We start from the raw sequence: 56,508 nt of genomic DNA, 5'->3' as shown, positions 1-56,508 counted from the left end.
TGTGCGAGGTGGTGCGCAACGCCGCCGTGCAGACCGGCATCTTCCCGCTCGGCGGCATCCGCGTGCGCGCGATCCGCTGCGAGCACTATGCCATTGCCGACGGCCGCGCCGGACTCAGCTTTCTCGATATCCTGCTGCGGATCGGCGAAGGCCGCACCCTCGAGGCCCGACAGCAGGCCGGCGAACAGATTTTCCAGACCGTCTCGCACCATCTCGACAATGTTTTCGCCGGCGGCCGATTTGCGCTGTCCTTCGACATGCAGATCAATGACAGCGCGACGAGCTGGAAACGCAATACCATTCACGACTTGCTGAAAGCCGAGGCCAACAATGGCTAAGTCCCCTGCCGATCCCGCCGCCGTCTTCGCTGCCAATCAGGAGCGCGCCGCGCCGCTGCTGAAGACACTCAGGGCCGACGGCATCGGCAATATCATCGATGGCCGGATCGTGCCGTCATCGTCGGGTGAGGTGTTCGAGACGACGTCGCCGATCGATGGCAGCGTATTGGCACAAGTCGCACGCGGCACAGCAGTGGATATCGACAGTGCCGCCAAGGCCGCCCAGCGCGCCTTCAGGGACTGGCGCGACATGGCGCCGACCGCGCGCAAGAAGCTGCTGCACCGGGTGGCGGACGCCATCGAGGACAATGCCGACGACATCGCCGTGCTGGAATGTATCGACACCGGCCAGGCGCATCGCTTCATGGCCAAGGCCGCGATCCGCGGCGCGGAGAATTTCCGCTTCTATGCCGACAGATGCCTGGAGGCCCGCGACGGCCTGAACATGCCGGCGGATGAGCACTGGAATGTCTCGACCCGCGTGCCGATCGGCCCGGTCGGCGTCATCACGCCGTGGAACACGCCGTTCATGCTGTCCACCTGGAAGATCGCACCGGCGCTGGCTGCCGGCTGCACGGTGGTGCACAAGCCGGCCGAATGGTCGCCGATCACCGCGGATCTCCTCGCAAAGCTCGCGAAACAGGCCGGGCTTCCCGACGGCGTGCTCAACACCGTGCATGGCTTCGGCGAGGAATCCGGCAAGGCGCTGACCGAACATCCCGCCATCAAGGCCATCGCCTTCGTCGGCGAGAGCGCCACCGGCTCCGCGATCATGGCGCAGGGCGCGCCGACCCTGAAGCGCGTACATTTCGAACTCGGCGGCAAAAACCCCGTGATCGTGTTCGACGATGCGGATCTCGACCGCGCGCTCGATGCCGTGGTGTTCATGATCTACTCGCTGAATGGCGAGCGCTGTACCTCCTCGAGCCGGTTGCTGGTGCAGGCAAACATCGCCGACAAGTTCATCGAGAGGCTCACGGCCCGCGTGCGTGCGCTGAAGGTCGGGCATCCGCTCGATCCCGTAACCGAGGTCGGCCCGCTGATCCATCAGCGGCACCACGCAAAAGTCTGCAGCTATTTCGACATCGCCCGGCAGGACGGCGCCACCATCGCCGTCGGCGGCAAACCGCATGACGGCCCCGGCGGTGGACATTACGTGCAGCCGACTTTGGTGATCGATGCAAAGCCCGGCATGCGCGTGGCGCAGGAGGAAGTGTTCGGCCCGTTCCTCACGGTGATCCCGTTCAGGGACGAGGCGGATGCCATCGCCATCGCCAATGACGTGCAATACGGCCTCACCGGCTATGTCTGGACCGCGGATACCGGCCGCGCGCTGCGCGTCGCCGACGCGCTGGAGGCCGGCATGATCTGGCTCAATTCGGAGAATGTCCGCCATCTGCCCACACCGTTCGGCGGCATGAAAGCCTCCGGCATCGGCCGTGACGGCGGCGACTATTCGTTCGACTTCTATATGGAAACCAAACACGTCTCGCTGGCGAAGGGGACGCACAAGATTCAGAGACTTGGAATTTAAGACTTGGAATTTAACTCGTCGTTCCGGCGTCTCGAACGCCGCAAGGCGGGCGCGAGCCCGGAACCTCCGAATGTTCATCACCTCTGAAACGCCCGCTATTCAGAGGTGATGAACACATCGAGATTCCGGGTCTGCCTTACGGCCAGCTTCGCTGACCTGCAGGCATGCCGGAATGACAAGTGAGTTGCGAACAAGAAATTCAGGAAACGCTCAGGACCCCTCCCATGCCCGTGCCGACCCACATATTCGATCCGCCCTTCAACATCCTGCGCTCCAGCCACGTCGTGCTGGATGTCACCGATCTCAAGGCCAGCCGCGCCTTCTATGAGAACGCGGTCGGCCTGCATGTCGAGGATGCCGACAGCGAGACCGTCTATCTGCGCGCCGTGGAAGAACACCAGCATCACTCGCTGGTGCTGCGCAAGGCGCAGACCGCCGCCTGCCACCGGCTCGGCTTCCGCGTCGCCAGCGAGAACGATCTCGACAAGGCCGCCGCCTGGTTCGCCGCCAACGGCCTCACCTATTCCTTCGTCGAGCGTCCGTTTCAGGGCCGCACCATGCATGTCGCCGATCCGTTCGGCTTCCAGATCGAACTCTATGCAACCATGGAGAAGCGCCCGCACCTGCTGCGGAGATTCGATCTCTACAAGGGCTGCCATCCGCAGCGGCTCGATCATTTCAACGTCTTCGCCGCCGAAGTGCAGGACACCGTCGACTTCTACGCGCGGCTCGGCTTCCGTCTCACCGAATATGGCGAGGAAGACGGCGATAACGGCCGCATCGCCGCCGCCTGGATGCATCGCAAGGGCAATGTCCACGACTTCGCCATCACCAATGGAAGGGGACCGCGACTGCACCACTTCGCCTATTGGGTGCCCACCGCGATGAACATCCTGCATCTCTGTGACGTGATGGCATCATCGGGCTATCTGAAGAACCTGGAGCGCGGCCCCGGCCGCCACGGCATCTCCAACGCGTTCTTTCTCTATGTGCGTGACCCCGATGGCCATCGCCTCGAACTCTACACGTCGGACTATCAGACCATGGACACCGATCACGAACCGCTGCGCTGGTCGCTGAAGGACCCGCGCCGCCAGACCCTGTGGGGCGCGCCGGCGCCGCGCTCGTGGTTCGAACAGGGTTCGCCATTCAAGGGGCAGGCCGTGCGTGAACCTGCGTTTGTGGCGGATGTGACGATTGCGGATTGAGATGACAACAGAGTGTGAGGAACACGCGCGATGACCCATTCCCGCCTCGCCACTTTCACCGTCAACGGCTCGCTGAAATACGGCGCCGTCACCGACGACGGGATCGTTGATCTGTCCGCGCGCTACGGCGGGGATTATCCGACGCTGCGCGAGGCCATCGCCCATGGCGCCTTGCATCGGCTCGCCGATGCCGCGGCCAACCAGCCTGCGGATTTCGCACTGGACGCCATCACCTGGCAGCCGCCGATCCCCGCCCCGGAAAAGATCATCTGCATCGGCGTCAACTATCCGGACCGCAATGCCGAATACAAGGACGGACAGGACGCGCCGAAATATCCCTCGATGTTCATGCGCACGCCGCGCTCCTTCGTCGGACATGAGACGCCGCTGGTGCGGCCGCGTGTATCGAGGCAGCTCGACTACGAAGGCGAAGTCGTGCTCGTCATCGGCAAGGCCGGACGCCACATCGCCGAGGGCGATGCGCTGGACCACATCGCCGCGCTGACGCTCTGTAACGAAGGCACCATCCGCGACTGGGTGCGGCATGCCAAGTTCAATGTCACGCAGGGCAAGAATTTCGATTCCACCGGCAGTCTCGGGCCGTGGATCGTGCCCTATACCGATGAGAGCCAGATCGCCGACATCCGCCTCACCACGCATGTGAATGGCGAGCTGCGGCAGGACGATCGCACCTCGCGGCTGATGTTCGGCTTCCGCTATCTCCTGAGCTATATCTCGACTTTCACGACTCTCGTGCCCGGAGACGTGATCGTCACCGGCACGCCGACCGGCGCCGGTGCGCGCTTCGATCCGCCGCGCTATCTCGTGCCCGGCGATGTGATCGAGATCAAGGCGGACGGCATCGGCACGCTGCGCAATGGCGTCGTCGACGAACACTAACGGATTGGAATACGCATGACTGTTCTCACCGGTGGCGAAGCCATCGTCAGCGGGCTCAAGGCGCATGGCGTCGACACCATCTTCGGCCTGCCCGGCGCGCAGGTCTATGGCCTGTTCGACGCCTTTCACCAGGCGAAGCTCAATGTCATCGGCGCGCGCCACGAACAGGCCTGCGGCTATATGGCGTTCGGCTATGCCCGCGCCTCGGGCAAACCCGGCGTGTTCAGCGTGGTGCCCGGCCCGGGCATTCTCAATGCCAGCGCGGCGATGCTGACTGCCTTTGGCTGCAACGAGCCGGTGATGTGCCTCACCGGGCAGGTGCCGAGCGACTACCTTGGCAAGGGCCGCGGCCATCTGCATGAGATGCCCGACCAGCTCGCGACCCTCCGCAGTTTCGTCAAATGGGCCGAGCGCATCGACTATCCTTCGGATGCGCCGACCAAAGTGGCGCGCGGATTTCAGGAGATGATGTCCGGCCGCCGCGGCCCTGTTGCGCTGGAAATGCCGTGGGACGTCTTCACGCAGCGCGCGGAAACCGCCGCAGCGACGACGCTTGAACCATTCGCCGCGCCCTCGCCCGATCCTGAGCGCATCAAGGCCGCAGCTGCGCTGATCAAGGCCGCGAAGGCACCGATGATTTTCGTTGGCGCCGGCGCGATGGAGGCGGGCGACGCCATCCTCGAACTCGCGGAAATGATCGACGCGCCCGTTGTCGCATTCCGCTCCGGCCGCGGCATCGTCAGCAATGCGCATGAGCTCGGCCTCACCATGGCCGCCGCCTATAATCTGTGGCCGCAGACCGATCTCATGATCGGCATCGGCTCGCGCATGGAATTGCCGACCACGTTCCGCTGGCCGTTCCGTCCGGAAGGGTTGAAGTCCGTCCGTATCGATATCGATCCCGTCGAGATGCGGCGGTTGACCGTCGATGCGCCTGTCGTCGCCGACGCGCAGGCCGGCACACGCGCGCTGATCGCTGAAGTCAGCAAGGTCGGATACACGAAGACATCAGGCCGCCGCGAGACGATCCGCGCCGCCTCGGCGAAAGCGCAGAAGGACATCCAGGCGATCCAGCCGCAGATGGCCTATCTCGACGTGTTGCGCGCCGTGCTGCCGGACAACGCCATCGTCACCGACGAGCTGTCGCAGGTCGGATTCACCTCATGGTTCGGCTTTCCGGTCTATGAGCCGCGCACCTTCATCACCTCGGGCTATCAGGGCACGCTCGGCTCGGGCTTCCCGACAGCGCTCGGCGCCAAGGTCGCGCATCCGGACCGGCCGGTAGTCGCGATCACCGGCGATGGCGGCTTCATGTTCGCGGTGCAGGAACTGGCGACGGCCGTGCAGTTCAGGATCGGCGTGGTGACGCTGGTGTTCAACAACAATGCCTATGGCAATGTCCGCCGCGACCAGTTGCAGGTGTTCGACGGCCGCGTGGTCGCGGCCGATCTGGTCAATCCGGATTTCGTCAAGCTCGCGGAATCCTTCGGCGTCGGTGCTGTCAGGGTCACGTCACCGGCGGAATTCAAGCCGGCGCTGGAAAAGGCGCTGGCGGACGGCGGGCCGTATCTGATCGCCATCGACGTGGTCAGGGATTCCGAAGTCAGTCCGTGGGCGTTCATTCATCCGAAGAAGCCGGCTTAACCTCTCCCCGCAAATGCGAGGAGAGGTGAGCGCCGCCCCGGAATGACGACTGTTGCGCTTTACTGCTTCACCGGCGGATCCAGCATCGTGCAGCCGCCCTCCGAAATCGGGCGCATGATGTCTTCGGCCTTCACCTTGCCCTTGATGGTGAGCAGGTCCCACTCGCCTTTGACCTCCGACGGCTTCTTCACTTCGGCCAGCAGCATGTCGTTCATCAACCGGCCGTCCTCGCGCAGGCGGGCGCCGGGCGCGAAGAAATCGTCCACCGGCATCGCCTTCATCTGACGCATCACGGTGAGGCCATCGTTGTTGTTGGCGGCTTCGGCGGCGCGCAGATAATGCTTCACGGCGCTGTAGACGCCGGCCTGCGCATGGGTCGGCATCTTGCCATGCTTGGCCATGAAGCGTTTGCCGAAGGCGCGGCTGGCATCATCATTGTCCCAGTAATAGCCCTCGAGATACTGCACGCCCTGCGTGGCTTCCGAGCCGAGCGCCTTCACCGAGGTAAGATAGAAGATCAGCACGGCGAGCTTCTGCTTGCCCTCGCCGATCTGGAATTCGCGCGCCTGCTTGATATTGGTGACGGTGTCGCCGGACGCATTGGCCAGCGCGATCACCTTGGCGCCGGAGGATTGCGCCTGCAGCAGGAAGGACGAGAAATCCATCGTGCCGACCGGATGTTTCACCGCGCCGAGGACCTTGCCGCCGGCAGCTTCCACCACTTTCGAGACCTCCGCCTGCATGGCGATGCCGAACGCATAATCCGCCGTGATGAAATACCAGGTGTCGCCGCCCTGCTTGACGACGGCCTTGGCGATGCCCTGCGCCAGCGAATAGGTGTCGTACAGCCACATCGCGGCGGTCGGCGCGCATTGCTTGCCGAAGACGTCGGCGGTGGCGGAGCCGACATGCACCAACACCTTGCCGCGCTCGCGTGCCATGTTCTGCACCGCCAGCGAGATCGCGGAATTGCCGATGTCGAAGATCGCATCGACGCCCTGCTGATCGTAGAGATCGCGCGCCAGCGACACACCGATATCGGTCTTGTTCTGATGATCGGGGCCGAGCAGCTTCACCGGCTGGCCGCGTACCTTGCCGCCCACATCGTCGATCGCGAGCTGCGCCGCGACCACGCTGCCGGTGCCGCCGGCATCGGAAAACACCGAACTCTTGTCGTTCAGCACGGCGATGCTGAGAGGCTTGGTGATGGGTTCGGCAAGCGCCGAACCGTTCAGGCACGCAACAGCAATGGCAGCCAATATGCCCATTCGGGTCATTGTCGTTTCCTCGTTCTGGTTTTTATTGAGGAAATCGTAATGGCGGCCGAATGCCTTGGCCAGCAGTTTTTAATCGCGCAATTAAATCGTGCGCTCTAACGCCGTCATTCCTGGTTAGCGTCCGGCTCACGCCTCCCGCGCCCCTCAGCCACTCCAATTGGAGTGGCGGCGAATGACGAGTTCTTATCTCGTCTTGCGGAAAGTGAGATTGATGCGCTGGCCGCCCATGACAGGATGTTCGCCGTCGGGGAGCGGCGCAACGCCGTGATAGGCGAGCCGCGCCGGGCCGCCCCACACCACGACATCGCCGTGGGTCAGGCGGTGACGCTTCACGGGATCGCTGCGCGACAGCCCGCCGAACAGGAAAGTTGCCGGCAGGCCGAGCGAGACAGAGACGATGGGCGCGCGCAGATCCAGCTCGTCCTTGTCCTGATGCAGCGAGAGTTTGGCGTCGGGCTTGTAGCGATTGATCAGGCAGGCGTCGGGCGTGAAAGCATCGAAGCCACCTTGCGCAGCGGCGCGCGCCGCGAGGTCCCGAAACGACGCCGGCATGTCCGGCCATGGCTTGCCGCTGTCGGGATCGATGGGGTCATAGCGATAGCCTGATGGGTCCGAGACCCAGCCGGCCCGGCCGCAATTGGTCATGGCGACTGACATGGTATGGCCGCCGGGCGTGATCAGATGGCGGAACGGCGCCGCTTTCACGATGATGCGCAGGGCCGCGATCACCTCCGGCTGTTCTGCAACGAAGAAATTGCGCAGCAGCACAGCCCCCTCGGCGAGCTCTTCGCGCGCAGGCTGGGCGTCGGTGATGTCCGCGAACAGGTCGGTCATTTCAGTGCGTCAGTCGTCCCGTCACTTCGCATCGTGAAAGATCACGCCGAGCGTATGGCGCCGGCCCGATTTCACGCGGCTCACGCCGTGGCGCAGATTGACGCGATAGCTGCCGCGCGTGCCGGCAACCGGCCGGTGATGCACGGCGAACACCACCGCATCGCCCTGCCGCAAGCCTACCACTTCGGCGCGCGACTGCATCCGCGGCCTCTGCTCCGTCAACACGAATTCTCCGCCGGTGAAATCCTCACCGGGTTCCGACAGCAGGATCGCGACCTGCAGCGGAAACACATGCTCGCCATAGAGGTCCTGATGCAGGCAGTTATAGTCGCCGGCCTCGTATTGCAGCAGCAGCGGCGTCGGCCGGGTCTGGCCGGCCTCATGACAACGCTTGAGGAAGGCGGCGTGATCGGAGGGGAAGCGGACGTCGATCCCCATCGTCTCGTTCCAGCGATTGGCAATCGCGCTCAATGGTCCGTAGAGCGCGGGGCGCAGGCCGGCGATCGGATCTGGCAGCGGGTAATTGAAATATTTGTATTCGCCGCGGCCAAAGCCGTGGCGGCCCATGACGATGCGACTGCGGAAGCGGGCGTCGTCGGGATAGAGCGATGCCAGGTGACGACATTCGTCTGATGTGAGCAGTTTGTCGAAGACGGCGCAGCCCTGGGCGTCGAGTTCCGCGGCGATGCGCTGCCAGTCGATCGCGTCCACGCGCGAATCGCTTGATGGCGTGTGGCGTTTGGCGAGAGTTGCAGATGGCATGATACAGCCGCTCCGTTACGCGTGCCGATCATCGGCAACAGTTGAGGCTGCATTGTGGAGGATGGTGGCAATGGAGCCACCCGATTTCCGGCCCCTAACCTCTCCCCGCTTTTGCGGGGAGAGGTCGCCGCATCTTCGCGGCGGGTGAGGGGCGAGGCAAGAGAGATGAGGAAAATTCCGAACCATCGGATCGAAGAATGAGAGACCCGAGAGCGAGCGACCGATGCTGCAGCGGTGACCGCCCCTCACCCGCTCCGGCTGCGCTGCGCTGCGCCGGATCGACCTCTCCCCGCAATGCGGGGAGAGGTTAAGAAGCAGCGCCTCAGCCAACCACCGGCAATGTCTTCACATCATACCCATGGCTGATCTTGCGCTTCAGCACGGGGTCCTCGATCTCGTAGTCGAAACGCTCGGCCGGGCGGATGCCGCCCTTGGCGGCGAAGGTGCCGCCGAACATGGCGGTGCCGTCGGGCAGCTTGTCCGCGTCAAAGCCCTTCTTGATGAGTTCGGCGACCGGCAGCATGCCGCTCAGCAGGCCCTCCTGATAGAGCACCTTCTCGCCCTTGATGGTGGCCCAGGAACGCAGAATGATCTGGTCCCAATGCGGAAGCACTTCGGACAGCTCCCACAGCACCGGCGCGATCGGCTTGTCGCACATCTGCTTCGACACGGTGATGTTGTAGGTCTCGACCTTGCGGTCGGTGTGGTCGGAGCCGACGCCGACATAGGTCTTGCCGCCAGAGGCGATCAGGCAGAACTCGACCTCACCCGACGAATTCTCGTCGGTGCATTCGATCATGCCGTCGGTGGTGAAGCGGCGCGCCGAGCAGCGGTAGTAGATCGGCGTCGAGGCCGGCGGCGCGATGCCGAGCGCTTCGAGTTCCTTGATGTGATGATCGCGCGCGACGGGATCGCGGCCGGTCCAGCCGGCGATGACGCCCTGGGTGATCTTGAGCGTCAGCGGCGTCCTGCTGCCTTTTGCGTCCAGCGTGAACGCGATCTCGGTGGTCATGCGTGTATCCTCAGGTTTTAGAGATTAACCGCGAACGGTGGCTTCAATGCCCGCGGCGAGTTCGAAGATGCGGCGGTCGGAGCCGCCGGCGGCGGCCAGCATCAGACCGACCGGGGCTTCATCCTTGGCGTGGATCGGCAGCGAGATGGCGCAGCCGTCGATCATGTTGATCAGCGTGCAGTTGCGCAGCGCCATCAGGTTCTGCTTCGAGAACACCTTGTCATCGGCCATGTCGGCGATCGATGGCGGCGTGATCGCGCAGGTCGGCAGCACCAGCGCATCGTAAGGCGCGATGCGCTTTTCGGTGCGCGCGATCAGCGAACGGCGCATCGGCAGGAGATCGAGATAGTCGGCGGCATTCTGGGTCTCGCCGCGCTGGATGCGCAGCGCGACTCTGGGATCGTAGACGTCGCCCTTGCTGGCGAGCAGATAGCGATGCCAGGCATAGCTTTCCGCAGCCGTGAAGCCGCCTTTGGTGCTCATCGGCGCGATGTCGTTGAATTCAGGCACTTCGATGCGCTCGATGATCGCGCCGTTCTCGGCGAGCTTCTTCAGCGCGCGCTCGAAAGCGGTTGCGACGACGGGGTCGAGATCGTCCATTGCCAGTGTCATCGGCACCGCAAGACGCATGCCCTTGATCGGGCGCGGCGTGAGCTCAAATTCGGGCTCACCGGCCAGCACCGCATCCATCGCCGCGCAGCAGGCAACCGAGCGCGCCAGAGGACCGATGCTGTCCAGCGTGAAGGACAGCGGCACCGCGCCATCGAGCGGCACGCGGCGCTGCGTCGGCTTGTAGCCGACGATGCCGTTGAAGGCCGCCGGAATGCGGCAGGAACCGCCGGTGTCGGTGCCCAGCGCCGCATGGGCCATGCCGTCGAGCACGGAAACCGCGGCGCCCGATGACGAGCCGCCGGGCACATGGCCGACCTCGCGCTTCCACGCGCCTTTGGGGGTGCCGTAATGCGGATTGGTGCCGATGCCCGAATAGGCGAATTCGACCATGTTGGTGCGGCCGATCACCACGAAGCCGGCGCGGCGCAGACGCGCGACCGTCGGAGCGTCGGCATCGGCCGGCGCGGAATCGTCCAGCGCGCGCGAACCGGCGCGGGTGACCTGGCCCTTGATGTCGAACAGGTCCTTGATGGAGACCGGAATGCCGGCGAAGCGCGACGGCGCGGCATTGGCCTTGCGTAAGCTATCCATGGCATCGGCGGCAGCCAGCGCCGCATCCTTGTCGACATGAATGAAGGTGCGCTCGCCCTCCCCCTTCGGATCGGCGATCTTGGCCAGACAGGCTTCGACCAGTTTGCGGGAGGTGGTGCGGCCCGCGGCGAGATCAGCGGCCAGGCTGGCGAGGGTCGGTGCGATCTGATGGAAGTCGTTGGTCATGGTCGCGGCATCCTGTGTGTCTTGCCGGACCCGCAAGTGGTCACGGCGCCCGGTCGGTATCGCCGAAAGTATCCTCAATTTCCAGATCGAGCAGCGCGGAGCTGAGCGATTTGCCATGCGCATCGAGCGCCAGCGATCGCGTCACCCCGCCGCCGAGCGCCTGATCCATGACGAAATTCAAGGCCGCCAGATTGGGCAGTTCATAGCGGACCACCTCGCCCGCAACGATGCCCGCAAACAGGGCCTTCACGCGCGCGGCGGTCACCTGCGATACTATCAACGGATATAGCTTTGCGTCAAAGGCAATTACCGAAATGTTGGAAATGTTGCCTTTGTCACCTGTGCGGGAATGGGCGATCTCGCGCAGCTTCACGTCATGCTCCCTGAACCATCCGTACCAACCTACCCTGCCCGGTTGCAGCGGGACAAGCCTCGCACGTATTTCAACCTGAATGCCAATTCGAATTCCGTGCCGCCCCGCAGTGGGCAGATACGGCCATGCAGCACGCGCGCTGGACCGCCCCCGGTGGAATGTGGAATGTCCATCCGAGCACAACGAACGGGGCCAGATCCCCGTCCAAGGGAGAGAACACGACACATGGCTGAACCAGCCCGCGCGCGCCCGAAACCGACACCTGAAACCCGGCATTATTGGGATGGTGCCCAAGCCGGCGAATTGCGCCTGCAGCGCTGCGACGATTGCAGCAATGTGTATTTTCCGCCGCGGCCGTTCTGCCCCGGCTGCGCCTCGCGCAAGGTCTCGGTGTTCAAGGCCTCGGGCAAGGGTTTCCTCTACAGCTACGTCATCAATCACCGGCCTGCCGCGCCGGGCTTCACGCCGCCTTATGCGATTGCCGTGGTCGAGCTTGAGGAAGGTCCGCGGCTGATGAGCAACATCATCGATTGTCCGCAGACACCGGAAGCGCTCGTGCTCGACATGAAGCTGGAGGTCGCCTTCGAGAAGCTGGACGACACCATCACCCTCCCCGTATTCCGTCCGGCGAAGGGCTGAGATCATGCGCAGAAACGCAGTTGCCGTCGTCGGCGCAGCCGAGACCACCGAACTCGGCGTCATTCCCAACATGTCGCAGCTCCAGCTTCACGCGGATGCGGCGCTCAATGCCATCAAGGATGCCGGGCTGAAGCTGTCCGACATAGACGGCATCGCCACCGCCGTGGAGACACCGCAGCAGATCGCGCATTATCTCGGCATCACGCCGACCTGGGTCGACGGTACATCGGTGGGCGGTTGCTCCTTCATGCTGCATGTTCGCCACGCGGCCGCGGCGATCGAGGCCGGTCTCTGCAAGACCGTGCTGATCACCCATGCCGAATCCGGCAAGTCGATGATCGGCAAATTGCCGCGCTCGATTCCGGCGGATTCGTTGCAAGGCCAGTTCGAGGCGCCCTATGGCGTCTACGGTCCGCCCAGCATGTTCCCGATCCCGGTGCTGCGCTACATGAAGACCCACGGCATCACCCACGAGCAGATCGCTTCAGTGGCCGTGTTCCAGCGCGAATGGGCCGCGAAGAATCCGCGTGCGATGATGAAGGCGCCGATCACCGTCGAGGACGTGCTGAACTCGAAGATGATCGCCTATCCGTTCCGCATCCTGCAATGCTGCCTCGTCACCGACGGCGGCGGCGCGCTGATCCTGACCTCGGCGGATCGCGCCAAGGATTTCCCGAACAAGCCGGTCTATATTCTGGGCACCGGCGAGAGCGTGGAAACGCCGATGGTCAGCCAGATGAAGACGTTCGATTCCTCGCGCGCCTTCACCGTGGCCGGCCCCACCGCGTTCCGCGAGGCAGGGATCACCCACAAGGACGTCGATCACCTGATGATCTACGATGCCTTCGCGCATCTGCCGCTCTATGGTCTGGGCGATCTCGGCTTCATGCCGCATGAGGAGACCGGCAAGTTCATCGCCGACGGCAATACCCGCCCCGGCGGCAAGCTGCCGATGAACACCAATGGCGGCGGCCTCAGCTATATGCATTCCGGCATGTACGGCATGTATGCGCTGCAGGAGAGCGTGCGCCAGATGCGCGGCATCGCGCCGGCGCAGGTCGAGGGCGCGAAGATATCAGTGTGCCACGGCGTCGGCGGCATGTTCGCCGCGTCGGGCACAGTGATTTTCACGAATGAAGCTTAGTGCCTTCGCCCCGCTTGCGGGGCGAAGGTGGCCGGCATAGCGCAGCGAAGCCGGGACGGATGAGGGGGAGCCTCCGCAGGCTCGGAGTTTGTGGAGAGCCCCCTCACCCGCCGCGAAGACGCGGCGACCTCTTTCCCGCAGGCGGGGAGAGGTTAGTCCGCAACATTGAAATCCAACCAAGAAGGAACACCACATGGCACAAACCAAATCACTCGACGGCAAGGTCATCGTCGTCACCGGCGCGGGGCGCGGCATCGGCCGTGGCATTGCGCTGCTCTGCGCCGCTGAAGGCGCCAAGGTCGTCGTCAACGATCCCGGCGTCGCCACCGACGGATCGGGCGGCGATGGTGCCGCTCCGGCGGAGGAAGTCGTCGAGGAAATCAAGAAGGCCGGCGGCACCGCCGTTGCCAACTTCGAATCCGTTGCGGAAGCCATCCCGGCCAGCAAGATCATCAAGCAGGCCGTGGACACCTACGGCAAGATCGACGGCGTGGTGAACAATGCCGGCATTCTGCGCGATGCGATCTTCCACAAGATGTCCATCGACGCCTTCGAGATGGTGATCAAGGTCCATCTGATGGGCTCGTTCTACACCTCGCATGCCGCCGCGCGTTACTTCCGCGAGCAGAATTCCGGCTCGTTCGTGCACTTCACCTCGACCTCTGGCCTCATTGGCAACTTCGGCCAGGCCAATTACGCTGCTGCCAAGCTCGGCATCGTCGGCCTGTCGAAGTCGATCGCGCTCGACATGGGCCGCTTCGGCGTCAATTCGAACTGCGTCTCGCCCTTCGCCTGGAGCCGCATGATCGGCAGCATCCCGACCGAGACCGAAGCCGAGAAGGCCCGCGTCGAACGGATCCAGCGCATGGGCCCGGAAAAGATCGCACCGCTCGTCGCCTATCTGCTCTCGGACGCCGGCAAGGACGTCAGCGGGCAGATCTTCGCCGCACGCATGAACGAGATCTTCCTGATGGGCCAGTCGCGCCCGCTGCGCTCGGTCCATCGCGACGAAGGCTGGACCCCGCAGACCCTCGCCGAACACGGCATGCCGGCGCTGAAGCCGTCATTCTACAAGCTCGACCGCTCGGCTGATATTTTCAGCTGGGATCCGGTCTAAACATCCAAATGCGGCTCGCGGGATTCCTTCCCGCGAGCCGCATTTCTACAACCAGACATTTAAAGCGAAACAATATTACTCAAATAGCTATGCATATCGGTCTTATCTGACCCTATATCGCGCCAATTTCGTCATAAAGAATTCAAACACCGGCCAAGACCGGCTATGTCACCAGCAATCAACGGGTTTGACGTCGCGCATTTGCGGACGAAACCGCATTTGCTGGACATACATCATGACAGATCACGCGGGCGCCTTGCCCTCCGCTGCCACGCCGCCACTGACCAAGCCGCTGAACTCCCCTGCCCGCGTGCTGCTGGCGAGCCTGATCGGCACCACCATCGAATTCTTCGACTTCTACGTCTATGCCACCGCCGCAGTGCTGGTGTTTCCCAAATTGTTCTTCCCCGCCGGCAATGACACGGCGGCGCTGCTCGCGTCTTTCGCGGTGTTCTCGATCGCGTTCTTTGCGCGTCCGTTCGGCGCCGTCGTGTTCGGCCATTTCGGCGATCGCGTCGGCCGCAAGACCACGCTGGTCGCGGCACTGCTCACCATGGGCATCTCCACCGTCGTGATCGGCCTGCTGCCGACCCATGCGCAGATCGGCCTCGCCGCGCCGCTGCTGCTGGTGCTGTGCCGTTTCGGCCAGGGCTTCGGTCTCGGCGGTGAATGGGGCGGCGCGGTGCTGCTCGCCACCGAGAACGCACCGGAAGGCAAGCGCAACTGGTACGCCATGTTCCCGCAGCTCGGCGCACCGCTCGGGCTGTTGCTCTCGTCCGGCACGTTCTGGATCCTGCTGCATGTCGTCTCGCCGGAATCCTTCCTGAGCTGGGCATGGCGCGTGCCGTTCCTCGCCTCCATCGTGCTGATCGCCATCGGCTTGTGGGTCCGCCTCTCCATCACCGAGACGCCTGAATTCCAGAAGGCAATCGAGAAGGCCGAGCGCGTGGCCGTGCCCGCCATGGAGCTGCTGCGCAAGCACAAGCGCAGTCTCCTGCTCGGTACGTTGGTCGGTCTGATGACCTTCGTGTTCTTCTATGTCTGCACGGCCTATCTGCTGTCCTACAATGTCGGCGTGGCGAAGATGTCGTTGCTCGATGCGCTCAAGGTGCAGATCGCCGGTGCCGTCGCCTTCGGCACCACCAACATCCTGGCCGGCCTGCTCGCCGACAAGATCGGTCGCCGCACGCTCCTGATCGCCAATTGCCTGATGGTGATCGTGTTCTCGTTCTTCCTGGCGCCGCTGCTGTCAGGCGGCGTCGCGGGCATCTATGCCTTCGCGCTGATCGGTCTGGCGATCTTCGGCATCAATTACGGCCTGATCGGCGCCGCACTCGCCGCACCGTTCCCGACCACCGTGCGCTATACCGGCTCGTCGATGACGTTCAACCTGGCAAGCATCTTCGGTGCCTCGCTGGCGCCCTATATCGCCACCTGGCTGCAGGCGAATTACGGTCTCGCTTATATCGGCTATTACGTGCTCGCCGCCGCAGTGATCACGCTCATCGCGATCTTCGCATCGGACAAACACGAGGTCTGAGCGCGCTCGCATGACGAGCTCAAGGGGCAGCGCTGGCGCTGCCCCTTTTTGTTTCAGTTCGACGCCTGCTGGCGCTTGAGCTCGTTACGCGCAGCGTCGCGCTCGAATTCGCCATCGCCCCGGCACACCTCGGCTGCCTGTTTCAGATAGGGCAACGCCTCCTGCGGCTTGCGCTTCACCATCAGATACTGGCCGAGATAGAACGACACGCCGCAAGGGCCGAAGTCGTCCTCGAGCCGCATGTTCTTCATTTTGGCGAGCATCTCGTCACGCGTCATCTGGCCGAGATAGACCGCCACCATCGGCCACGGCCAGCCCGTGCGGTCAAGCGTCTCGGTATTGCGCTTCAACTCGCCCAAGTCGTAGTCGCCGCTGCGCGCCCGCGCGATATAGCGCAGTAGCTTGGCGAGACCATATTCCGGGCTCTTCTCCACGACATCGCCGAAATCCTCTGCTGCTTCGGCGAAGTGACCGGTAATGAAATACGCGTGCGAGCGTCGGTTGCGAATGGCGGGATCATTCGGCGTCAGCTTCAGCGCAGCGTCATAGTTCGGGATAGAGGCGGCGTAATCTCCCTTGCGGACAAACGCAACGCCGCGGTTGATATAGGCATCGACCATATCGGGAGCGAATTCGAGCGCCTTGCTATAGTCGGCGATCGCGCCGTCGTTGTCGCCGCGCTCCAGCTTGATCTCGGCACGGCCGTAATAGGCCATGTCCTGATTGGTTGTTGACAGGCGCAGCGCGGCTTCGAAATCGGCGAGCGCATGGCCGGAATCGTTGCGCGACAGATAGGCATTGCCGCGAAACCCAAGCGCCAGTGTATTTTTCGGATCGAGGCGGATAGCCGTGGAAAAATCGGCGATCGCGCCCTTCATATCCCCGCTGTTCCGGCGCACCAGACCACGGTTGTTATAAAGCGCAGCCAGTTCCGGCTTCAGCCGGATCGCCTCGTCGTGGTTTTTCAGTGCGCGATCGAAATCACCCTTGGCAGCATAGATGGCACCGCGTGCCGCATAGGCAAACGGATAGTTCGGATTGAGCGCGATGGACTTGTCGTAATCGGCGAGAGCGAGTTCGTGATTGTCCTGCTTTTCATGGGCCGTCGCACGCAGGTAATAGCCGTGTGCGCTGTCCGGGCTCATCGCGATGAAAGCCGAGAAATCGGCCAGCGCACGCTCCAGATTGCCGCGAGACATCTGCGCGGCCCCGCGATAGCTCATGGCTTCCGCGCGCTCCGCAGGCGCCGTCGCGGCGTCATCGATGATCTCCGTGCATCCCGCGATCATGCGCTCATTGATCGGCGGACGACATTTGGCGCTCATCTCGGCCGATGCCGGCAGCAATGTTCCACACAGCACAACTGTGATCGTGGCGGCAACAGCGAGCATGCGAGAGGGAAAGTATGACATCGGGACCACACACCAATTGAGGGATTTGGTGTTGGTCGCGCGGAACTATCAAAACGTTCACCGCGCGGCGATGCGCGCTTGTGCACCGCCATGACCGCGCGGCAGCATCGAATTGTGCAGCATCCCCATCGCAACGGTAGCCCGGGCATGACGCGGGGATAATGCAAGTGCGTAGATGGGTAGAGCGCAGCGAAACCCATCAGCTTCCTGCGTATGGTCGATGGGTTTCGTTCCGGCGCGATGCGCCTCCACTCTACCCATCCTACGCGTCTGTGCTTGAGGGAGAACTCCCTACCCGCTATTGCGCAGCCCAGCCGAGATCCCGTTGATGGTCAGTTGAATCCCGCGCAGCACCTGCTCGTCCGGATTGTTCGCGCGATGCTCCTTGAGCAGTTCAACCTGCACATGGTTGAGCGGATCGAGATAAGGAAAGCGGTTACGGATCGAGCGGTCGAGCAGCGGATTGTTCTGCAGCAGGCGCTCCTGCTCCATGATGTCGAGCAGCGTCTCGATACACAGATGCCATTCGCCGCGGATGCGGCCGAAGATGGTCTCGCGCAGCTTCTGGTCGGCGACGAGCTCGGCATAGCGCGAGGCGATGGCGATGGAGCTCTTGGCCAGCACCATGTCCATGTTCGACAGCAGCGTGCGGAAGAACGGCCATTCGCGGTGCATCTCCTGCAGGAAGGCCATGCCCTTGTCGGGATGGATGGCGAGCCACGCCTCGATGGCGCTGCCGAAACCGTACCAGCCGGGCAGCATCAAACGGCACTGCGCCCAGGAGAACACCCAGGGGATGGCGCGCAAATCCTCGATGGCCCGGGTCTTCTTGCGCGAGGCCGGACGGCTGCCGATGTTCAGCGTCGAAATCTCGTTGATGACGGTGGATTCCCAGAAGTAATCAACAAAACCCTCGGTCTCGTAGACCAGACCGCGATAGGCCTTGAAGGCCAATCCGGAAATCTCCTCCATGGCTTCGAGATATTCGCGGCGCGGCGCGCTGTGCTTCGGCGCCAGCAGACTCGCTTCCAGCGTCGCGGCCGCAAGAATCTCCAGATTGTTGCGGCCGACCTCGGCATTGGAATATTTGCTGGAAATGATCTCGCCCTGTTCGGTGATGCGGATCTGGCCGTCTACCGCGCCACCGGGCTGCGCCAGGATCGCATCATGGCTCGGGCCGCCGCCGCGGCCCACGGAGCCACCGCGGCCGTGGAACAGCCGCAGGCGGATGTGATGCCGCTCGAACACTTCGATGAGCTCGATCTCGGCCTTGTACAGTTCCCAGCCCGAGGTGACGAAGCCGCCATCCTTGTTGCTGTCGGAATAGCCGAGCATGACTTCCTGCACCGCGCCGCGGCTGTCCACCAGCTTGCGGTAATCATGCAGCGAGAACATGCGGTCCATGATGGCTGCAGAGGCCTGCAGGTCCTCGATGGTCTCGAACAGCGGCACGATATTGATGGCGCTGCGGCCGGAGCAATCCACCAGCCCGACTTCCTTCAGCAGCACCGCGACTTCGAGCATGTCGGAGACGCCCTTGCACATGGAGATGATGCATTGGGGGATCGCCGCCGCGCCGAATTTCGCGTGCACCTGCGCCGCCATGCGGAACAGCGCGAGTTCGCCCAGCGTCTCGTCGCTGTATTTGACGAACAGCGAGCCCAGCGGCCGCGCATTCTTCAATTCGCCCGCCAGCAATGTGATGCGGGCTTCCTCGCCGAGCGCGAGATAGGACGTGCCGGGCATCGCCGCATCGATCAGCTCGGCGACGGTGCGTTCATGCACCGCCGAGTTCTGGCGAATGTCGAGGCTGGCGAGATAGAAGCCGAAACAATCCACCGCGCGGCGAAGCTGGCGCAGCCGGCCGCGGGCGATGACAGCGGAATTATCAGCGATCAGCGAGCGATCGAGCACGTCGAGATCGGCCTTGAACTCGGTCGCCGACGTATAGGGCGGGGCATCGCCCACCGCCGCGCGGCGGTTCGGCAGTTCGAGCGCATGTGCCGTTGCCGCCATGCGTGCGTAGACGCCGGATATCGCGAGGCGATAGGGCTCGCCGGCGCGGTGCGGCGATGGATCCGGGGAGCGTTCGGCCAATGCGCGCAGCTCGTCGGAGACGTCGGCGAGATGCGCCGCCATCGACAGCTCCGCGCCCAGCGCGTGGAGCTCGTCGAGATAGAAGCTGAAGGCGCGCCTGCTCTGCAGCAGCATGGTGCCGCGCATGACATCGGCGGTGACGAATGGATTGCCGTCGCGGTCGCCGCCGATCCAGCTTCCCATACGCAGGAACGAGCCAAGCTCGGTAGCGCCGCCCTGCGCGCGCAGGCTGTCTTCCAGCGCGCAATGCAGCCGCGGCACTTCGCGCAAAAACGTGTAGTCGTAGAACGACAATCCGTTGGCGACCTCGTCGAGCACCGTGAGCTTGCTCCGGCGCAGCAGGTTGGTCTGCCATAGCGTCACGACGGCGCGGCGCAATTGCTCTTCCGACGCCTCGATCTCCTCGGCGGTGAGTTGCATGCGCTCGCGCCGGTCCAGCAATGCCGCGATTTCCATTTCGCGATCGATGGTGCTCTTGCGCCGGACTTCGGTGGGATGCGCCGTCAGCACCGGGCTGATCAACGCCTGGCCGAAGAACTTGCTGAGCAGCGTGGCGTCGATGCCGGCCTCGCGCGCACGCTTCACCGCATGGGCCAGCGTACCGGATGCGTTGGCCGCATTCGCGCGCTGTGCCCGCATGCGGCGAATGTTGTTCTGGTCCTCGGCGATATTGGCGAGATGCGAGAAATAGCTGTAGGCGCGGACGATGCGCACGGTCTCGGCGATCGACATGCCGTCGAGAATGGCTTCGAGCTCGCGCCGCGCCAGCTTGTCTTCGTCACGGTGGAAGCGGACCGAGGTCTGGCGGATATTCTCGACCAGGGCGAACACCGCCTCGCCTTCCTGATCCCGCACGGTGTCGCCGAGGATGCGGCCGAGCAGCCGGATGTCCTCGCGCAGCCGGGCATCGGCCTCCTGGTGAGCAGGATCGTCACCGCGCTGGAGTGCGGGTTCTTCGGTGGACAGGGTCAGGGACACAAGCACGCTCCAGGAAGTTGCCGGCGCCCCATTTGGTCGCAACTCATGCTGCGATGCAAGACGAAGTTCGATGCGCAGCGCGGGTCGGAAGTCAGCCCTTCGGCTTCACTTTAGCCAAAATCCGATCCGCCTCGATGCGCCAGTCCGCACTGCGCGCGAAACCCGCCTCGCCCCTGGCGCCGAACAGGCCGTCATCGGCGAGATCGGCGATCCAGCCCTGCCGCTCTGCCGTGCCTTCGGCCGACCATGGCGTCAGCCCGATCTCGCGCACGGTCTCGGCGACTTCGCGGACTTCCTCGCTGCGGCGGCGGCCGTGCTCGATGACACGCTGGAAGAAATAGGCGCCCTGCTTCTCCCAGTCGATGGACGGAAACGTCTCGACCAGCGAGGCGATCACGGCGTCCTCGACGCCATAGGCGCGCGCCGTGGTGAAGCTCTCGATCACCATGGCCTCGAGGCCCTTGATCATGATGCTGCGGCACATCTTGGTGGCCGAGGCGACGCCGAGCCTGTCGCTGGCGACTTTCGCATCGAAGCCGATGGCATTGAGCAGCGGCGCGAGATCGCGCGCGCCGGCACCACCGAGCAGCAGCGGCACCTTGATGCGGTATGGCGGGATCGAGGTCATGACCGCGCCCTCGACATAGCGGCCGCCTGCGCCATCGATCAGCGCGGCCGCACGTTGCTTCGCACCGGGCGAAGCCGAGTTGAAATCGAGAAACCACGCCTGCGGCTTCAGACCGGACACGCAGGCCTGCGCCGCCGGCACGGTCTGGCTCGCGGTGACAGCGCAGACAATGAAGTCGGCGCGCGAGGCCAGGTCCGCATGCGAGGATGCGAGCGTGACACCATAGGTCGCGGCATGGTCGCGGAGCGCCCCGGCATCTTTGCCGTCGAGCTTGAGATCATAGGCGCTGACGCGGAGATCCTGCTTGCGCAGGTCTTCGGCGAGAATGCGCCCGACTTCGCCATAGCCGATCAGGCCGACATGCCATTGGTTCGAACGTTCAGTCATATTGCCTATTGGACCTTGATGTTTGCCGCCTTCAGCACCGGCCCCCATTTGTCCGCTTCGGCATGCATGAACTTGTCGAAGTCTGCGGGCGAGGAACCGACGGGCGTGGCATCGATCTTCTTCAACGCCGCGAGCACCACCGGATCCTTCAAGGCTGTCACGAGATCCGCATGGATTTTGGCGACGACATCGGCCGGCATGCCGGCGGGCCCGAGGAAGCCCCACCACACCGCCGTATCATAGCCGGCGACGCCGGATTCGGCGACCGTCGGCACGTTGGGCAGCGCCGCCGAGCGCATCGCCGTCGTCACGGCCATGGCGCGGACTGCGCCGCCTTCGAGCTGGCCGACGATCTCGGGCAGCGGATTGATGCTCATGGGAATGTCGCCGGCAATCACCGCGGTAAGCGCCGGTGCGCCGCCCTTGTAAGGAATCGAGACGATCTTCGTGCCCGCCATATGGTTCAGCAACTCACCGGCGAGATGCGCCGAGGTGCCGTTGCCGGACATGCCGTAGGACAGCGAGTCCGGCTTGGCTTTCGCCTGCGCCAGCAGCTCCTGCAGGTTCTTTGCTGGATTGTCCTTCGACACCACGATGGCCAGCGGCGAGTAGGCGACTTCGCTGATCGCCGTGAAATCCTTGAACGTGTCGTAGGGCAGCTTTGGATAGAAGAACTGGTTGAGCGGGTGGCCCGATGCGACGAGGATCAACGTATAGCCATCAGGCGGCGACTTCGCGAGGGCCTGCGAGGCGATGATGCCGCCGGCACCCGGACGGTTGTCCACGACGGGCTGTTGGCCCCAGGTCTTCGACAGCGATTGTGCAAAGGTCCGCGCCAGCACGTCGACCGCACCGCCTGCCGCATAGGGCACCAGGATCGTCACCTGCTTGCTCGGAAACGTCTGGGCTTGCAGCGACGGGCTGGCGAAAGACAGCAGCGCAGCCGCCGTGGCGATGGCCAGTTTCACGGGCGCAGGCAAAGACACGGGCATGGGCGGTCGTCCCTCTTGTAATATTGCGCAACAATCTCGTGTCGTTGCTACTTGATAGTGCTACCTGGCTGTGGTCGCAGCGCGCAGTCCGGATCGTGCGATGGCAGCGTCAACCAGTCCCTGCGCCTTCACATCCTCGGTGAATTTGCGGACAAATGCCATCCCCTGATCGCGCCCCTTGGGGATCGCGATGGCATGCCGCTCGACGCCCCAGCGCCCTTCCAAGATTTTCGCGCCCGGCGCCTGCACCGCCAGTTCGAACAGGGTCGCCTTGTTGGTGGCGAATACATTGATCTTCCCGCTTGCCAGCATCTCCGGAACGAGCGTGATCGCCGGCACGCGGACGACCTCCGCATTCTTCAGATCACGCGACAGCGCCGCGTCGGATGAGCTGCTCGCCGTCACGCCGACACGGATGCCTTTGACATCGACGTCATCGGGCCCTCCAATCGCTGTATCCTTCGCAACAAGATAGCCGAGATCGCTTTCCAGATAAGACGGGCCGAAATCCATGTCCTTGGCGCGAGATGCTGACGCATTTGTAAAGGCGGCATCGACAGCCCCTGTCTTCACCGCTTCGAGCACCTCGGCGTTTCTGGAGAACACCACCGGCTCATAGGGCACGCCCAGCTGTCGCGCGAGCTCCTTGCCGAGATCATAGCCAACGCCGCGCGGACCTTCGGTTTGCGATACGAGAATGGACGTCGGCGTGCCCGGATAGAGCCCGACACGCAGTTTCCCGCTTGGGGCGAGCACCTGCCGTATATCAGGATCGACGGCCATCGCAGGCCCGGCAAACGCCGCCGCCAGCAGAGCGATCGCCGCGATCTGCGCGGCAACTCTGTTTCCAATCGTTGCCACGCATCACCTCCTAGATTGTTCGTCCTGCCTTGGCCCAATAGGGATCGCGCAGCCGGCGCTTGAAGATCTTGCCAGAATCTTCCCGTGGCAAGTTCGATTGTATTTCCATCTGCTTCGGCACCTTGTAATCGGCCAGCGCCTTTTTCAGATCGGCACGCACCACTGCGAGATCGAGCACGACACCCGGCTGCGGCTCGATCACCGCCATCAGGGACTCGCCGAACTCCTCATCGGGAATCCCGAACACCGCACAGTCATGCACACCGGGCACGGCATGCAGCGCGGATTCGATTTCGGCGGGATAGATGTTGACGCCGCCGGAGATCACCATGTCGCGCTTGCGATCGCAGATGAAGACATAGCCGTCGGCATCGAGATAGCCGACGTCGCCCGAGGTGATGAAACCGTCGCGGTCGATCTCGGCGCGCTTCTCCGGCTTGTTATGATAGGTGAAATCCGGATTGCCGGCGATACGTGAATAGATTTCGCCGATCTCGCCCTGGGGCAGGATCTTCCCGTCATCGTCGAGAAAGCGCAGCTCAGCACCGGGCGCGATCTTTCCGACTGTGCCGGGCTTCTTCAGCGCATCTTCGGAATTCGCGAAGGTCACTGCGCCGGATTCTGTCGAACCGTAGAATTCGTAGATCACCGGTCCCCACCAGTCGATCATCGCCGTCTTGACGTCGGCCGGGCACGGCGCGGCGGCGTGGATGATGTGGCGCAGCGACGACATGTCGTATTTCTTACGGATATCCTCCGGCAGTTTCATCAGGCGGATGAACATGGTCGGCACCATGAAGATGGTGTCGATCTTCTCGTCCTGCACCACGCGCAGGAATTCTTCGGGATCGAAGCGTGGCATCAGCACCAGCGCGCCGCCGAGGCGCCCGGCACGCAGCGCAAAGGCATTGGGAGCCGAGTGATATAGCGGCCCGGGCAGCAATGCGCGCGCGCCGGGCTTGAGACCATAGACGCGTGCGCGCATCTGGTCGGCGGACGCGGCCTGCTCCGGCGTCGGCGCAAAGCGGCGCACGCCCTTGGGATGGCCCGTCGTGCCCGACGTGTAGATCATGTTATGCGGCTGCGGCAGTGCGGGACCGTCATAGGGCGCCTGCTCCTTGAGCCAGCTTTCCAGATCGATGGCACCATCCGGGGTGCCGAGGCGCGTGGGATCGACCTTGTAATTGGCAACGATCTCCGGCGGCGTCGGCACGCTCAGCGATACGATGCCCTGCGGGATCGCATCGCGCAGCTGATGCAGCATGTCGGCATGGGCGATCAGGATGTTGCTGCCGGAATCCTTGATCACATAAGTGATCTCTTCCGGCTTGAAGTGCCAGTTCACCGGCACGCCGTAAGCGCCGAGCTGCGCCACCGCATAGGCCGCCTCGAGAAACGCGATGTCGTTGCGCATCAGGATGCTGACGCTGTCGCCCTGCTTGACGCCGAGCCGCGACAACCCGCCGGCGATGCGGCTCGCACGTTCGGTCAGTTCGGCAAAGCCGCGACGGCGATCGCCTGACATGACGCCTTGAAACAGGGAATTTGTCGACATGGATACGTTTCCGGATTTTTGTTTTTGATTGAAGAGAGAAGCTAGCGTGTCGCTCCGAGGCACTCATGGTGAGGAGCGCATCTTCGCGCGTCTCGCACCATGAGTTGGTGTGCGCCACCATCCTTCGAGACGCGACCAAGAGGTCGCTCCTCTCGCCTGAACGCAATTGCGCTCAGGCTGGGATGAGGGCGGGGTGTTGGTCTGTTAATCCACAAATTTCGGCGCGCGCTTCTCGATATTGGCGCGCACGGCTTCGGTCTGGTTCGGCCCGCCCATCAGTTTCATCTGCTCGACGGATTCGGCGAGCAGCGCGGGACCGGGATCGATCGTCAGATTATTGAGCATGCGCTTGGCGGCGCGGATTGCATCCGGGCTCTTGCCGGCGATCTCGCGCGCGGTCTCGAGCGCTGCAGCGCGCGGGTCGTCGCAGATGCGCGTGGCAAGGCCGTAGCTCAAAGCCTCCTGCGCCGAGAAGATGCGGCCGGTGTAAGTGAGGTCGCGCAGGATATCGTCACGCACTAACGAGGCCAGGATCGGCGTGCCGGCCATATCGGGCACCAGACCCCATTTGATTTCCATCACCGACATCCGCGTGTCCGGCGCGAGAAACCGCATGTCGGCACCGAGCGCCACTTGAAAACCGCCGCCGAAGGCGACGCCATGCACCGCGGCAATCACCGGCACCGGCAATTGGCGCCAGCCCCACACCGCCTGCTGGGAGTGATTGCAAAGACCGTGGGTGCGCAGCGCCAGGTCACGCTTCTGCCCGCCGCCGATACCGTCGCCGCCGCTCTCCTTCATCGCGGCGAATCGTCCCATGTCGAGGCCGGCGCAGAACGCCCGGCCCTCGCCGGACAGCACGACCGCGCGCAGTCCCTTCTCGCGGCTGAGCCGATCGGCGGTATCGACCAATGCCGCAAACATCGCCGCATCCAGCGCATTCATCTTGTCCGCGCGGACCAGCCGAACATCGGCAACGCCGTCCGTCATGGACACAGAGATGCGGTCTTCCATGGGAGGTTTCCTTCCTAGACTTGTTCTTATCGTCGCTTTACAGGAAAGCGTTGTCGGGATTTAGTCAATCAACTAATTAATCCGTCCGCATCCTCTTAAATCAGGTGGCTCCCATGTTCAATCAGCAGCTTCTCGCAGGCCGGAAAATCCTCGTTACAGGCGGCGGCACTGGCCTCGGAAAGTCGATGGCGGCGAAATTTCTCGAGCTCGGCGCCGAAGTGCATATTTGCGGTCGCCGCAAGGCTGTATGCGACGAAACCGCAACCGAGCTGATGGCGGAATATGGCGGCAAGGTCACCAGCCACGGCGTCGACATCCGCGATGCCGCGGCGGTCGATGCGATGATCGAAGGCATCTGGGCCGACGGCCCCCTCACCGACCTGATCAACAACGCCGCCGGAAATTTCATCTCGCGGACACAGGACCTGTCGGCGCGCGGCTTCGACGCCGTCGCCAATACGGTGATGCACGGCACGTTCTACATGACCCACGCCGTCGGCCGCCGCTGGATCGCCGACAAGGTGCCGGGCAACGTGGTCTCGATCACCGTGACCTGGGTACGCAACGGCAGCCCCTATGTGGTGCCGTCAGCCATGAGCAAATCGGCGATCCACGCCATGACCATGTCGCTGGCCACCGAATGGGGCCGCTATGGCATCCGCCTCAACACCATCGCGCCCGGTGAGATTCCCACCGAAGGCATGAGCAAGCGCATCAAGCCGGGCGATGAAGCCGGCGCACGTACCCGCGCCTGGAATCCGATGGGCCGCGTCGGCAAGATGGAAGAACTGCAGAACCTCGCAGTGTTCCTGATCTCCGGCGGCTGCGACTGGATCAGTGGCGAGACCATCGCCATGGACGGCGCACAGGCGCTGGCCATGGGCGGCAACTTCTATCAGCTGCGCGACTGGTCCGACGCCGAGTGGATGCAGGCCCGCGACAGCATCAAGGCGCAGAACGAGAAGGACAAGGCGCAGCGGGGCTGAGCTGCGCCGGTGCAGGATGGGTAGAGCGAAGGCGCACCGCGCCGAAGCGAAACCCATCAACCACACCCGAGGAAAGCGATGGGTTTCGCGAAGACGCCCTACCCATCCTACGAAGCATCACCACGCGCCCAAGGCGTTGCCTTGCTTTCTCAGCCACGCGGCTGCTGCAGCAGCTCTCGCGCAACAAGCAACGCGTCCGCTTCGCAGGCGACGACTTTCGCCGCATGAGGACCCGGCGTATGTGGCGATATCACCGCACCGCAGCACCTTTCTCATCTTGTCAGCCCTCCCGGACGCCCGCACACTCTCCACAACTAATAAACTGCGGGAGGGAGACACATGTCCGTTGCGGAAGCGGCCACACTGGCCGATGTCATTCGCGTGCAAGCAAAGACACGCGGCGATTCAATTGCGCTGGTGTTCGAGGGCCGCGAGACCAGCTACAAGACACTCGATCGCAATGCCAATCGCGTCGCCAACGGGCTGATGGCGCTCGGCGTCAAGCCGAATGAACGCATTGCCTATCTCGGCAAGAACAGCGACCTCTTCATCGAACTCCTGATCGGCGCCGTGAAGGCCAAGGTGGTGACGGCCCCCGTGAACTGGCGCCTCGCCGCACCGGAGATCGCCTTCATCGTCGACGATGCCAAGGCAGCGATCCTGTTCGTCGGCCCGGAATTCGTCGACCTTGTACGCAGCCTGCAGTCGCAACTGCCGAATGTGCGCATTATCATGACCATGGAAGGCGGTGCACCGGAGTGGCAGGACTTTGCGGCCTGGCGCGACGCGCAGAGCGACAACGATCCCAACATCGCCACGACCAGGGATGATGTGGCGATCCAGCTCTATACGTCGGGCACCACAGGAAAACCAAAAGGCGCGATGCTGTCGCACCAGAATTTCCTGTCGTTGCTGCGCATCGGCGGTACCGACGAAAACCCGGACTGGAATGTCTGGACCGCCGACGACGTCTCGCTGGTGGCGATGCCGGTATTTCACATCGGCGGTGTCGGCTGGGCGGTGTTCGGACTCTATCACGGCGCCAAGAGCGTGATCGCGCGGGAGTTCGACCCGAACAAGGTGCTGGATTTCTTCCGCGACTACGGCATCAGCAAGCTGTTCCTGGTGCCGGCCGCGATGCAGTTCATCGTGCGGCAGCCGCGCGCGCGCGAGATGGATTTCAGCAAGCTGCGCTACATCATGTATGGCGCATCGCCGATCCCCGCCGCCCTGCTCAAGGAATGTATCAGCGTGTTCGGCTGCGGCTTCGTGCAGATGTACGGCATGACCGAGACCACCGGCACCATCGTGGTGCTGGCCCCGGAAGATCATGTCGAGGGCCGCGACTGCATGCGCTCGGCCGGCAAGGCGCTGCCGGGAATCGAGATCGCCATTCTCGATGCCGACGGCAAGCCGCTGCCGGTGGGCGAAGTCGGCGAGATCGCGACGCGCTCGGCGTCGAACATGGTCGGTTACTGGAATCTGCCGGACGCCACCGCGCGCACGCTGGACCGCGACAACTGGCTGCGCACCGGCGATGCCGGCTATCTCGACAGCGACGGCTTCCTCTACATCCACGACCGCATCAAGGACATGATCATCTCCGGCGGCGAAAACATCTATCCCGCCGAAGTGGAGAGTGCGATCTGCGACCATCCGGATGTGGCCGAGGTCGCTGTGGTCGGCGTACCCGATGATACCTGGGGCGAAGCGGTGAAGGCCGTGGTGGTGTTGAAGCCCGGCAAGGAGCTGAGCGCGACCGACCTGATGAAATTTACGCGCGAGCGCATCGCAGGATTCAAGGCGCCGAAGACCATCGACTTCATCGCCGCGCTGCCAAGGAATGCCTCGGGAAAGATCCTGCGGCGGCAGTTGCGCGACCCGTATTGGGTGGGCAAAGAACGGCAGGTGAACTGAGAACCTGTTTCGCGGCGGCCGTATTCTATTGGCGCCGGGTATATCGATACAGCGAAGGCGAGAGACTTCGTCATCTCGCTACCGCGCGCCCCCGCCGGGATCATCCGATTAGCGTTTTCAGCTAATTGTCTGACGGAGACGTTGAGCGTAGCGTCATGACGGTCGACCGAACAGCTAGTGAACCTCGTGTGTCCAGTGAGAGGCGCGAAGTCATGCGCGGCGAGATTCGTGACATCAGTTCAGGCAGGGATAAAGACCCCTCCGTTCCGCGCGTCGGAACGCCGCGCCGCCTCGCGGCGATCGTTGTGGGCGACATCTGCGGATATAGCCGCCTCATGGAATTGGACGAGGAAGGGACGCATGCGCGCGTCAGGCGAATCGAGCGTGACCTCATCGAGCCGAGCATTACCGAGCATGACGGCAAGCTTGTCAAAACGACTGGCGATGGGTTCATTGCGATATTCGATAGTCCGGTCGAAGCCGTACGATGCGGGATCGTCATCCAGCAAAGCATGATCGGACGCAATGCGGCGCTGCCAAAGAACTCCTGGATCGAATATCGCATTGGCGTCAACCTGGGAGACGTGATCATCGAGCCCGATGATGTCTTCGGAGATGGCGTCAATATCGCGGCGCGCCTCGAGGGGATTGCCGACCCCGGCCAAGTGTACATCTCGGGTGGCATCTACGAGCAGATCAAGCACAAGCTCGTCTGCGGCTATGAGTCCCTTGGAGATCGCAAGATCAAGAACATTACCGACCCTGTGCGCGTTTACCGGGTGCTTCCCGATCCCGCGGCGTTCAACAAGGCGCGGAAGCGGCGTGAACATGTTCTGATCATTTCGTTTTGCGCAATCCTTCTGGCTATCGCAGGCGCCGTCGTCTGGTACATGAGGGCTTACCCGCGCAGTGATATCGGCAATCAGGCGTCAGCTCCCGCAGCGCCTCTGCAAGAAACGGGGAATGCAGGCACCCGATCAGCACCTACGGCCAAGCAAGCCCGGTCTGAATCCGCCCCGGCGGTCACGCCTGTCCCGCCGCCACCACCACCAAAGCCGGTCATAGAGCCCGCCATGGTCCCCCTCCCCGGCGGGACCTTCGCGATGGGCAGCAATGACGACATATCGGAAAAACCGATCCACCAGGTCACGATCAAGCCCTTCGCGATCAGCAAGTATCCGGTCTCGGTCCGGGAGTGGAACGCGTGTGCTGCTGCGAATGCATGCCCGTTCCTGGTGACTGGGCGGGAGGACATTCCGGTCACGGATGTGAGCTGGACCGATGCCAAGCAGTTCGTCGCATGGCTCGCGAAGGAAACGCAGAAAGCCTTCCGGCTCCCGAGCGAAGCGGAATGGGAGTATGCCGCGCGTGGCGGCACGCAAACGAAATACTGGTGGGGCGACCAGTTGCAGCCCGGCATGGCCAATTGCAAGAACTGCGCGGATACCGCAGCGGCTGAACAGCCGCTCAAGCTCGGCAGCCTGAAGCCAAATCCATTCGGACTCTACGATATGGGGGGCGGCGTCGATCAATGGACAGAGGATTGCTGGCACAAGAATTATCAGGGAGCCCCGCAGAATGGATCGCCCTGGGTCGAGAACGACTGCGTGTCGCGCGTCATTCGATCCGGCTCCTGGAAAAACGATGCGCGTTACGTCCGGCCCGCAAGCCGCGATAGCTACGACACCAATGTGCGATATCCGACCCACGGCTTCCGGATTGCCATTTCGTCCTGAGACCGCCCCCAAGAGAAAGGCTGCGTCATGAGGATCACCGGGCTCATCGTGTTATCCGCAATGCTGTCAATGGCGCCCCTTGCAGTCCATGCGCAGGGAAAGCCCGCGCCGAAAGATGCGGTTCTCTATTTCGTGTGGCCGCAGGACAAAGCGGTGATCAAGGGCGCGTTCTGGTGTCGTTTCGGTTTGCGCAACATGGGCGTCACGCATGCAGGCGATAATTTCCAGAACAGCGGCCATCATCATCTGCTGGTCGATGTGAACGACCCGCTCGATCCCAAGGAACCGATCCCGCAGGACAAGTCGCATCTCCATTTCGGAGCCGGCCAGACCGAGGCACGCATCGAATTGCCGCCCGGCAAACATACGCTCCAGCTCGTGCTGGGAGACGGCGCTCATTATCCCTTCAGCCCACCAATCGTCTCGAACAAGATTACCGTGACAATCAAGTGAGCATGCTTCCGACGCCCGGATGCACGACCTGCTTTGCCAGAACGAGCAACAAAAAAGGCCCGCTTGCGCGGGCCTTTTGAACTCATGTCGCGTGATCGCGTATGGATCAGGCGGTCTTGTCAGGCGGTCTTGGCGAAGGACGCAACCTTCGAGAAGTTGTCCTGCGCGGTCTTGGCGCCTTCCGACACCAGCTTGCCGAGATATTCGGTCGAAGCCTTGGCGCGCGAGCTCAGCACTTCGCCATGGGCGCGCACGAGATCGGTCTGCACCTGGAAGGCCTCGCTCAGCGATTTCGCCGAAGCAAGCTTGTCGATGCCGGCGAAGAACGACTGGACGTCCGCATAGAATGCGTCCTGAACGTTGCGGCTGATCTTGGTGGCTTCGCTGACCGAGTTCGACACGGCGGTCTCGATGGCAGAGGTCACCTTCTCGGAATTGGCCTGGAAGTCGGCGGCCTTGTCCTTGGCAGTGCCGGCAGCGCGCTTGACGAAGTCACGGGTCGCCTCGGGCACTTCCAGGTTCTGCAGCTTAGTGAACGCCTCGGTGACGGGCGCGAAAGCCTGCTTGACATTGTTCAGCACGGAATTGGTTTCGGTCTCGATCGTCATGTTCGTCTCCATCCTCGGGGGGCATCCTCGGGTTTCAGCCATCCTTGAAATAAGGCTCGGCTCGCCCCGTCCCGCCGTTGTGGGCCCGGGGTGCAACTTCTATGACATAGTAAATAATGCACCGCAACATCGATGGTGCATCGCAACATCACGAATACGTGAATTGCGACATTACTGGGCAACCAAAGATGCACTAACGGGCTACCGCTGACCTTCAAAAAGGCAACGGCGCTTGACCCCTTGATTTAGCTTTACAACTTAGTGTTTCGGGCAGAGCGACTTCGGGCATCCGAACGAGCACTCATCGGAAATCTCCGCCTAATCGGCGCGCATGGCTGTCAAACTCATGCTTTTCGGGACATTTCGAAGGGAGCGGTGCTCAGACTAGCTCCCTATCGCCTTTGCCATTGCATATTCCCGTTCCGGATGGGCACACTCATCGGTAGAGCGCCGCAAAGGCGCCAAGCGACGTCAAAGTAATGTTCGAGGGAGGGACGTATCATGGCGGAAGCCAGCAGGAAGCTGTCCTCAATGGACGCGTCGTTTCTGTATCTGGAAACGCCGGAGATGCCGATGCATGTCGGCAGCATGGCGATCTTTCGCCTGCCCGAAGACTACAAGGGCGACTTCTTCGAGGACTTCAAGGCAATGATCGCCTCGCGCCTGCATATGGCGCCGATCCTCAAGGCACGGCTGGAAAAGGCCCCCCTGGATATCGACCATCCCTCCTGGGTCGAGGACGACCAATTCGACATCGACCGGCACATCTTTCGCGGCAGCCTGCCCGCCCCCCATGACCGCGCCACGCTGGAACGCATCGTCGGCTGGATGCATGCCAAGCTGCTCAACCGCGCCCGGCCGCTGTGGGAGTTCTATGTCTTCGAAGGCATGAAGGACAACGAGATCGGCCTGTATTCGAAGATGCATCATGCCTGCATCGATGGCGGGGCCGGCGCAGCCCTCACCAGCATGATCTATGACGTGACGCCGATCCCGCGCGAGATCGAGAAGCCGGAGGTTCGCGCCAAGCTGCGGCAGGAGCCGCGCGACATAGCTGCGAGCTTCATCGATTCCTATCAGCAGCTCTGGCGCCAGCCGCTGGAGAGCACGACCAAAGGCATCGAATTGCCGCGCTCCGGCAAGAGCGATATCGGCTCGATCCTGTTCGACAACGCCATGTTCCAGATCGAGAGCGCGGTGAAATTCGCCGGCTCGATCCCGACCATGGTGAAGAGCGCCTCCGACGTGATGGCCAGGATCGCCGACCCGAAATCGCGCGACAATCTCAACAGCATGCTGTCGCCACCCACGCTGCTCAACAAGACGATCTCGTCTGAACGCAGTTTTGCCGGCGTCTCGGTGCCGCTCTCGGCCGCGAAGGCAGTGGCGAAGCAGGCGGGCGGCAAGCTCAATGACGTGGTGCTGGCGCTCTCGAGCGGTGTGGTCCGGCGCTACCTGAAAGAGAGGGGCGCCCTGCCCGCCAAGGCGATGACCGCCGCGGTGCCGATCTCGCTGCGCGAGGAAGGCAACACGGATTCGAACAATCAGGTGTTCGGCATGATCTGCTCGATCGCCAGCAATATCGAGGATCCCAAGGAGCGGCTGGAAACCATTATCGCGCAGTCCACCAAGTCCAAGGAGATGTCGCATCCGCTGCGGGCGCTGATGCCCCAGGTATCGAACCTGTCGATGCTCGGCGCCCCCATCATGGTGCAGATCCTGGCGTTGCTTTACAGCCGCACCAATCTCTCCGACGTGCTGCCGCCAGCGGCCAACATCACCGTCTCCAATGTGCCCGGCCCGCGGCAGACGCTCTATGCGGCCGGCGCCGAGCTGCTGCACATTTTCCCTGTATCCATCGCCACCCATGGGCTGGCGCTGAACATCACCGTGCAGAGCTATCGCGACCAGCTCGATTTCGGCTTCATCGCGGGCGCCAACATCATTCCGCATGTGCAGGTGCTTGCCGACATGCTGCCGGGTGAATTCGCGCTGCTGCAGGCGGCGTTTGCCCCGCCCGACGCTCTCAAGACCGCCAGCTAAGGACCCATCATGATTGAAATGCCCCCGTTGCAGTTCGCCAAGCTGAATGGCATTCGCATGGGATATTACGACGCCGGCCCCATGAGCGACACACCGCCCATAGTGTTGTGTCACGGCTGGCCGGAAATGGCGTTCTCCTGGCGCCATCAGATCAAGGCACTGGCCGCCGCCGGCATCCGTGTCATCGCGCCGGACCAGCGCGGCTATGGCGCGACGTCGCGGCCTGACGCCATCGAGGAGTACAGCATCGAACATCTCACCGGCGATCTCGTCGCACTGCTCGATCACCTCAAGATCGACAAGGCGATCTTCGTCGGCCATGACTGGGGCGGTTTCATCGTCTGGCAGATGCCGCTGCGGCATCGCGATCGCGTCGCCGGCGTGGTCGGCGTGAATACGCCGCACACCGACCGCGCGCCGGTCGATCCCTTGCTGATCTACAGGAAGCGCTTCGGCGAGACGATGTATATCGTCCAGTTCCAGGATCCCGCACACGAGCCGGATCGCATCTTCGGCGAGAATGTCGACAAAGCCTTCGACTTCTTCATGCGCAAGCCGATGCCACGCAAGCACGCCAATGTGGGCGAAGCGCCCGTCGGCGGCATCGGTGCCTCGTCGAAGACCAATCTGGCATTCCCGCAGATGGTCGCTGCTTACGATCCCGCGAAGGACCCGCGCCAGAAAATCCTCTCCGACGAGGAAAAGAAGATCTTTGTCGACGCCTTCAAGGAGTCCGGCTTCACCGGCGGCATCAACTGGTATCGCAACATGAGCGCCAACTGGGCGCGCGCCGAGGGACTCGATCACACCGTGCGCGTGCCGTCGCTGATGATCATGGCGGAGAACGACGCCGTGCTGCCGCCCTCCTCCGCCGATGGCATGGAGAACATCGTTCCCGACCTGGAGAAATATCTGGTGAAGGACAGCGGCCACTGGACCCAGCAGGAGAAGCCCGACGAGGTCAGCCAGGTGCTGATCGACTGGCGGCGAAGACGGTTTGGGTAGTTCGTAGGATGGGTAGAGCGCAGCGAAACCCATCAAACAAAACATTGCCGCGATGGGTTTCGCAACTGCTCTACCCATCCTACGCAAAGACGCAGCAGGAAACGTCGCGACATGTCCTCCACCAACAAACTCGCTCCGATCCCGCATCCGCCGAAGAAGCCGGTGGTGGGCAACATGCTGTCGCTGGATGCCAATGCGCCGGTGCAGGATCTGGCACGGCTAGCCAAGGAGCTCGGGCCGATCTTCTGGCTGGACATGATGGGCTCGCCCATCGTCATCGTCGGCGGCCACGATCTTGTGGACGAGCTCAGCGACGAGAAACGCTTCGACAAGGCGGTGCGCGGCGCGCTGCGCCGGGTCCGCGCCGTCGGCGGCGACGGGCTGTTCACGGCGGACACCAAAGAGCCGAACTGGGCCAAGGCGCACAACATCCTGCTGCAGCCGTTCGGCAACCGCGCGATGCAGTCCTATCACCCGAGCATGGTGGATATCGCCGAGCAGCTGGTAAAGAAATGGGAACGCCTCAACACCGATGAGGAGATCGACGTCGTCCATGACATGACGGCGCTGACGCTGGACACGATCGGCCTGTGCGGTTTCGACTATCGCTTCAATTCGTTCTACCGGAGCGACTACCACCCCTTCGTGGAATCGCTGGTGCGTTCGCTCGAGACCATCATGATGACCCGCGGCCTGCCGCTGGAGAGTCTGTGGATGCAGAAGCGCCGCCGCGATCTCGCCGGCGACGTCGCCTTCATGAATTCCATGGTCGACGAGATCATCGCCGAGCGCCGCAAGAATGCCGAGGCGACCGAGGCCAAGAAGGACATGCTCGGCGCCATGATGACCGGCGTCGACCGCGCCACCGGCGAACAGCTCGACGACGTCAACATCCGCTACCAGATCAACACCTTCCTGATCGCCGGCCACGAGACCACATCGGGTCTGCTGTCATGCGCGATCTACGCGATGCTGAAACATCCGGAGGTGCTGAAGAAGGCCTATGAGGAAGTCGACCGCGTCTTCGGCCCCGATGTGAATGCCAAGCCGACCTATCAGCAGGTCACGCAGCTTCATTACATCACGCAGATCCTGAAGGAGTCGCTGCGGCTGTGGCCGCCGGCACCGGCCTATGGCATCGCACCGGTGCAGGACGAGACCATCGGCGGCGGCAAGTACAAGCTCCGCAAGGGCACCTTCGTCACCATCCTGGTATTGGCGCTGCATCGCGATCCCTCGGTCTGGGGACCCAATCCCGACGCCTTCGATCCCGAAAATTTTTCGAAGGAAGCCGAAGCCGCACGACCGATCAATGCGTGGAAACCGTTCGGCAACGGCCAGCGCGCCTGTATCGGCCGCGGCTTCGCCATGCACGAAGCTGCGCTGGCGCTCGGCATGATCCTGCAGCGCTTCAAGATGATGGATCACAAGCGCTACGAGATGGTGCTCAAGGAAACGCTGACCATCAAGCCCGACGGTTTCAAGATCAAGGTGCGCCCACGCCACGATCACGAGCGCGGCGCCTATGCCGGACGCGCGAACGCAGCCACCGCAGCCGCGCCGCTCGCGCCTGTCGTCACCGGCCGCGCGCGGCCGAGCCACAACACGCCGCTGCTGGTGCTCTACGGCTCCAACCTGGGCACTGCCGAGGAACTGGCGACGCGTGTTGCCGATCTCGCCGAGGTCAACGGCTTCGCCACGAAACTCGCGCCGCTCGACGACTTCGTTGGCAAACTGCCGACCGAAGGCGGCGTTCTCATTTTCTGCGCGTCCTACAACGGCGCAGCACCAGACAATGCGACGCAATTCGTCAACTGGCTCGGCACCGACCTGCCGAAGGACGCCTTCGCCAAAGTGCGCTATGCGGTGTTCGGCTGCGGCAACAGCGACTGGCTGGCGACCTATCAGTCGATCCCACGATACATTGACGACAAGCTCCGCGAACATGGCGCGACCAACGCCTATGTGCGCGGCGAAGGCGATGCGCGCGACGATCTCGACGGCCAGTTCGAGGACTGGTTCGCGAAATTGCGTCCGCTCGCAGTCAAGGAATTCGGCCTCGACACCGGATTCGAGCGCAGCGCCGACGATGCGCCGCTTTATCGGATCGAACCGGTGGCGCCGAGCGCGGTGAATACCGTCGTTGCGTTGGGCGGCGTGGTCCCGATGAAGGTGCTGGGCAATCGCGAGCTGCAGAACGGCGCGTCGGATCGCTCGACACGGCATATCGAGATCGAGCTTCCTGCCGGGACCAGCTACCGCGTCGGCGACCACCTCAGCGTGGTGCCGCGCAATGATCCCGCGCTTGTCGATGCGGTCGCGCGCCGCTTCGGCTTCCTCCCCGACGACCAGATCCGGCTGCAAGTCGCGGAAGGTCGTCGCGCGCAACTGCCGGTCGGCGACGTCGTCTCGGTCGGCCGCCTGCTCACGGAATTCGTGGAGTTGCAGCAGGTCGCCACCCGCAAGCAGATCCAGATCATGGCGGAGAACACGCGCTGCCCGATGACCAGGCCGAAACTGCTCGCTTATGTCGGCGACGATCCCGCCGCAAGCGAGCGTTATCGCAGTGACATCCTCGCCAAGCGTAAATCGGTGTTCGACCTCCTCGAAGAACATCCGGCCTGCGAATTGCCGTTCCACACCTATCTGGAAATGCTGTCGCTGCTGGCGCCACGCTATTACTCGATCTCGTCGTCACCGCAAGGTGAGACATCACGCTGCAGCGTCACCACCGCCGTCGTTCAGGGCCCAGCGCATTCCGGTCGCGGCATCTATCGCGGCGTCTGCTCGAACTATCTCAGCGGCCGCCGTGCCGGCGACACCGTGCATGCCATCGTGCGCGAGACCAAGGCCGGCTTCCGCCTGCCCGCCGATCCCCTCGTGCCGCTGATCATGATCGGACCGGGGACGGGCCTCGCGCCGTTCCGCGGCTTCCTGCAGGAGCGCGCGGCACTCAAGGCGCAAGGTGCGACGCTCGGCCCTGCGCTGCTGTTCTTCGGCTGCCGCCATCCCGATCAGGACTTTCTCTATGCCGAGGAGCTGAAGGGTTTCGCCGCCGATGGTATCTGTGAACTACACACCGCCTTCTCGCGGGGCGATGCACCGAAGACCTATGTGCAGCACCTCATCACCCAGCAGAAGGACCGCGTCTGGGATCTGATTCAGCAGGGCGCCATTACTTATGTCTGCGGCGACGGCGGCAAGATGGAGCCGGATGTGAAGGCGTCCCTGATGGCGATCCAGCGCGAGCGCAGCGGCAGCGATGACGCTGCGGCGCTAACCTGGATCGACGACCTCGGCACGCGCAATCGCTACGTGCTCGACGTCTGGGCCGGGAGCTAGCGAGAGGCTGATACCAGTTCCATTGTCACAATCGCTGTCACAAAAGACCGCGCGCACTGTCATAATTGCCGTGCGCGCAATCTCTCATTAATCGCTGCGACGATTTGTTTGGCGCATGACGCGCTTGTCACTTTTTCGCAGGGACTTTCCATGTCATATGTTTGACATGAGCCCACGTTCCGCCCGATCCCCCGAACCGATTGATGTGCCGTACGAGCCGCCACAGCTGGCGCGCGCGAACGGGATCGAAATCTGTTACGACATCTTTGGCTATTCGGACGCGGAACCGATGGTGATGATCATGGGCCTCGGCGCCCAGATGATTCACTGGGACGACGACTTCTGCCGCGAACTGGCCGCCCGCGGCTTTCGCGTGATCCGCTTCGACAACCGCGATATCGGCCTGTCCTCCAAGATGGCCGGCGGCAAGCCGTTCACCCTGTTCGAACTGGCCAAGCTGCGCTTCCTCGGGACACCCGTCTCCGCCCCCTACAAGCTGAGCGACATGGCGACCGACGTGGTGGCCCTGCTCGACGTGCTCCGCATCCGCTCCGCGCATGTGGTCGGCGCCTCCATGGGCGGCATGATCGCGCAGGAAATGGCGATCACCTATCCGGAGCGCCTGCGCTCGCTGACCTCGATCATGTCGACCACGGGCAATCCGCGCCTGCCGCAGCCGAGCCGCGCGGTGTCGCTGTTACTGCTGAAGCCGCAGCCCGTAGGCTACGAGGCGTTCCTCGAACGTTTCAAGCAGACATGGTTGTTCCTGCGCGTCGGCAGTTTCCCCGACGACGAAGCCAGGGATCTCGACCGCGCTGAGCGGACCTATGCCCGCGGCCTCAATCCGGAGGGCATCGGCCGGCAGCTCCGCGCCATCCTCGCTTCGGGCAGCCGCAAGGAGCGTCTCGCCACGGTCACCGCGCCGACGCTGGTGATCCACGGCAAGATCGATCCTCTGGTGCATCCGGCCGCCGGCCGGGACACGGCTGCGTCGATTCCCGGCGCCAAGCTGATGATGGTTGACCGGATGGGCCACGCCCTGCCGATCTCGATGTGGTCCATGGTGATCGACGCCATCTCGCGGCATGCGCATGGCGCGAAGCTGCAGCAGCCGCTGCAGGCCAGCGCGCGCCGCGCGGGCTAGTATCGCAAATCGCAGTCCATAGGACGGGGAGAGCGAAGGCGCATCGCGCCGGAGTGAAACCCATCATGGTCGCGGTAGAAGGTGATGGGTTTCGCTTCGCTCCACCCATCCTAGGACATCTCCGTTTACTTCTTGTCCTTCGGACGCGCAGCGCCGAGACCAGCCATGTTGGCGAACATCTCCTGAAAACGCTCGCCCATCTTCGGGTCGAATGAGAACCAGCTCTGCATGATCGACTCCGGCGAGAACTTGTCGATGTTCTCCATCATCTTCTTCTGCATCTGATCCATCATCGCCGACTGCATCGGCTGCACATCAGGCAGCCCCAGGAATTCGCGCGCCTCGAGCGGCGTGCAGTCCACGGTGACGATCACTTTCATTCTCAACTCCCCAGGCAAAGCCGCCGCTCTCGCGAAGATGGCGACGCAGCGGCAGTATCGCCGCTGACGCCTGCCCGATGCAAGCGATGTGACATCCACATTGCAGTTGCGAGATGTCAGCCGAAGCGTTCGACCGCAAAGGCTTTGGGATCGGTGAACGGCGTGACGCCCGTCACCATGTCCGCGATCAGACGCCCGGTCACCGGCCCCAGCGTGAAACCGTGATGCTGGTGGCCGAAGTCGAACCACAGGCCTTTGTGGCGTGGTGCGTGACCGATCACCGGCAGCATGTCCGGCAGACAGGGACGCGCGCCCATCCAGGGTGTGGCCTCGACGGGATCGCCAAGCGGGAAGGTCTGGCGCGCCCCCCGGAGCGTCCGTTCGATCTGCACCGGGGTCGGCGGTGCATCGCGGAGCGCGAACTCGGCCCCCGTCGTCAGGCGGATGCCGCGATTCATCGGCGCCAGCAGATAGCCGCGATCGGCATCAAGCACGGGATGACGCAGCACCGCATTGCCTGACGGCTTGAGATGAATGTGGTAGCCGCGCTTGCTCTTGAGCGGGATGTTGTAGCCGAGCGGCCGAAACACGTGATCCGACCATGGCCCCATCGCGAGCACGACATCCCGCGCAACCAGCGCGCCGTTCGGCCCGGCGACGCGCCAGTTGCGGTCGACCTGCTCCAGTGTCCGCGCGTCGGCCGCGATGAAGCGACCGCCCTTGCGAATGAACAGCGAGGCATAGGCCTTGGCGAGCCCGCCGGGGTCGGGAACGAAGCCGGGCGAGGTCCAGTGGACGCCGCCGGCAAAATCCGTGGACAGGTTCGGCTCCCGCCCGGCGATGGCGGCGGCATCCAGGATATCGCCCGGCACGCCATAGGCGCGATGGCGTTCGAGATCTGCAATACCTTTCGCAAGGGTCGCCTCGGAGCGGAACAGGTTGATCCATCCCATCCGGCGCAGCAGTTCGGGCACGCCGGCCTCGGCGATCAGCGCCTCATGCTCGGTCAGACTGCGCTGGATCAAGGGCAGCGCTGCCATTGCGCTGCGGAGCGATCCCTCCGGCGACGAGTTCAGGAAATATCTGGTGATCCACGGCAGCATGCCGGGCAGCGCATTGAGATGATAATGCACCTCCGGCGCGCGGTTCAGCGCAAATCTAAAGAGCTTGCCGAGATCGCGCGGCAGCATGTGGAGAAAAACCGAACAGCACTGGATCAGCCCGGCATTGCCATAGCTGGTCTCCTCGCCGGCCTTCTCATGCCGATCGACCAACACCACATTGCGACCGCGCGCCTGCAGATGCAGCGCTGCCGACACACCGACCATGCCTGCGCCGAGCACAAGCACATCAGCCTTGAGTTCCGCCATTCCTGCTCCGAAAACTTGCCGTTCTGGCGGTCCTGTTAGCGCTTTGTCGTGACCGAATGATGCACGCGCGCGATGCGTGGAATTGCCTATGCCCAATCCAAGCAAGGATCGCGCCAGCCGCCTCATTGTGCAGCGCATAGCTGACAAATGCCGCTTGCACGACGTGCAATCTCTGCCAACAATGTGACGGTCGCTCAACTGTCGGGCGGCCGCGTGGTGATGCAATCGCGGTCATGCAATGGAGAAGCTCAGTATGTCGATCCGCCAGACCTTGATTGCCGCCGCTGCATCGCTGATTGCCCTCGCTGCACTCCCTGCCTCCACACTGCCCGCCTCCGCGCAAACGCTGCGCTATGCCAATCAGGGCGATCTGAAATCGCTCGATCCCTATACGCTGCGCGAGACCACGACGATCGCCCATCACGGCCAGGTCTATGAAGGCCTGGTCGGGCGCGGCAAGGATCTGCAGATCATCCCTGCGCTTGCCGAAAGCTGGGAAACACCGGAGCCGACGCGCTGGCGCTTCCACCTGCGCAAGGGTGTCAAATTCCATAATGGCGACCCCTTCACCGCCGATGACGTCGTGTTCTCCGCTGACCGCGTGCGCGCCAAGGGCTCCGACTTCACGACAGTCATTCCGGCCGATGCCAAAGTGCTCAAGATCGACGACTACACCGTCGATTTCGTGCTGATCAAGCCGAACCCGATCCTGACGTCGCAATGGGACGTCTGGTACATCATGGACAAGAAATGGGCGGAGGCGAACAATGCTCTCGCGCCCACGCCGGCCGCGGCGACCTCGCCGAGCTTCGCATCGCTGAATGCGAACGGCACGGGCCCCTTCACCATCGAGAGCCACCAGCCGGGCGTAAAGACAGTCTTCAAGGTCAACCCGAACTGGTGGGGCAAGCCCGAGCATAATCTCAAGGAGATCATCTTCACGCCAATCGCGTCCGATGCGACCCGCGTCGCGGCGCTGCTGTCCGGCGAGGTCGATATTATCGAGCCGGTGCCGGTGCAGGACATCGCCCGCGTCAACGGATCAGCCAACGCCGCCGTCATGGCCGGGCCGGAGCTGCGCACCATCTTCCTCGGCATGGACCAGATCCGCGACGAGCTGTTGTTCTCCAACATCAAGGGCAAGAACCCGTTCAAGGACATCCGCGTCCGCGAGGCCTTCTACAAGGCCATCGACATCGAACTGATCAAGACACGGGTCATGCGCGGCCTGTCGACGCCGTCGGCGCTGATGATCGCACCGCCGCTGTTCAAGCTCTCCGCTGACTTCACGCGGCCGAAATACGACGCCGACGGGGCCAAGAAATTGATGGCAGAGGCCGGCTATCCGGACGGCTTCGAAGTCGGCATGGATTGCCCGAATGATCGCTACGTCAATGACGCCGCGATCTGTCAGGCGGTGGTCGGCATGCTCGCGCGCATCGGCGTCAAGGTCACGCTGAACGCGCAGCCGAAGGCGCTGTATTTTGCCAAGGTCTTCAAAACCGGCGGCTTCAACACCTCGTTCTATCTGCTCGGCTGGACGCCCGGCACGCAGGATTCACACAATGTGATGTTCGACATCATGGGCTGCCGCGACGATCCGAACAGCCCGCGCGGCGCCACCAATCTCGGTGGCTATTGCAACAAGCAGTTCGACGCCCTCACCGATCAGGTGCTGCAGGAGACCGATACCGCGAAGCGCGACCAGCTCATCAAACAGGCCTATGAGATCGCCGCCAAGGACTGGGCCTATATCCCGCTGCATCAGCAGGCGCTGGCCTGGGGCGTCTCCAAGAAGGTGAAGATCGTGCAGCGCCCGGACAATCAGGTGCTGCCATACTGGGCGGTGAAGTCGGAATAGGTCTGGCATCCGCGTGGAAGGCCAGGTCGCCCCGATCTCAGTCCTCATCCTGAGGAGCGGCGCCTTTGCCGCGTCTCGAAGGATGGTGGCCTGCATCATCTCATGGTTCGGGACGGCGCTGGAGAAGCGCCTCCTCACCATGAGGTCCCAGATGTTTCAATAACAGAAAGCGAAATAGCCCATGCTCGCTTTCATCCTGCGCCGCGCCCTGCAGTCCATTGGTGTGATGATTGCCGTCGGCATCATCGCCTTCACCATGTTCCGCTTCGCCGGCGATCCGGTCAACCAGATGGTGGCGATGGACACCACGCCAGCGCAGCGCGCCGAGGTGCGCGCGTCACTCGGCCTCGACGATCCCGTCCCGGTGCAATTCGCGCGCTACTTCATCAACGCCGTCCAGTTCAAGTTCGGGGTCTCCTACCAGTTTCGCCAGCCGGTGTCGGCGCTGCTGAAGGAACGCATGCCGGCAACGCTGGAGCTCGCGACCTGCGCCACCGTGATCGCCCTGGTGTTCGGCATCCTGATGGGGATCTATTCGGCGCTGCGGAAGGATTCGTTTTTCGCCAAGGTGCTGCAGGCGGTGTCGCTGATCGGCATCTCGCTGCCGACCTTCCTCATTGGCATTCTCCTGATCTATCTGTTCGCGGTCACTTTGGGATGGCTGCCATCCTTCGGGCGCGGCGATGTCGTCAAGTTCGGCTGGTGGACCACCGGCCTGCTGACGATCTCCGGCCTGAAGGCGCTGATCATGCCGTCGATCACGCTCGGCCTGTTCCAGATGACGCTGATCATGCGCCTCGTCCGCGCCGAGATGCTGGAAGTGCTGCGCACCGACTATATCCGCTTCGCGCGCGCCCGCGGCCTGACCACCCGCGCGATCCATTTCGGCCATGCGCTCAAGAACACGCTGGTGCCGGTCATCACCGTCGCCGGCCTGCAATTCGGCTCGGTCATCGCCTTCGCCATCATCACCGAGACCGTATTCCAGTGGCCCGGCATGGGGCTGCTGTTCGTGCAGGCGGTGCAGAATGTCGATATCCCGATCATGGCCGCCTATCTGCTGGTGGTGTCGCTGATCTTCGTCACTATCAACCTCATCGTCGACATCCTCTACACCGTGGTCGACCCGCGCCTGCGCGCGACCGTCAACCGGCCGGCATGAGGGCGTCATGACAGACATCACAACATCACCCCGCGCCTTCCCGCTCCGCTGGCTTGCCGCCATCGCCGACAGCGACATCTTCTATTCGTTCCGCCGCTCCAAACTCACAATGGTCGCGGCTACAATCGTGTTCGTGCTGTTGATGATGGCGTTGTTCGCTCCCGTCCTCGTGGTGCAGAATCCGTTCGATCCGGCGCAGCTCGAACTGATCAACTCCCGCATCGCGCCGCTCTGGACGGCGGAGGGGCAGAAACCGTTCCTGCTCGGCACCGACGAACAGGGGCGCGATATCTATTCCGCAATCCTCTACGGCATGCGGATCTCGCTGGTGGTCGGCGTACTCGGCGTCAGTTTTGCGGCGGTACTCGGCATCGGGCTCGGCCTGATCGCCGGCTATGTCGGCGGCGCGGTGGACAGCCTGATCATGCGCATCGCCGATGTGCAGCTCACGTTTCCGGCGATCCTCATCGCGCTCTTGATCGACGGCGTGGTGAAGTCCGCACTGGGCAATCACCTGGATGCATCGACCACGCTGATCGTGCTGGTGGTCGCTATCGGGCTGAGCTTCTGGGTGCAATATGCCCGCACCGTGCGCGGCTCGGTGATGGTGGAGAAGAACAAGGACTATGTTGCGGCGGCGCAGCTGATCGGCCTGCCCGCGCGGGTGATCATGATCCGCCATGTGCTGCCCAACACCATGGGCCCGATCCTGGTGATCGCTACCATTAATCTCGCGCTCGCCATCATCACCGAGGCGACGCTCTCGTTTCTCGGCTCCGGCATGCCTGACACCATGCCGTCATTGGGCACGCTGATCCGCATCGGCAACAACTATCTGTTCTCCGGCGAATGGTGGGTTATCGCCTTCCCCGGTCTCGCGCTGGCCTCGCTGATCCTGTCGATCAACCTGCTCGGCGACTGGCTGCGCGACGCGCTGAACCCGAAGCTGCAATGATATGTCGCATCCGACAGTGCCCGATATGAGCGTGCCCGTCCTCTCTGTACGCAACCTGCGCGTCGAATTCGCCGGACGGCGCGGTGTGCTGCGCGCCATCGATGGCGTGTCGTTCGATATCGCCAGGGGCGAGGTGCTGGGCGTGGTCGGCGAATCCGGCGCCGGCAAATCGGTGACGGGACTTGCAGCCATCGGACTGATTGATCCGCCCGGGCGCATCTCGGGTGGCGAGATCCTGCTGTCCGGACTGCGCATCGACAATCTGCCGGCGGAGCAGATGCGCCGGATTCGCGGCAAGCGCATCGCCATGATCTTTCAGGATCCGCTGACCAGCCTCAATCCGTTGTATCGGATCGGCGACCAGCTGGTGGAGACCATCCGCACCCATCTCAATCTGTCGGAGACGCAGGCGCGCCGGCGCGCAGTGGACCTGCTGGCCGAAGTCGGCATTCCCGCGCCGGAGAAGCGCGTCGATGCCTATCCGCATGAGTTCTCGGGTGGCATGCGGCAGCGCGTGGTGATCGCGCTGGCGATTGCGGCCGAGCCCGAACTGATTATCGCAGACGAGCCGACCACCGCGCTCGATGTCTCCGTGCAGGCGCAGATCATCGCGCTGATCAAGCGGCTCGGCCGCGACCACGGCACGGCGGTGATGCTGGTGACCCACGACATGGGCGTGATCGCCGAGACGTCCGACCGCGTCGCCGTGATGTATTCCGGGCGCATCGCCGAGATCGGACCTGTGCGCGATGTCGTACAAAACCCGCTGCATCCCTATGCCAAGGGCTTGATGGGCGCGATCCCGACGCTGACCGGTGATGCGTCGCAGCGGCTGGTGCAGATTCCGGGAAGCATGCCGCGCCTCTCGGCCATCCCGCCAGGCTGCGCCTTCAATCCGCGCTGCAGTTTTGCGTTCGACCGCTGTCGGGTGGAGCGGCCGGAGCCGATCAGCGTGGGCACGCAGCAGGTGGCCTGTCATCTCTACGATCATGCCCATGCGGAGAGCGCGGCATGACGGCGCTGGTACAGGCACGCAATCTCAAACGGGCCTTCGATGTCTCGAAGCCCTGGCTCAACCGCCTCATCGAGCGCAGCCCGATGGAGTTTCTCAAAGCGGTCGATGGCGTGTCATTCGAGATCAGGCGCGGCGAGACCTTTGCGTTGGTCGGCGAATCCGGCTCCGGCAAGAGCACGGTGGCGCGTATGGTGGTCGGGCTGCTGCCGCCGACCTCGGGCGAGGTCATCATCGACGGCGTCTCGATGAGCGATCCCAGGCAGGCCAGCGCGCGCAAACTGCTGCGCAAGCGGATCCAGATGATCTTCCAGGATCCCTATGCCAGCCTCAATCCGCGGCTGCGGGTCGATGCCATCATTGCCGAACCGATCCGCGCCTTCGATCTCATTCAGGGCGAGCACGACATTCGCGCCCGCGTCGGCGAACTACTGACGCTGGTGGGATTACATCCCGACGACGGGCAGAAATATCCGCATCAGTTCTCCGGGGGCCAGCGCCAGCGCATCGCGATTGCCCGCGCGCTCGCCTCGGAGGCCGAGTTCATCGTCTGCGACGAGCCGACCTCGGCGCTGGATGTGTCAGTGCAGGCGCAGATTCTCAACCTGATGCGCGAGCTGCAGGACAAATTCGGCCTGACCTATCTGTTCATCAGCCACAACCTTGCCGTGGTCAGGCACATGGCTGATAGGATTGGGGTCATGTATCTCGGCCGCATCGTGGAGATTGCGGAAGGGCGCGAACTCTTCCGCGCGCCGCGGATGCCCTATACGCGCATGCTGCTGGGCGCAGTGCCTGATCTTGCAATGTCAGGCCGTGCGCGCATTGCGGTCTCCGGCGAGATTCCCAATCCGATCGATCCGCCCTCCGGCTGCACGTTTCATCCGCGCTGCCCGGAAGTGTTCGATCTCTGCCGGAAGGTCGTGCCGGACCTGGTCGACGGCGTCGCCTGTCATGCAGTCAATAAACTGATCGCGCCGCCAAGCGAGGCTGCTCCCGCCCCGCGGCGATAGCTGCAGTCAGAGCGCACTAAAATCACAGCGTCCTGCAAACGACGACGCGGCAGGCACCGCAGGGCATCGGCAACAGACCCCCTCAGCACCCACCGCGAAATCATTCAGCCGAAAATGTCGGCTGCAAGATCGGTCCGGCAAGATCCACCGAACCCGATCCGATTAATCTTCTGCCGGCTCCTCGCCGTCGCCGCCGTCTTCGTCACGCTCGACGGGACCGGCGAGAATCTGCTCGGCGATCAGGCCGGAATTCTGCCGGATCGAGGCTTCGATCTTGGCGGTCATGTCCGGATTGGCCTTCAGGAAGGCCTTGGAATTCTCGCGCCCCTGGCCGAGACGCTGGCTGTCATAGGAGAACCAGGCACCGGACTTCTCGACAATGCCGGCCTTGACGCCGAGATCGAGGATTTCGCCCATCTTGGAGACGCCTTCGCCATACATGATGTCGAATTCGACCTGCTTGAAGGGCGGCGCCAGCTTGTTCTTCACGACCTTGACGCGGGTGGAGTTGCCAACCACTTCGTCGCGTTCCTTGATCGCACCGATGCGGCGGATGTCGAGACGCACCGAGGCGTAGAATTTCAGCGCATTGCCGCCGGTGGTGGTTTCCGGCGAGCCGTACATCACACCGATCTTCATGCGGATCTGGTTGATGAAGATCACCATGGTGTTGGACTTGTTGATCGAGGCGGTCAGCTTGCGCAGCGCCTGGCTCATCAAGCGCGCCTGCAGGCCGGGCAGCGCGTCGCCCATTTCGCCTTCCAGTTCGGCACGCGGCACCAGCGCGGCCACCGAGTCCACCACCAGCACATCAACCGCGCCGGAGCGCACCAGCGTGTCGCAGATTTCCAGCGCCTGCTCGCCGGGGTCCGGCTGCGAGATCAGAAGGTCATCGATATTCACGCCGAGCTTGCGGGCATAGACCGGATCGAGCGCGTGTTCGGCGTCGATGAAGGCGCAGATGCCGCCCTTCTTCTGGGCTTCGGCCACCGTGTGCAGCGCCAGCGTGGTCTTGCCCGAGGATTCCGGCCCGTAGATTTCGACCACCCGGCCGCGCGGCAGGCCGCCGACGCCGAGGGCGATGTCCAGTCCCAGCGAGCCCGACGAGATCGTCTCGATATCCATCGAGCGATCGTTCTTGCCGAGCTTCATCACCGAGCCCTTGCCGAACTGGCGCTCGATCTGGGAGAGCGCGGCCGACAGGGCCTTGGTCTTGTCCATGGAGGATCCTTCAACGATACGCAGGGCAGTCGGAGTGGTAGCCATTGATCTAGCTCCTTATGAAGGGATTCGCGACAGGGACAAACGGCAAGCGCCAAAGGATGGCAGCGCTGTTCGGGGTGAAATCAATGTACCCCATTCGTTCTATGTTCGCAATATGTTCTTTTGAGAATTTGGGTACTGGCCTGTTTCCGGCCGCCGCCCTCGGTGGGCGGCCTCATTCATTTCGGGGGATCGATAACCATCCGGGAATGGAAGCATCAAGTTGCTGCACCGCAGCTAGATGCCCAACCTCATCAGTCAGTCTCTGCAACAACTTGTTCTTAAAATCCCCCGACCGGGATAACGAGGCGTAAGGTGCTTCAGTTCTTCCCAAACTCCGGAGCTATATTGCCCGCCGTACCCGACAGGTAGACTGTCTCACGAACTAGAACTTGCCGAAGTCGCGCCATGACCTTCTCTGCAATCCTGGCCAGAATTAGGAAACTCATTCTTGTAGATGAGTCTGAACACTATGCGGCCATCGAGCGTGGCTTTCGGGACGGCTCGTTGCATCAGCCCGTCAACCCGATGTCAGACGCTGAGCTGGCGGAGGCCATAGCCGAGTTCACGAACAAGCAACCTTCGGCCGGAAGTATCAAAGCCCTTGGCGGGCGCTTCAATCCAAAGAAGTAAGGCCGTTTCAGCGACCTCTTTCATTCTCGGCATCGTGCCGGCTTCCTGCTCCAAGAGATGGACGAGAGAACTGCGCTATTTCTTCGCTTTCCCTCTCTTCCTTATGGCCTTCAGCGCATCGGCCTGCGCGCGGAACGCGTCAGCCAGATTCCGCATCCGCTCAGCATGCTCGGTGTCTTCCGAGCGACGAGCTGCGGCCTCGGCTTTCTCGGCCTGCTTCCTCAGCGACTTCGTTGGTTTCATGCCGATATTATGCCGCGGCGCCTGAGGTTGTTCCGCCGCTCCCGGGACCAGGCATCGGTTCAGGCACATGGAAGCGGCATGGCTCGCGTTTGGCCCAGGCAGAGGACGGCTAGAGGACTGGCTCGACGGCGAGGCCTCGCCGGAGACGGCATCGCCCGGCTCCGGTCATGCGGAAAAGTAATCGAGCGCTTCCTGATGAAAAAGCCCGCTCTCACCGGAGGGCTTTTTTGCTGCGCGCCTCGGAACCAACGAACCGCCTGCCGCTTGAGTCCCAATTCCGTAAGCCCGCATGGGGAGGCATAAAATGGAAGATAGTCAGACCTGCCGTGCCAAGGAAAGTCTATGCCGTCAGCGAGCTTCGTTCTTCCCTGAGGAAAGCTGGAAACATTTAGCTGAAGCAGAGATGTGGCAGCATAAGGCAATGAAGCTGATTGCCGAGCGTCACGCCGATTGCAATCAGCCCGTCGACAAAGCGGCCGCCTAGAGCGAGCAGCTTTTCGATGCAGCTGCCGGTCCCCAATCGCCCGGTGCCACGGCATGGCCTGAAGGTGATCCGGTGTGGGTCATGCAGGATGAACGATCCCGAGGCAGCGCTGTCGAAATCAGAAGAACCCGGCGCTCAGGTCGAGCCCGTAGGTCATGGCCAGGAGCGAGACGAACAGACCCGCCGCTGCGAACCAAACGAGATGGAGCAAAGGCGAGAATGGCCTCGCAGGTGCGAATCCTGCCGATGATTGTTTCAGTGCCAATGGCATGGTGACCTCTCCTTGCTGGCCCCAGCTTGGGTGCGACGAACCGTCGCAGAGGTTCAAAGACGAACAAAATTTTGAGGGCGCCCCTTGACCGGCCCATGGGGAGATCCACATCGAGAAACGCCTTTAAACGAAAGGAGTTAGGAGGCGCCCCATGACAATATCCGCCGTGTCGATGAATGACATCCACGCAAATTTTCTCCTTGCCGGCACCTTCATGCACCCGCGGGAGGTTCGCGCGACCCCCTTCTTAAACACCATGCAAAAGCGATGTGTTCTTGCGGCCTGGGCGTCAGACGCCTTTGCTGTCGAAGGGAAGCCCTGGCTACGACAGATCCCCGGCTCCAACGAGACCGTCAGGATCGGCGATATTCTCGCCGCTCTCAGATCGCTTGATCAGGACGACACTCACCCACCGCCGAAGATGTCGCAAATGCGATTGCCGGGATCGCCCATACGCGTGCGGGCCGTAGGTCAAACCGCTGGGGAAGACAGGCGCCGTTTGGCGGACATCCCCCCGTAAGGGCGAATGCATTAATCACAAAAGCCGCCCGAGCATTGCGCCGACGATCCGCCACCGTTCCGGTCGATGCCTGCCGTTTGGGCCCTGCTGTTTTTGGTCGGTGCCTTCTTCCGAGTTGCCCCGTACCTCTCTCTGGAAAAAACCAAAGGCCGGCCTGATGGGCGGCCTCTTTCATTTCGGCGATCTTGATCTTTCAGGCCGACGGATCGCATCGAACCCAACACGCTGTTCGTTTAAGATCTTCGCGAGAGGATCTGGCCTCGTGATCGTTTGAAGGGATGGCGTCGACCTGGGCCGGCCCTCGGCAAGCTTAGCGCGCTCTGCATTGGCCTCGCGCGAACCGTGCTCGTCAACAAAGCCTATCCTCGGTTCATCGAGCAGCTTTGACTGCCATGATTTTGTTTTCGTCATCCGGCCATCTTAGCGGATGGCGGGCGATCTTTGTTAGTCCTCAGATTGAATTTATTGGGCTGTTGACGGGTTATTTGTGCCGCCCCAGATTCGGTATGTATCAGGGAAAACCGGGAGGCCGCGATGGACCTTCTAGTGTTGGCGCTGTTTGTGGCGACGATGTTTGTCGTTGGCCATCTTGCGCATGCGCGGGGCTTCAACCGAAAGCACTGGTTGTGGATTGCCGCTGCTATTGGGCCAGTTGCAATTCCGGCAATCTATCTGGCCGACGCAATAACTTACTTGAGGAAAACGATCGCTGGCCTGAAGGCCTAAAGACGAAAATCAAAGGAACCAGCAGCGGGGTTGCCCCTTGAAACAAGGCAACACACAAAAGCCGGCGCAGTAGCGCGCCGGCTTTACCGATAGTCGCTTCGCGCTTCAGTTTGACGATCGGCGGCGCTGCCGAATTAAGAGCGTAGTTGATGCCGAAGCGGCCGCCGTAACCGGTCGGACCATGAGTGACGGCACCCTGGATAGTCGTAGCCGGTCAGCGCCGCCGGTGGCATTGGCCCAGAGCCATGCATGGTGGGCCGCTCCACCATTATCGCAGGCGGGATTTCAGCGCGGGATCGGCTTGATGACGGAGCGCAAGGGATGGACGCGCCTGCCATTCATGTTAGAACGCTTCTAAATAGGAAGTGCAACGTTGAAACCGAAGAAGACCGCCGCTGAGCTCCAGAAAATCATTCGGGAGGCTTCCCGCGACGTCGGGCCATGGCCCAAAAACATGACCCTCATCATCTATGCGTTGGACGATAGCTGGCGGATCATCGTCAGCTATTCCGATGCGTCGCAGACGCCCTTTCGTGACCGGCTGATGGAGCTCAGCCTTCGCCTCACCGAGTTCTACGATCTGGACGAAGGCACAGCTTAACACCCGGAGTCCCCGGCAAGCGCCCGGCACAACGGCCTGTTCGCCCCATGCTTGAAGAGCAAATTCTTCGCTTCCACTCTCTCGCAATAGCCAGAGATTCAGCCGCGGTTTTGGTGCCGGGAATCGGCCCCCGGCGTCGATCCGATTTACCCCGCGAGATGCGGTTCGCGCGTGGCGATCAGGTCGCGGATCGTTTGCGCGATCGGTACCGGGCGATGGCTCGCCTGATCGGTATTGACCCAGACGATCTCGCCGGTCGCAAACAGATGGTCGCCTGCACGCGGGAAGATTCCGAGTTCGAACACCAGACTTGAGTTGCCGATCCGCGCAACGCGTGCGGCGACGTCCAGCTCCTGATCGAACAGGATCGGCGCCTTGTATTCGATCACCGATTTGACGACGTGAAAGTCGACGCCGCTCGCCTTGGCATCGGCGAACTGGTCATAGCCGAGTGCGCGAAAATATTCGGTGATGGTCGTGTCGAAGTAAGTGAGATAGTGCGCGTTGAAGACGACGCCCTGGCCGTCGATCTCGGAATAGCGTACCCGAAATGGATGGAAGAACCTGAACCGGTCGCGCGACATGTGCCCCCTCGCTTGTTTGCGGCGGCTTCGGTTCTCCGCCCTGACGCTCCCCTAGCCTCTCTCATACAGAAAGAACAGCCGCAGGGAGACGTCACGCCGCAACTCAGGTTTGCCTGATCGCTTTCACCACAATGAAAATGTGCGACGCGGCGATGATCGCCGACGCCAGCATCTCAGCCAGTCATACGGCAACGATCATATGGCGCCCGATACCATGGCGGCATTCGACGACACGTCTTCAATGACACCCGAGATACACCACGGCGCCGAAGGCGGATCCCTGCACGGGACCGGCTGCGTCAAAAACCCGTTTATTTGCCGCAAATTTTGCACATTTCTATCGACGCGCGGAACAAGTTGGTTTAGCGGTACCATCGTCTTGCAGCAACCTCAGGTGCTGCAGGCCATTTATGCGCGCGCCAGCTGTGGTCGTTTCCCGTGCCTCGATTTTTCTTTCACATTATCGCCGACAACACGTTCCTCGACGATGAAGGGACGAGCTTCGATAACGATCAGGAAGCGATGCTGCACGCGCGTGAGCTCGCACGGGAGATGATGCGCAGCATGGGCGTCGTGAAGGGCGCAATCGTCATCGAGAACGAAGACAGCGGCGGATTGTTCGAAGTGCCGCTGTCCTGGAGCAACTGACACAGGCGAATATGTCAGTGGCAGCGCGCAAGTTTCAGTCAATTTGCGCGCCGGGCGGTTTGTAGCCAAGCGGCCGGACGAGCCTACCGGACTGTTGTTCCAGCAGTGCCCGTAGCGCGACCGCCGGCACGAGCCGCCGATACCACGGTTACCGCCTGATCAATTCGCGGCGTTGCCGGTCTTGGTGCGCGGCTGTTTTGCGGGCGCAGCAGCTTTCGGCGCATCGCTACGCACATTGCCCCATGGATCGGCCGCGGCCTTGGTGTCAGGAATCTTGCGCAGCGACTCGCGATACGCCTTCTCGGTGATCGCGTCCTGCTCCTTTTCCTCCGCCGACTTGGTCTTCACCTCCGGCATCAGGTTCATCATCTGCGCGGCGGCGGGGCCGGTCAGAAGTGCGAGCGCTGCGACGACGCTGAATAGTTTGCGGGACAGTTTCATGGCACCAAAGCTCCGTGAATTTCGGAGGCGTTATATCACCGGCCTTTCGAGCCCGCCAAGCACCTGGCGCAGGGCACCCCGTCGTGCCTCACGCGGGTCGAAACCTTCGGAAACCGAGAAGCTGGAAAACCGGGCTGGCCCGGACCGCAGCCGCCTAATTGCCCAGCACCTTCTCCGCGGCCGTCACGATGCTGATGGTCGGGTGCGCCGCGCAATAGGTGCCGAATTTCTTGGCGTTCTCGACGAACACCTCGGTGTCGATGATCGCGTCATCCGAGTCGCCCTTGTACCAGCCGTCCATCCAAGTCAGCACCATCTTGATCTCGTCGGGGCCCGACTCGACAAATTGCTTGCAGGACATGGTGGACAGATCGAGCACGACAGCCTGGGCCGGCGCGGCAGAGAGTATGGCAGCCACAGTCAATAACGCGCAGGCGATTTTCATGATCATCCCTCCCGAACCACGACGCCGGCGACCGACTCGTCCGGGCGTTTATGGCCGGACGGTATCATGAAGCCCATTTCTTTAATCTGGCATTTTTATGAAATATTCTCACCCTCCCCTGTCAGATATTGATGAAGGGTGAACAGGCGGGTCCACATCTCCGGGATCGGCTTCATCGGCCGGCAAGATCGCAATGCTAGACATAGCGCAGGCAGACGATGTGGACGACGACCATGACCGAGAAACGAGCGGCTCCACGACACCGGGTTCTCAAGCGAGGCACGCTGGCCTTTGGCGGAGGCGGTATCGATTGCACCGTCCGCAATCTCTCGGCCTCCGGCGCGCGTGTCGATATCGCAAGCCCGCTCGGCCTGCCGCAGAATTTCACGCTGGTGATCGAGGCGGATCAGTTCATCCGCCGCTGCCGTCCAGTGTGGAACACGGAGCGCCAGCTCGGTGTGGTGTTCGAGTAAACGCGCCGGTCAGTAGCGCCCGCGGCCGCCATAGTTGCCGCCGCCGTAACCACCATAGCCTCCGCGGCCGTAATAGATGCGCGGCACCGGTTCATAATAGACCGGCGGCGGTGCACGGCGAATGATGACCTCTTCCTCAACGATCTCGCGGCCGCGCCGCGGTGGTGGCGATGCGGCGCGCTTCTTCGCAGGCTCGGTAGTTTTCTCGGCTTTCTTCGAAGCAGGCGCTGCTGCGGGCGGCGTGCCGCACGGGCATGTCGGGCCCGGTCCGGCCAGTGCGACATTGGTCGGCGTATTCGCTGCGGCAACCGGCACCGGTTTGTTGCGCGTGCGCTCCTCGAGCTTCTGCGCGGTCGCTGTCAGATCGCTGTCGGGATATTTCGCCAGGAAGTCACGATAAGACGGCGCGGTGTTGGTGATGACGGCGTTGTGCCACGCCACCATCTTGTAGTGACGGTCGAGCCATTCCTTCGCCTGCGGGCCGAGCGGCGGCTCCGCATAGAGGCCGGCAAAGGCCTCATAGGCTTCCACCGACCCATCTGAGACGATCAGGTTGTTGGCGTCCTGCACCGGCTTGCCCTGCAGCTCCTTGCGCCACTGATCGACGGTCTTCCTGGTAACCTCCGGCTTGGCGCCGGCATCGGTGCCAAAGAAGCGGAAGTCATTGACCAGCGACGAGCTTTCCCACGGCGTCTGCCGCCCTTCGGTGGCCTGATTGACCGACAGTCGCACGCGCTTGAACGCATCCTCGATCGACAGGCCCGGTTCGCGCCCCGCCTTCAGCAGCGCCGTCGTATAGGGGCTGTTGCCGCCCTGGCCGTCTTCGGCTTCGGCGCCCGGCGATGTGGAGAATGACAGCAGGGTGCCGGGCGTACCGAATTTCACGTCGATCTGAGCGAGCCCGCGGCCGGTGGTCTTGCTGATGGCCGGAAACGGATTGTTGCGGCAGGCATCGAGCAGGATGATGCGGCTCTTGCTCGGCACAGATGTCAGCGTGTTCAGGATATCGTTGAGGCGCACCGCCTGCAGCGGAATATCGGCCTCGCGCTTCGGGTCGATATCGACCGGGACGAGGTAATTCTCGCCGTCGATCTGCAGGCCGTGGCCGGCATAGAACACCAGTGCGACGGTGTCCGGCCCCTTGGCGGAGACATTCGCTGCGAAGTCAGCGATCCTGGCCCGCAGATCGTTCTGCGACAGGTCCGTCGCCGACTGCACCTCGAAGCCCGCATCGCCGAGCATCTGCGCCATTGCCTTGGCGTCATTGACGGGATTGGGCAGCGGCGCGACGGCGCGGTAGGAGGATTGCCCGATCACCAGCGCCAGACGGCTCTCTGCCCAGGCGCTCGGGGAGCCGAGCATTACAGCGGCTGCAACAATCGCGTTGCGAATGACAGGACGAACCATCGAACAGTCTCCCCGGTCCGGGCCGGCTCGCGCGACGGATAATTCCCCGCCTGATCCAACGGAAGTCAGGATGGCCGCGCGCCAACAAAGCGACGGCCTGTCGCTGCCCAATTTGGTCGCTGTCAACGCAAGCGCGGTTCATGGAAACCGCGCGCGGCATGTGCTGTTCGACGACTACTTTTTCTTCGCCGCCGTGGCGGGCGCGGGAGCCGGCGCAACGCCGCCCCATGGATCATATTTTTCCTTGGGAGTGGGAACGCGCTCCAGAGCGGCCTTGTAGGCCTTCTCGTCGATCTTCGGCTTTTCGGGCGCGGGCGCATGATCGGCGCCGCCGCGCTTGCCGCCCATTTGCGCTGTCGCTGGCGCAGCCAGAAGCGCCAGTGCCCCGATTGCCAATACCAATGCTCTCATCATGGGTCCCTCCGGCGCCTTGATAGCCTGACGTAGAGGCCATTTTCCAGCCCCAACATGGCGAGGCCGCGACCATCGACCGCAGGTCCGCCCATCCCCGGAAACGCGCGAATACTCCGCCCCCGCCACCCCAGCCGGCCCATATCCGCTGAAAACACAGGCTTTTCAGCGACCGTTTGGTGAACGATCGGTTGCACATTTCCGTCTAATTTCGCGTGCGGAAAAACCGGATCTTGGAATGTTTCTCCTAGTCTCCGCAGACAGCAATGGAGAAGCGGCCTGCGCCGCCTTCCTTGCGACGGGGATCGGGGACGTGGTCGACATTGCAAACCCAGCCGGCATGCATGGCAGCAGAGCGAGGGGCGACGGGATGACCGCGGCGAGCCGCCCAGCGCCCGATGCACTTGCGCCGCTCGCGGCGATCGCGCCCGAACCATGGCGCGCGCTTGCTCGGCAGGCCATTGAGCCGAACGGCTACTATCTCGCCGACTGGGAACGCGCCGTGAATGCATCCGCGCGCGGCCGCACCGATGTCGCCGCGCTCAGCGCCTGGATGCGCGATGCCGGAACGCCGCGCTTGATCGGATTGCTGCCGGTGATCACCGCGCGCCGCGCCTATCGCCTTCCGCTCCCCGTCCTGGTGAGTGCCGACCCCTATGGCACGCTCTCGACACCGCTGCTCGACCGCGACATGGCACCGGATGCCGTCACGCGCCTGCTGGAGCAGGCTCGCAAG

Annotated in this window: 53 protein-coding genes and 1 pseudogene (1 of these 54 only partly in view); 30 read left to right on the top strand and 24 right to left on the bottom strand. The window is 62.8% G+C overall.

The annotated features are described in order from the left end of the window. The 5 genes from ACEK02_RS17545 to ACEK02_RS17525 form a co-directional block, all read left to right on the top strand. Positions 1-338, top strand: the 3' portion of a protein-coding gene (locus ACEK02_RS17545) for a 5-carboxymethyl-2-hydroxymuconate Delta-isomerase (protein ID WP_371422860.1). Its footprint begins 61 nt before the window's first position; the window shows 338 of its 399 coding nt (coding positions 62-399); its start codon lies off the left edge, out of view; its stop codon occupies positions 336-338. Beyond that, positions 331-1,872 (top strand): 5-carboxymethyl-2-hydroxymuconate semialdehyde dehydrogenase, encoded by a 1,542-nt coding sequence (gene hpaE / locus ACEK02_RS17540; protein WP_371422859.1) that lies wholly within the window; start codon positions 331-333, stop codon positions 1,870-1,872. The genes ACEK02_RS17545 and hpaE overlap by 8 nt, the downstream gene beginning before the upstream one ends. Before the next feature lie 224 nt (positions 1,873-2,096). Then, a complete protein-coding gene (gene hpaD, locus ACEK02_RS17535; RefSeq protein WP_371422858.1) occupies positions 2,097-3,080 on the top strand; it encodes a 3,4-dihydroxyphenylacetate 2,3-dioxygenase in 984 nt (327 codons plus the stop codon). 30 nt (positions 3,081-3,110) lie between these two features. Further along, complete coding sequence (locus ACEK02_RS17530; protein ID WP_371422857.1) at positions 3,111-3,980, top strand: fumarylacetoacetate hydrolase family protein; 870 nt, start codon at positions 3,111-3,113, stop codon at positions 3,978-3,980. A 15-nt stretch (positions 3,981-3,995) separates the two neighbouring features. Beyond that, positions 3,996-5,624, top strand: coding sequence for a thiamine pyrophosphate-dependent enzyme (locus ACEK02_RS17525; RefSeq protein ID WP_371422856.1), 1,629 nt, complete (start codon positions 3,996-3,998; stop codon positions 5,622-5,624). A 59-nt stretch (positions 5,625-5,683) separates the two neighbouring features. On the opposite strand, the gene ACEK02_RS17520 is transcribed toward ACEK02_RS17525, so the two are convergent. The 6 genes from ACEK02_RS17520 to ACEK02_RS17495 all read right to left on the bottom strand — a co-directional run bounded on the left by ACEK02_RS17520 (position 5,684) and on the right by ACEK02_RS17495 (position 11,271). Beyond that, positions 5,684-6,901 carry an ABC transporter substrate-binding protein gene (locus ACEK02_RS17520; protein ID WP_371422855.1) on the bottom strand — a complete coding sequence of 406 codons (1,218 nt, stop codon included), beginning with the start codon at positions 6,899-6,901 and terminating at the stop codon, positions 5,684-5,686. 183 nt (positions 6,902-7,084) lie between these two features. Further along, entirely contained in the window at positions 7,085-7,735 is a 651-nt protein-coding gene (gene alkB, locus ACEK02_RS17515; protein ID WP_371422854.1) for a DNA oxidative demethylase AlkB, read from the bottom strand. Positions 7,736-7,756: 21 nt separating this feature from the next. Next, positions 7,757-8,497 carry a 2OG-Fe(II) oxygenase gene (locus ACEK02_RS17510; RefSeq protein WP_371422853.1) on the bottom strand — a complete coding sequence of 247 codons (741 nt, stop codon included), beginning with the start codon at positions 8,495-8,497 and terminating at the stop codon, positions 7,757-7,759. 322 nt (positions 8,498-8,819) lie between these two features. Then, positions 8,820-9,509, bottom strand: a complete 690-nt coding sequence (locus ACEK02_RS17505; RefSeq protein ID WP_371422852.1) for a DUF2848 domain-containing protein — start codon at positions 9,507-9,509, stop codon at positions 8,820-8,822. Between the two features lie 24 nt (positions 9,510-9,533). Continuing rightward, the gene (locus tag ACEK02_RS17500; RefSeq protein ID WP_371422851.1) at positions 9,534-10,898 is read right to left on the bottom strand and encodes an amidase; all 1,365 of its coding nucleotides are present in this window, start codon (positions 10,896-10,898) and stop codon (positions 9,534-9,536) included. A 40-nt stretch (positions 10,899-10,938) separates the two neighbouring features. Further along, positions 10,939-11,271 carry a hypothetical protein gene (locus tag ACEK02_RS17495; protein ID WP_068735784.1) on the bottom strand — a complete coding sequence of 111 codons (333 nt, stop codon included), beginning with the start codon at positions 11,269-11,271 and terminating at the stop codon, positions 10,939-10,941. Between the two features lie 225 nt (positions 11,272-11,496). Between ACEK02_RS17495 and ACEK02_RS17490 the strand changes: the two genes are divergently transcribed. The 4 genes from ACEK02_RS17490 (at position 11,497) to ACEK02_RS17475 (ending at position 15,711) form a co-directional block, all read left to right on the top strand. Continuing rightward, complete coding sequence (locus ACEK02_RS17490) at positions 11,497-11,910, top strand: Zn-ribbon domain-containing OB-fold protein (protein ID WP_371422850.1); 414 nt, start codon at positions 11,497-11,499, stop codon at positions 11,908-11,910. Positions 11,911-11,914: 4 nt separating this feature from the next. Further along, entirely contained in the window at positions 11,915-13,054 is a 1,140-nt protein-coding gene (locus ACEK02_RS17485) for a thiolase (protein WP_371422849.1), read from the top strand. Positions 13,055-13,247: 193 nt separating this feature from the next. Then, positions 13,248-14,171: an SDR family NAD(P)-dependent oxidoreductase gene (locus tag ACEK02_RS17480; RefSeq protein WP_371422848.1), complete on the top strand. Its 924-nt coding sequence runs from the start codon at positions 13,248-13,250 to the stop codon at positions 14,169-14,171. 235 nt (positions 14,172-14,406) lie between these two features. Next, positions 14,407-15,711, top strand: coding sequence for an MFS transporter (locus ACEK02_RS17475; protein WP_371422847.1), 1,305 nt, complete (start codon positions 14,407-14,409; stop codon positions 15,709-15,711). Between the two features lie 53 nt (positions 15,712-15,764). On the opposite strand, the gene ACEK02_RS17470 is transcribed toward ACEK02_RS17475, so the two are convergent. The 7 genes from ACEK02_RS17470 to ACEK02_RS17440 form a co-directional block, all read right to left on the bottom strand. Next, the gene (locus tag ACEK02_RS17470) at positions 15,765-17,123 is read right to left on the bottom strand and encodes a tetratricopeptide repeat protein (protein WP_371422846.1); all 1,359 of its coding nucleotides are present in this window, start codon (positions 17,121-17,123) and stop codon (positions 15,765-15,767) included. 291 nt (positions 17,124-17,414) lie between these two features. Then, on the bottom strand, positions 17,415-20,192 hold the full coding sequence (gene ppc, locus ACEK02_RS17465; protein WP_371422875.1) for a phosphoenolpyruvate carboxylase: 2,778 nt from the start codon (positions 20,190-20,192) through the stop codon (positions 17,415-17,417). Positions 20,193-20,289: 97 nt separating this feature from the next. Continuing rightward, positions 20,290-21,213 carry a DUF1932 domain-containing protein gene (locus ACEK02_RS17460; protein WP_371422845.1) on the bottom strand — a complete coding sequence of 308 codons (924 nt, stop codon included), beginning with the start codon at positions 21,211-21,213 and terminating at the stop codon, positions 20,290-20,292. A 5-nt stretch (positions 21,214-21,218) separates the two neighbouring features. After that, positions 21,219-22,205, bottom strand: a complete 987-nt coding sequence (locus ACEK02_RS17455) for a tripartite tricarboxylate transporter substrate binding protein (RefSeq protein ID WP_371422844.1) — start codon at positions 22,203-22,205, stop codon at positions 21,219-21,221. A gap of 60 nt (positions 22,206-22,265) precedes the next feature. Beyond that, positions 22,266-23,066, bottom strand: coding sequence for a transporter substrate-binding domain-containing protein (locus ACEK02_RS17450; protein ID WP_371422843.1), 801 nt, complete (start codon positions 23,064-23,066; stop codon positions 22,266-22,268). Between the two features lie 10 nt (positions 23,067-23,076). Continuing rightward, positions 23,077-24,621 carry an acyl-CoA synthetase gene (locus ACEK02_RS17445; protein WP_371422842.1) on the bottom strand — a complete coding sequence of 515 codons (1,545 nt, stop codon included), beginning with the start codon at positions 24,619-24,621 and terminating at the stop codon, positions 23,077-23,079. A 204-nt stretch (positions 24,622-24,825) separates the two neighbouring features. Continuing rightward, the gene (locus ACEK02_RS17440) at positions 24,826-25,635 is read right to left on the bottom strand and encodes a crotonase/enoyl-CoA hydratase family protein (RefSeq protein WP_371422841.1); all 810 of its coding nucleotides are present in this window, start codon (positions 25,633-25,635) and stop codon (positions 24,826-24,828) included. Between the two features lie 113 nt (positions 25,636-25,748). Between ACEK02_RS17440 and ACEK02_RS17435 the strand changes: the two genes are divergently transcribed. From ACEK02_RS17435 to ACEK02_RS17420, 4 genes are all read left to right on the top strand, one after another. Then, complete coding sequence (locus tag ACEK02_RS17435) at positions 25,749-26,621, top strand: SDR family oxidoreductase (RefSeq protein WP_371422840.1); 873 nt, start codon at positions 25,749-25,751, stop codon at positions 26,619-26,621. A gap of 339 nt (positions 26,622-26,960) precedes the next feature. Next, positions 26,961-28,538: a fatty acid--CoA ligase gene (locus tag ACEK02_RS17430; RefSeq protein WP_371422839.1), complete on the top strand. Its 1,578-nt coding sequence runs from the start codon at positions 26,961-26,963 to the stop codon at positions 28,536-28,538. 212 nt (positions 28,539-28,750) lie between these two features. Further along, positions 28,751-30,274: an SUMF1/EgtB/PvdO family nonheme iron enzyme gene (locus ACEK02_RS17425; RefSeq protein WP_371422838.1), complete on the top strand. Its 1,524-nt coding sequence runs from the start codon at positions 28,751-28,753 to the stop codon at positions 30,272-30,274. 27 nt (positions 30,275-30,301) lie between these two features. Then, a complete protein-coding gene (locus tag ACEK02_RS17420; protein ID WP_371422837.1) occupies positions 30,302-30,727 on the top strand; it encodes a DUF4399 domain-containing protein in 426 nt (141 codons plus the stop codon). 119 nt (positions 30,728-30,846) lie between these two features. On the opposite strand, the gene ACEK02_RS17415 is transcribed toward ACEK02_RS17420, so the two are convergent. After that, a complete protein-coding gene (locus ACEK02_RS17415) occupies positions 30,847-31,335 on the bottom strand; it encodes a phasin family protein (RefSeq protein WP_371422836.1) in 489 nt (162 codons plus the stop codon). Positions 31,336-31,836: 501 nt separating this feature from the next. On the opposite strand from ACEK02_RS17415, the gene ACEK02_RS17410 reads away from it, so the two are divergent. The 4 genes from ACEK02_RS17410 (at position 31,837) to ACEK02_RS17395 (ending at position 38,869) form a co-directional block, all read left to right on the top strand. Further along, on the top strand, positions 31,837-33,378 hold the full coding sequence (locus ACEK02_RS17410) for a wax ester/triacylglycerol synthase family O-acyltransferase (protein ID WP_371422835.1): 1,542 nt from the start codon (positions 31,837-31,839) through the stop codon (positions 33,376-33,378). Between the two features lie 9 nt (positions 33,379-33,387). Further along, positions 33,388-34,383, top strand: coding sequence for an alpha/beta fold hydrolase (locus ACEK02_RS17405; protein WP_371422834.1), 996 nt, complete (start codon positions 33,388-33,390; stop codon positions 34,381-34,383). 111 nt (positions 34,384-34,494) lie between these two features. Beyond that, entirely contained in the window at positions 34,495-37,725 is a 3,231-nt protein-coding gene (locus ACEK02_RS17400) for a bifunctional cytochrome P450/NADPH--P450 reductase (RefSeq protein ID WP_371422833.1), read from the top strand. A 166-nt stretch (positions 37,726-37,891) separates the two neighbouring features. After that, entirely contained in the window at positions 37,892-38,869 is a 978-nt protein-coding gene (locus ACEK02_RS17395) for an alpha/beta hydrolase (RefSeq protein ID WP_371422832.1), read from the top strand. 125 nt (positions 38,870-38,994) lie between these two features. Here ACEK02_RS17395 and ACEK02_RS17390 read toward each other — a convergent pair whose 3' ends face one another. Next, the gene (locus ACEK02_RS17390) at positions 38,995-39,249 is read right to left on the bottom strand and encodes a DUF6489 family protein (RefSeq protein WP_371422831.1); all 255 of its coding nucleotides are present in this window, start codon (positions 39,247-39,249) and stop codon (positions 38,995-38,997) included. Between the two features lie 116 nt (positions 39,250-39,365). Beyond that, entirely contained in the window at positions 39,366-40,619 is a 1,254-nt protein-coding gene (locus ACEK02_RS17385; RefSeq protein ID WP_371422830.1) for an FAD-dependent oxidoreductase, read from the bottom strand. 253 nt (positions 40,620-40,872) lie between these two features. On the opposite strand from ACEK02_RS17385, the gene ACEK02_RS17380 reads away from it, so the two are divergent. The 5 genes from ACEK02_RS17380 (at position 40,873) to ACEK02_RS17360 (ending at position 46,622) form a co-directional block, all read left to right on the top strand. After that, on the top strand, positions 40,873-42,480 hold the full coding sequence (locus ACEK02_RS17380) for an ABC transporter substrate-binding protein (RefSeq protein ID WP_371422829.1): 1,608 nt from the start codon (positions 40,873-40,875) through the stop codon (positions 42,478-42,480). Between the two features lie 181 nt (positions 42,481-42,661). After that, on the top strand, positions 42,662-43,642 hold the full coding sequence (locus tag ACEK02_RS17375; protein ID WP_371422828.1) for an ABC transporter permease: 981 nt from the start codon (positions 42,662-42,664) through the stop codon (positions 43,640-43,642). A 7-nt stretch (positions 43,643-43,649) separates the two neighbouring features. Next, entirely contained in the window at positions 43,650-44,597 is a 948-nt protein-coding gene (locus ACEK02_RS17370; protein ID WP_371422827.1) for an ABC transporter permease, read from the top strand. A 25-nt stretch (positions 44,598-44,622) separates the two neighbouring features. After that, complete coding sequence (locus ACEK02_RS17365; protein ID WP_371422826.1) at positions 44,623-45,612, top strand: ABC transporter ATP-binding protein; 990 nt, start codon at positions 44,623-44,625, stop codon at positions 45,610-45,612. Further along, a complete protein-coding gene (locus ACEK02_RS17360; RefSeq protein ID WP_371422825.1) occupies positions 45,609-46,622 on the top strand; it encodes an ABC transporter ATP-binding protein in 1,014 nt (337 codons plus the stop codon). Before ACEK02_RS17365 ends, ACEK02_RS17360 begins: the two co-directional genes overlap by 4 nt. 162 nt (positions 46,623-46,784) lie before the next feature. On the opposite strand, the gene recA is transcribed toward ACEK02_RS17360, so the two are convergent. Beyond that, complete coding sequence (gene recA, locus ACEK02_RS17355) at positions 46,785-47,888, bottom strand: recombinase RecA (RefSeq protein ID WP_371422824.1); 1,104 nt, start codon at positions 47,886-47,888, stop codon at positions 46,785-46,787. A gap of 405 nt (positions 47,889-48,293) precedes the next feature. Between recA and ACEK02_RS17350 the strand changes: the two genes are divergently transcribed. Beyond that, positions 48,294-48,518: a hypothetical protein gene (locus ACEK02_RS17350; protein ID WP_371422823.1), complete on the top strand. Its 225-nt coding sequence runs from the start codon at positions 48,294-48,296 to the stop codon at positions 48,516-48,518. 75 nt (positions 48,519-48,593) lie between these two features. Here ACEK02_RS17350 and ACEK02_RS17345 read toward each other — a convergent pair whose 3' ends face one another. Continuing rightward, on the bottom strand, positions 48,594-48,761 hold the full coding sequence (locus ACEK02_RS17345; protein ID WP_371422822.1) for a hypothetical protein: 168 nt from the start codon (positions 48,759-48,761) through the stop codon (positions 48,594-48,596). Between the two features lie 304 nt (positions 48,762-49,065). Between ACEK02_RS17345 and ACEK02_RS17340 the strand changes: the two genes are divergently transcribed. After that, positions 49,066-49,245: a hypothetical protein gene (locus ACEK02_RS17340; protein ID WP_371422821.1), complete on the top strand. Its 180-nt coding sequence runs from the start codon at positions 49,066-49,068 to the stop codon at positions 49,243-49,245. A 118-nt stretch (positions 49,246-49,363) separates the two neighbouring features. Here ACEK02_RS17340 and ACEK02_RS17335 read toward each other — a convergent pair whose 3' ends face one another. Next, a complete protein-coding gene (locus ACEK02_RS17335; RefSeq protein ID WP_371422820.1) occupies positions 49,364-49,516 on the bottom strand; it encodes a hypothetical protein in 153 nt (50 codons plus the stop codon). A gap of 151 nt (positions 49,517-49,667) precedes the next feature. Here ACEK02_RS17335 and ACEK02_RS17330 point away from each other — a divergent pair, with 151 nt between their 5' ends. From ACEK02_RS17330 to ACEK02_RS17320, 3 genes are all read left to right on the top strand, one after another. Then, positions 49,668-50,036, top strand: a complete 369-nt coding sequence (locus ACEK02_RS17330; protein ID WP_371422819.1) for a hypothetical protein — start codon at positions 49,668-49,670, stop codon at positions 50,034-50,036. Between the two features lie 534 nt (positions 50,037-50,570). After that, positions 50,571-50,762 carry a hypothetical protein gene (locus tag ACEK02_RS17325; RefSeq protein ID WP_371422818.1) on the top strand — a complete coding sequence of 64 codons (192 nt, stop codon included), beginning with the start codon at positions 50,571-50,573 and terminating at the stop codon, positions 50,760-50,762. A gap of 454 nt (positions 50,763-51,216) precedes the next feature. Continuing rightward, a complete protein-coding gene (locus tag ACEK02_RS17320) occupies positions 51,217-51,363 on the top strand; it encodes a hypothetical protein (protein WP_371422817.1) in 147 nt (48 codons plus the stop codon). Between the two features lie 146 nt (positions 51,364-51,509). Here the strand turns inward: ACEK02_RS17320 and ACEK02_RS17315 are convergent, their stop codons facing one another. Then, entirely contained in the window at positions 51,510-51,947 is a 438-nt protein-coding gene (locus tag ACEK02_RS17315; protein WP_371422816.1) for an acyl-CoA thioesterase, read from the bottom strand. Positions 51,948-52,385: 438 nt separating this feature from the next. Here ACEK02_RS17315 and ACEK02_RS17310 point away from each other — a divergent pair, with 438 nt between their 5' ends. Then, a complete protein-coding gene (locus ACEK02_RS17310) occupies positions 52,386-52,595 on the top strand; it encodes a hypothetical protein (RefSeq protein WP_371422815.1) in 210 nt (69 codons plus the stop codon). Positions 52,596-52,754: 159 nt separating this feature from the next. Here ACEK02_RS17310 and ACEK02_RS17305 read toward each other — a convergent pair whose 3' ends face one another. Continuing rightward, entirely contained in the window at positions 52,755-53,036 is a 282-nt protein-coding gene (locus ACEK02_RS17305; protein ID WP_371422814.1) for a hypothetical protein, read from the bottom strand. A gap of 154 nt (positions 53,037-53,190) precedes the next feature. Next, complete coding sequence (locus ACEK02_RS17300; protein ID WP_371422813.1) at positions 53,191-53,481, bottom strand: HdeA/HdeB family chaperone; 291 nt, start codon at positions 53,479-53,481, stop codon at positions 53,191-53,193. A 233-nt stretch (positions 53,482-53,714) separates the two neighbouring features. Between ACEK02_RS17300 and ACEK02_RS17295 the strand changes: the two genes are divergently transcribed. Further along, positions 53,715-53,954, top strand: coding sequence for a PilZ domain-containing protein (locus ACEK02_RS17295; protein WP_371422812.1), 240 nt, complete (start codon positions 53,715-53,717; stop codon positions 53,952-53,954). Positions 53,955-53,963: 9 nt separating this feature from the next. Here the strand turns inward: ACEK02_RS17295 and ACEK02_RS17290 are convergent, their stop codons facing one another. Both ACEK02_RS17290 and ACEK02_RS17285 read right to left on the bottom strand, forming a co-directional pair. Beyond that, a complete protein-coding gene (locus ACEK02_RS17290; protein ID WP_371422811.1) occupies positions 53,964-55,361 on the bottom strand; it encodes a caspase domain-containing protein in 1,398 nt (465 codons plus the stop codon). A gap of 174 nt (positions 55,362-55,535) precedes the next feature. Beyond that, positions 55,536-55,772: a hypothetical protein gene (locus tag ACEK02_RS17285; RefSeq protein ID WP_371422874.1), complete on the bottom strand. Its 237-nt coding sequence runs from the start codon at positions 55,770-55,772 to the stop codon at positions 55,536-55,538. 370 nt (positions 55,773-56,142) lie between these two features. Between ACEK02_RS17285 and ACEK02_RS17280 the strand changes: the two are divergent. Continuing rightward, positions 56,143-56,508: pseudogene (locus tag ACEK02_RS17280) on the top strand (GNAT family N-acetyltransferase); the annotation flags it as partial.

The organism is Tardiphaga sp., assembly GCF_041424195.1.
Lineage (GTDB): Bacteria > Pseudomonadota > Alphaproteobacteria > Rhizobiales > Xanthobacteraceae > Tardiphaga.
This window is presented reverse-complemented; position numbering and strand designations above follow the sequence as displayed.

Coding starts and splice junctions, on each gene's coding strand:
- hpaE (WP_371422859.1), top strand. CDS start 331: ATGGCTAAGTCCCCTGCCGATCCCGCCGCCGTCTTCGCTGCCAATCAG.
- hpaD (WP_371422858.1), top strand. CDS start 2,097: ATGCCCGTGCCGACCCACATATTCGATCCGCCCTTCAACATCCTGCGC.
- ACEK02_RS17530 (WP_371422857.1), top strand. CDS start 3,111: ATGACCCATTCCCGCCTCGCCACTTTCACCGTCAACGGCTCGCTGAAA.
- ACEK02_RS17525 (WP_371422856.1), top strand. CDS start 3,996: ATGACTGTTCTCACCGGTGGCGAAGCCATCGTCAGCGGGCTCAAGGCG.
- ACEK02_RS17520 (WP_371422855.1), bottom strand. CDS start 6,901: ATGACCCGAATGGGCATATTGGCTGCCATTGCTGTTGCGTGCCTGAAC.
- alkB (WP_371422854.1), bottom strand. CDS start 7,735: ATGACCGACCTGTTCGCGGACATCACCGACGCCCAGCCTGCGCGCGAA.
- ACEK02_RS17510 (WP_371422853.1), bottom strand. CDS start 8,497: ATGCCATCTGCAACTCTCGCCAAACGCCACACGCCATCAAGCGATTCG.
- ACEK02_RS17505 (WP_371422852.1), bottom strand. CDS start 9,509: ATGACCACCGAGATCGCGTTCACGCTGGACGCAAAAGGCAGCAGGACG.
- ACEK02_RS17500 (WP_371422851.1), bottom strand. CDS start 10,898: ATGACCAACGACTTCCATCAGATCGCACCGACCCTCGCCAGCCTGGCC.
- ACEK02_RS17490 (WP_371422850.1), top strand. CDS start 11,497: ATGGCTGAACCAGCCCGCGCGCGCCCGAAACCGACACCTGAAACCCGG.
- ACEK02_RS17485 (WP_371422849.1), top strand. CDS start 11,915: ATGCGCAGAAACGCAGTTGCCGTCGTCGGCGCAGCCGAGACCACCGAA.
- ACEK02_RS17480 (WP_371422848.1), top strand. CDS start 13,248: ATGGCACAAACCAAATCACTCGACGGCAAGGTCATCGTCGTCACCGGC.
- ACEK02_RS17475 (WP_371422847.1), top strand. CDS start 14,407: ATGACAGATCACGCGGGCGCCTTGCCCTCCGCTGCCACGCCGCCACTG.
- ACEK02_RS17470 (WP_371422846.1), bottom strand. CDS start 17,123: ATGTCATACTTTCCCTCTCGCATGCTCGCTGTTGCCGCCACGATCACA.
- ACEK02_RS17460 (WP_371422845.1), bottom strand. CDS start 21,213: ATGACTGAACGTTCGAACCAATGGCATGTCGGCCTGATCGGCTATGGC.
- ACEK02_RS17455 (WP_371422844.1), bottom strand. CDS start 22,205: ATGCCCGTGTCTTTGCCTGCGCCCGTGAAACTGGCCATCGCCACGGCG.
- ACEK02_RS17445 (WP_371422842.1), bottom strand. CDS start 24,621: ATGTCGACAAATTCCCTGTTTCAAGGCGTCATGTCAGGCGATCGCCGT.
- ACEK02_RS17440 (WP_371422841.1), bottom strand. CDS start 25,635: ATGGAAGACCGCATCTCTGTGTCCATGACGGACGGCGTTGCCGATGTT.
- ACEK02_RS17435 (WP_371422840.1), top strand. CDS start 25,749: ATGTTCAATCAGCAGCTTCTCGCAGGCCGGAAAATCCTCGTTACAGGC.
- ACEK02_RS17430 (WP_371422839.1), top strand. CDS start 26,961: ATGTCCGTTGCGGAAGCGGCCACACTGGCCGATGTCATTCGCGTGCAA.
- ACEK02_RS17425 (WP_371422838.1), top strand. CDS start 28,751: ATGCGCGGCGAGATTCGTGACATCAGTTCAGGCAGGGATAAAGACCCC.
- ACEK02_RS17420 (WP_371422837.1), top strand. CDS start 30,302: ATGAGGATCACCGGGCTCATCGTGTTATCCGCAATGCTGTCAATGGCG.
- ACEK02_RS17415 (WP_371422836.1), bottom strand. CDS start 31,335: ATGACGATCGAGACCGAAACCAATTCCGTGCTGAACAATGTCAAGCAG.
- ACEK02_RS17410 (WP_371422835.1), top strand. CDS start 31,837: ATGGCGGAAGCCAGCAGGAAGCTGTCCTCAATGGACGCGTCGTTTCTG.
- ACEK02_RS17405 (WP_371422834.1), top strand. CDS start 33,388: ATGATTGAAATGCCCCCGTTGCAGTTCGCCAAGCTGAATGGCATTCGC.
- ACEK02_RS17400 (WP_371422833.1), top strand. CDS start 34,495: ATGTCCTCCACCAACAAACTCGCTCCGATCCCGCATCCGCCGAAGAAG.
- ACEK02_RS17395 (WP_371422832.1), top strand. CDS start 37,892: ATGAGCCCACGTTCCGCCCGATCCCCCGAACCGATTGATGTGCCGTAC.
- ACEK02_RS17390 (WP_371422831.1), bottom strand. CDS start 39,249: ATGAAAGTGATCGTCACCGTGGACTGCACGCCGCTCGAGGCGCGCGAA.
- ACEK02_RS17385 (WP_371422830.1), bottom strand. CDS start 40,619: ATGGCGGAACTCAAGGCTGATGTGCTTGTGCTCGGCGCAGGCATGGTC.
- ACEK02_RS17380 (WP_371422829.1), top strand. CDS start 40,873: ATGTCGATCCGCCAGACCTTGATTGCCGCCGCTGCATCGCTGATTGCC.
- ACEK02_RS17375 (WP_371422828.1), top strand. CDS start 42,662: ATGCTCGCTTTCATCCTGCGCCGCGCCCTGCAGTCCATTGGTGTGATG.
- ACEK02_RS17370 (WP_371422827.1), top strand. CDS start 43,650: ATGACAGACATCACAACATCACCCCGCGCCTTCCCGCTCCGCTGGCTT.
- ACEK02_RS17365 (WP_371422826.1), top strand. CDS start 44,623: ATGAGCGTGCCCGTCCTCTCTGTACGCAACCTGCGCGTCGAATTCGCC.
- ACEK02_RS17360 (WP_371422825.1), top strand. CDS start 45,609: ATGACGGCGCTGGTACAGGCACGCAATCTCAAACGGGCCTTCGATGTC.
- recA (WP_371422824.1), bottom strand. CDS start 47,888: ATGGCTACCACTCCGACTGCCCTGCGTATCGTTGAAGGATCCTCCATG.
- ACEK02_RS17350 (WP_371422823.1), top strand. CDS start 48,294: ATGACCTTCTCTGCAATCCTGGCCAGAATTAGGAAACTCATTCTTGTA.
- ACEK02_RS17345 (WP_371422822.1), bottom strand. CDS start 48,761: ATGAAACCAACGAAGTCGCTGAGGAAGCAGGCCGAGAAAGCCGAGGCC.
- ACEK02_RS17340 (WP_371422821.1), top strand. CDS start 49,066: ATGGAAGATAGTCAGACCTGCCGTGCCAAGGAAAGTCTATGCCGTCAG.
- ACEK02_RS17335 (WP_371422820.1), bottom strand. CDS start 49,516: ATGCCATTGGCACTGAAACAATCATCGGCAGGATTCGCACCTGCGAGG.
- ACEK02_RS17330 (WP_371422819.1), top strand. CDS start 49,668: ATGACAATATCCGCCGTGTCGATGAATGACATCCACGCAAATTTTCTC.
- ACEK02_RS17325 (WP_371422818.1), top strand. CDS start 50,571: ATGGACCTTCTAGTGTTGGCGCTGTTTGTGGCGACGATGTTTGTCGTT.
- ACEK02_RS17320 (WP_371422817.1), top strand. CDS start 51,217: ATGACCCTCATCATCTATGCGTTGGACGATAGCTGGCGGATCATCGTC.
- ACEK02_RS17315 (WP_371422816.1), bottom strand. CDS start 51,947: ATGTCGCGCGACCGGTTCAGGTTCTTCCATCCATTTCGGGTACGCTAT.
- ACEK02_RS17305 (WP_371422814.1), bottom strand. CDS start 53,036: ATGAAACTGTCCCGCAAACTATTCAGCGTCGTCGCAGCGCTCGCACTT.
- ACEK02_RS17300 (WP_371422813.1), bottom strand. CDS start 53,481: ATGAAAATCGCCTGCGCGTTATTGACTGTGGCTGCCATACTCTCTGCC.
- ACEK02_RS17295 (WP_371422812.1), top strand. CDS start 53,715: ATGACCGAGAAACGAGCGGCTCCACGACACCGGGTTCTCAAGCGAGGC.
- ACEK02_RS17290 (WP_371422811.1), bottom strand. CDS start 55,361: ATGGTTCGTCCTGTCATTCGCAACGCGATTGTTGCAGCCGCTGTAATG.
- ACEK02_RS17285 (WP_371422874.1), bottom strand. CDS start 55,772: ATGAGAGCATTGGTATTGGCAATCGGGGCACTGGCGCTTCTGGCTGCG.